This window comes from Pseudochrobactrum kiredjianiae, from assembly GCF_030362795.1.
GTDB classification, from domain to species: Bacteria; Pseudomonadota; Alphaproteobacteria; order Rhizobiales; family Rhizobiaceae; genus Pseudochrobactrum; species Pseudochrobactrum kiredjianiae.
In genome coordinates this window covers 1-56,786 of record NZ_JAUCBM010000005.1, presented here as the reverse complement: position 1 = coordinate 56,786, position 56,786 = coordinate 1, and the positions used below count along the sequence as shown (strand labels likewise).

Genomic DNA, 56,786 nt, shown 5'->3' with positions numbered 1-56,786 from the left:
GCCTCATATGTCAGGTCAGGAATGGTTCTGTGCAAAGATCGCTCATCGTATTTAGCTTTTGCTGTGGCAAAATAGTATAAGCCGGTGAGCTTCATATTCTCAGGGTCTTACTCAGAGGGGGAATATATCTTTCCCTTTTGAGCGAAAAACGCTAGACACGCCCTGATTAAACAACGATGCCTGCTGGTTCGGGCCTGATACAAGGATTATCAAATTGTCCTCAACATTTGACAAAGTAGCTGATATTATTGCTGAAACCAGCGAAATTGACCGCGCTTCCATTACGCCAGAAAGCCACACAATCGATGATCTGGGCATTGATAGCCTCGATTTCCTCGATATCGTTTTCGCGATTGATAAAGCTTTCGGCATCAAAATTCCTCTGGAACAGTGGACTCAGGAAGTTAACGAAGGCAAAGCCGATACTGAAGCTTACTTCGTTCTGAAGAATCTCTGCGCCAAAATCGACGAACTCGTCGCTGCCAAGCAGGCTTAATTTAAGTTAAATTGACGCGCAGTGTGGATAAAAAGCCATGCTGCGCGTCTTTTTACAGGCAGTGGCATGTAACCTCGTGTTTTCTTAAACACGACGGACTACTAAATGTGATAATCAATCACAAAACATTGATCGCCGCTTGATGCGGCTTTTGTCATTGTTAAATAGCTATTTGGGTTAAACAGTCATTTGGGGCGATTGCCCCTTTGGATATCAGTCCACTGTCAGATCCTGCCTTCGGGTAAGTAACGACCGGAAATCAAGCGAGCAGCTCATGCACAGCAAAAAAGTTCTCATCACCGGCATCGGCCTCATCACCTCTCTGGGTGAAGGTGTGGATGCCCATTGGTCTGCCCTCACCTCGAAGGATGTGCAACCGAAGCTCGATACAGAGAATTTCGCTCCTTACACAGTTCATCCCTTAAGCGAAGTTGACTGGTCACAGCAGATCCCAAAACGCTCAGACCAGCGCCAGATGGAAACATGGCAGCGTCTCGGCACCTATGCGGCAGGTCTTGCCCTGCAAGATGCCGGTATTGAAGAAAATGAAGCGCTTTGCTCGACGATGGATATGATTGTGAGCGCCGGTGGCGGCGAACGCGATATCAGCGTCGACACACAAATTCTCGATGCAGGCCGTGGCAATAATAGTCCAGGCATGATGCTCAACGAAAAGCTCTCCACAGAACTGCGCCCGACGCTGTTTCTGGCTCAGCTTTCCAACCTTCTTGCCGGTAATATTTCAATTGTTCATAAAGTTACCGGATCATCGCGCACATTCATGGGCGAAGAAGGCTCAGGCATTTCCGCTGTGGAAACCGCAGCAGCCCGCATCCGCACCGGCCAGAGCACGCATGCGCTCGTTGGCGGTTCTTATAATGCTGAACATTTCGACATGCTGCTCGGCCACGAGCTTGGCGGCTTCCTGAAGTCCGACGGCTGGGCTCCGGTCTGGGCGCGTGAAGGCTCCCAGGGCGGCGGCATGATCACCGGTTCCGGCGGCATCTTCCTCGTTCTCGAAGAAGCCGAACATGCCAAAGCCCGTGGCGCTCGCGCCTATGGTGAAATCGCATCTATCTCCAGTGGCCAAATTCGTCGCGCCAAGGAAGACCTTACCGCTGCTGTTTCCGCGCTGATTGAAGATAACAGCTTTGTTGTTACAGGCGCATCCGGCGCTCATCAACCGACAGCCGCAGAAAAAGCCGCTTTGAGCGCTAAAGGTGCCAGCTATCGTGGCGTATCCGGCCTGTTCGGGCATATGCGCGAAGCCCAGTTCCCGCTGGCTCTTGCTCTTGCCGCGCTCAGTGTCTGGAAAGGCGAAGCTTTTGCGCCGCTATCCGGTGATGAAGCAGCACGCAGCGGTGCGCTGGATCGCGCCACAGCACTCACTGTCGGAGCCACCCGCTCCGAGGGTGCAGCTATTATTGTTAAAGCCTGATCGGAGTTCATCATGTCCAAATTTACCGATCATCTCGGCCGCCCTCTCGTTGCCATTACCGGCGCCGGTGTTGTTTCCCCGCTGGGAACCGGCAAAGAAGATAACTGGAACGCCCTGACCGGCGGTCAGTCCGGTATTCACGAAATCAATCGTTTCCCAACTGAGAATCTCAAAACCCGCATCGCTGGTACTGTGGATTTCCTGCCGGAAAGCACAATCGGCGCATCTGCTCTGTCTGAAAAACTGGCACGTCTCGCCGGTGAAGAAGCCATTGCCCAATCCGGCCTGTCGGTCACTGACTTCGGTGGCCCGCTGTTTCTGGCAGCACCGCCGGTTGAACTGGACTGGAAAAGCCGCTTTGCACTGGATGCTCTGGTGAAAAATCAAGGTGAGCCAAGCTATCAGTTGCTGCTGGAAGCTTGCCGTGCCAATCCGCGTATGGACGAATTTAACACTACACAGTTCGGCTATATTGCCGAGCGTCTGGCCGATATTTTCGGCACACGCGGCCTGCCGGTGACTATGTCCACCGCTTGTGCTTCGGGTGCTACGGCTATTCAGTCCGGCGTTGAAGCCATTCGCCGTGGCGAAAGCGATCGCGTTCTGGCTATCGGCACTGACGGTTCCGTATCGGCTGAAGCCCTGATCCGCTTCTCGCTGCTCTCGGCTCTGTCCACCCAGAATGATCAGCCGCATAAGGCTTCCAAGCCATTCAGCAAGGATCGCGATGGTTTCACCATGGCTGAAGGTTCCGGCGCACTGGTGATGGAATCGCTGGAAAGCGCAATTGCTCGTGGTGCAAAAATCCTCGGCATTCTCAAAGGCTGCGGTGAAAAAGCGGATGATTTCCACCGCACCCGCTCCAGCCCTGATGCTTCACCGGCTATCGCAACTGTGCGTGCAGCACTGGATGATGCCGGTCTGACCATTGACGATATCAGCTATGTCAACGCGCATGGCACATCGACACCAGAAAATGACAAGATGGAGTATCACACTCTGTCCTCCGTCTTCGGTGAACGCATCAGCTCAATTCCGGTCTCTTCCAACAAATCGATGATCGGTCATACACTGACTGCTGCCGGTGCGATTGAAGCCGTGTTCTCGCTGCTGACCATTCAGACAGGCACCTTGCCGCCGACCGTCAATTACGACAATCCTGATCCGGCTATTCCGCTTGACGTGGTGCCTAATGTAAAACGGGATGCTAATGTTACCGCCATTCTGTCGAACTCGTTCGGCTTTGGCGGTCAGAATGCCAGCCTCGTGGTTGCAGCGCCGCTTTAAGCGCGCAACTCCGATCAGGCACTCAAAATAATAAGGATAAGATCACAATATGCGCGCTTTACAGCTCCTAGATGACCGCCGTTTGGAAATCACCGATATTCCGGCTCCTGAAAAGCCGGGCTTTGGTGAAGTTACCGTCAATATTAAAGCGGTTGCCCTCAACCATATCGACGTATGGGGCTGGCGCGGCATGGCTTTTGCCAAGCGTAAAATGCCTCTGGTCATCGGTGCGGAAGCATCCGGCGTTGTCACCGCCATCGGTGAAGGCGTATCCAATGTGCTTCCGGGGCAGCTGGTGTCGATCTACGGCGCACGCACCTGTGGCCTGTGTAAAGCCTGCCGCGAAGGCCGCGACAATCTTTGCGAACATGTTTCAGGTGTGCATGGTTTCCATCTTGATGGTTTTGCCTGTGAAGCCGTGAACCTGCCAGCCCGTTTGCTGGTCGCAGCACCTCCGGGTGTTGATGCTATTGGTGCGGCTGTTGCTCCTGTCACTTTCGGCACGGTTGAACATATGCTGTTCGACAATGCCAAGCTGCAGCCGGGTGAAAGCATCCTGATTCAGGCCGGTGGTTCAGGCATTGGTACTGCTGCTATTCAGCTTGCTAAGAAAATGGGTTGCACCGTTTACACCACTGTCGGCTCTGATGATAAAATCGAAAAAGCCAAAGCACTTGGTGCAGATCACGTTATCAACTACCGTGAAGACCGCTTTGAAGGCGTGATGCGTAAGCTCACCAAGAAAAAAGGCGTCGACGTGGTGTTCGAGCATGTTGGTGCCGATACATGGGCTGGTTCGATGCTGTCGCTCAAGCGCGGTGGCCGTCTGGTAACTTGCGGCTCCACCTCCGGTGTTTCCACCAGCATGAACCTGATGATGCTGTTCCAGCAGCAGCTCAAATTGTTTGGCTCGTTTGGTTGCCGCATGGAAAACATGGCCGATGCTATGCAGAAAATGGCGCAGGGCGTTGTCTCTCCAGTAATTGATACTGTGGTTGGCTTTGACCAGATCGACAGTGTTTTGAAGCGTATGGAAAGCCGTGACGTCTTCGGCAAAATCATTCTGACGATTGATTGATCCTGCGTTTTTAACGCGTATTTATGACAGCGTCCTGTGTTTTCGGAATAGGCTCGAAAACACAGGACGCTGTAAATTTATCCAGACTTAAGGCACTTTATGTTCAAGCTGAAACTCCTTGCGTTCAAATATTGGCAAAAATTGAAAATTGCCAATTACTGGCTATGGGCGCAGGCAGTCTTTCTTCTGCTGGCATTCTTACGTTTGCTGCCAGCCAAAGCCGCCATTCGTTTTTCTGCGTGGGTTGCACGCAAAATCGGCCCGTTGTCGTCACGTCATAAAGTGGCAACACGCAATCTCGCCAATGCCTATCCTGAGAAATCGCCTCAGGAGATTGAAGAAATCGCGCTGGAAATGTGGGACAGCATGGCGCGCTTGCTGGCTGAATATGTCTTTCTCGATGCAATCTTTGATTTTGATCCGGACGCGAAAGAAAAAGGCCTGATTGAAGTTGAGGGCGAAGAAATCTTCCGCCGTCTGCTCGATGAGAAGAAGCCGCATATTTTCTTCACCGCGCATACCGGTAATTTTGAACTACTGCCTATTTGCGCTGCAACTTTCGGCCTCAATGTTACCGCCCTCTTCCGTCCGCCGAACAATCCGTTTGTCGCCCGCAAAGTGCTGAAAGCACGCCGCACCAATATGGGACATCTGGTGCCGTCCAAAGCCGGTGCGGCATGGTCGCTGGCAGCGGTACTCGGTCAGAATGACAATGTTGGCATGCTGGTTGACCAGAAATTTGCCCGCGGCGTTCCAAGCACATTCTTTAATCAGCCTGTTAAAACCAATCCGCTTTTGGCAAAGCTGGCACGTCAGTATGATTGTGATGTTTATCCGGCACGCTGTATCCGTTTGCCCGGCGGTCGCTACCGGCTGGAATTGTCGGAACGCATGGAACTGCCGCGTGATGAAAGCGGTCAGGTTGATATTGCCGCCACAGCTCAGTTGCTCAATGATACGGTTGAGGGCTGGGTACGCGAATATCCCGGTCAATGGATGTGGTTCCACAAACGCTGGGGCTAACCGCAACTTTAGCTATATGCGACCTCACATAAACTTGTATGGACACGCATAGCATGCTAACCGCCTGCAAACGGAACAGAACCTCGCTCAAGGCTTAGAAACAAGGATCTCCTCATGTCCCGCCCGATTATCATTGCACCTTCTATTCTCGCTTCTGACTTTTCCAAGCTCGGTCAGGAAATCAAAGATGTTGTGACAGCTGGTGCAGACTGGATTCATATCGACGTGATGGATGGTCACTTTGTTCCAAATATCACCTTTGGTCCGGATGTGGTAAAGGCAATCCGCCCGCACACAGATGCAGTGTTCGACACGCATTTGATGATTGCCCCTTGTGATCCTTATCTGGAAGCCTTTGCCAAAGCCGGTTCGGACATCATCACAATTCATGCCGAGGCTGGCCCTCACCTGCACCGCTCGCTGCAAGCAATCCGCAACCTCGGCAAAAAAGCCGGTGTAGCGATCAATCCGGGCACCCCTGCCTCTGTGCTTGAAAATGTGATTGATGATGTTGATCTCATTCTGGCAATGACAGTTAATCCGGGCTTCGGCGGTCAGAAATTCATCACCTCCATGCTGCCGAAGATTACGCAGCTCAATGCGCTCATCGGCAACCGCCCGATTGATTTGCAGATTGACGGTGGTGTTACCGCAGAAAATGCCGGTGCTGCTGCAAAAGCCGGTGCCAATTCTCTGGTGGCCGGTTCCTCCATTTATAAAGCCGGTAATCTTGAAGGTTACCGCACGAATGTCGAGGCAATCCGCAAAGCTGCCGAACAAGGCCGCGCATAAGATTTTGATTAACAGGCGGGCGAGTATTATAGGAAAAGTGGGAACCGGTTTTCCGTAAAAATACGTAAATAAACCAAATATCCGCCTGAAATTTTTAAAACGACCGGTTCACCGGTTCTCCCATCTAGTTACTTTAGGAAACGCACATGATCCCGCGCTATTCCCGCCCTGAAATGGTTGCCATCTGGTCGCCGGAAACCAAATTCCGCATCTGGTTTGAGATTGAAGCTCATGCCTGCGATGCGCTGGCTGAAATCGGCGTTATCCCGAAAGAATCCGCAAAAACCATCTGGGAAAAAGGCGGCGCGGCCAAGTTTGATGTTGCCCGTATTGATGAGATCGAAGCTGTCACCAAACATGACGTGATCGCATTCCTCACCCATCTTGCTGAATTTGTTGGTCCTGACAGCCGTTTCATCCATCAGGGTATGACTTCGTCGGACGTTCTCGACACTTGCTTCAACGTGCAGCTGATGCGTGCAAGTGACCTGCTGCTCGCTGATCTCGACAAGCTGCTGGCAGCGCTGAAAACCCGTGCTTACGAGCATAAAGATACCATCACCATCGGCCGCAGCCATGGTATCCACGCTGAACCGATCACTTTCGGCGTTAAAATGGCACTGGCCTATGCAGAATTTGAACGCTGCCGCGCCCGTCTGGTTGCAGCACGTGAAGAAATCGCGACCTGCGCAATCTCCGGTGCGGTTGGCACATTCGCCAATATCGACCCGCGCGTTGAAGAACATGTTGCCAAGTCGCTCGGCATGAAAGCCGAGCCGGTTTCCACGCAGGTTATCCCGCGTGATCGTCATGCCATGTATTTCTCGGTTCTGGCGGTTATCGCATCCTCTGTTGAGCGCCTGTCGGTTGAAATTCGTCATTTGCAGCGCACAGAAGTGCTGGAAGCAGAAGAATATTTCTCACCGGGTCAGAAGGGTTCTTCTGCAATGCCGCATAAGCGCAATCCGGTGCTGACAGAAAACCTTACCGGTCTTGCCCGCATGGTTCGCTCGATGGCGCTGCCTGCAATGGAAAACGTGGCTCTGTGGCATGAGCGCGATATTTCGCACTCCTCCGTTGAGCGCATGATCGGCCCTGATGCGACGATCACGCTCGACTTCGCCCTCGCCCGTCTGACCGGCGTAATCGAGAAGCTGCTTGTTTATCCTGAAAACATGATGAACAACCTGAACAAGTTCCGTGGTCTGGTACATTCGCAGCGTGTACTGCTGGCGCTCACTCAGGCAGGCGTATCCCGTGAAGATTCATACCGTCTGGTACAGCGCAATGCGATGAAAGTCTGGGAACAAGGTAAAGACTTCCTTGAAGAACTGCTTGCTGATGCGGAAGTTCGCGCAGCACTCTCCGAAGAGCAGATCCGCGAGAAATTTGATCTCGCTTATCATACCAAGCACATTGATACGATTTTCAACCGCGTTTTTAAGTAATCCAGCTTATATTCAAGCAATAAAAAAGCCCCGCCTGAAAATTCAGGCGGGGCTTTTACATTCCAGAGCATTTGTATCTGTATCAAAAAGCGGCAGACGCCAGCGAAAATGGTGATTTGCGAGCATCGGAACGGAGCGTACTGATAGTACGTGAGTACCGAAGCACAGAAAATTGCCATTTGCAGCCAAGTCGGGCGACTTTTAGATCAGATACTCAGATTTTATTGATGCGGATCTCATTCCCCCACGGATCATCAACAACACGAGTTTTTACGTCCCGCGTATCATTGATCTGGACAAAAGACAGACCGCTGCGATCGAGATCACGTTTTCCGGCACCAGCGCTCTGCCAGATATTATTGGCAATGTGGTGATGATAGCCGCCGGATGATAGAAACACAGCTTTTGAGCCGTATTTTGCGACCGTATCGAAAGCCAGTTCATCATGCCACCAGTCATCCGCAGGCTGGATTTGCCCGACACGCAGATGCACGTGACCAACAACAGTGCCTTCCGGTGCTTTTGTCCATTCAGACGGCGCATTGTTCAGCTCTTGCAAAAGACCGTTCACATCCATTGCATCGGTGACCATATGCACCTGATCGCCGTTCCATAGCCATGTTTCCGGTGCGCGGTCGGTATAAATCTCAATACCGTTGCCATCAGGGTCGGTAAGATAAACGGCCTCGCTCACCGCATGGTCAGAAGCACCGGCAACCGGCAATTGCTTGTCAATCGCACGTCTGATCCAGCGCGCCAGATCAGCACGTTGCGGCAACAAAAATGCGGTATGAAACAGACCTGCACTACGCGGATCGTCCTGTTTCAATGCCGAAGATTGTTCAATTTCCAGCAATTCACGACCACCGGCCCCAAGAACAATCGAAGAGCCGCGGCGTGCCATTTCGCGCAAGCCGACAATTTCTTCATAATAGTGCGCAAGCGTTTCAGCATCGCGCGATTTCAGGCCAACGCGTTCAACATAGGCAGGACGTGTGACTGCAAACGGTAATTTGCTCATATTCTCATTCCTATTCCTGTAGCCGCATAGTCTTGCCAGCAATAACAGGGTAGCGGTTACTTTCACATAATCTATACATCGCTTGTAGGTTGATAAGTTGCAATCCTCGGAGCGGCAAACACGCTGTTCATATTTTAAGATACAATGGCCGGATTAAACACGAAACTGTCTACTCAGAAGAAACAGTCTCAATTTGCTCTTTAAATCTGACTTCAGAATAATAATATGAAAGACAACAGAAATTGCGCGCTCCGCATCGGCCAGTCGCGCAGAACCAATATTGAATAAACGCTTCAGGCAGAGTAAATCAGGCATATGAAAGTTAAAGACGCAGATATCCTCATCATTCCCGGCTACACCAATTCCGGTCCTGATCACTGGCAGACACGCTGGGAGAATAAGCTCTCCACAGCCCGTCGTGTGCAGCAAGCCGAATGGTCAAAGCCTGTCCGCGACGACTGGGTTGCCTCGCTCATCAAGCATGTTGAGGAAGCCACCAAGCCGGTCGTGCTGGTCGCGCACTCGTTAGGCGTGCCGACAGCTCTGCATGCACTTCCGCATATTAAAGACAAGGTTGTCGGCGGCTTCTTTGTTGCGCCGCCGGATGTACTGGATGAAACAATCCGCCCGAAACATCTGATGACCTTCGGCCCCTATCCGCGCGAGCGTCTGCCGTTTCCGGCAATTACAATTGCCAGCCGCAATGATCCGTTTTCGAAATATGAGGCGGCGGAAGATATTGCAGCGGCCTGGGGTTCGCTACTGATTGATGCCGGTGAAGCCGGTCATATCAATGCGGAATCAGGACATGGCCCTTGGCCGGAAGGCACTATGGTCTTCACACAGTTTCTATCCAAACTCTGAAACAAAAAAGCCGTTCATACTCTGAACGGCTTTTTATTATATTGTCACTCGTCCCACGCTTTCAGCATGGCTGCTGCACCCGCTGCCAGATAACCGCGATCTGAAGCCAGCGTTATAAAACGATAACCCAAGGCGTGATATCGTTTAGCAAAAGCGCTATCAGGGGCATAAATGCCAGCCAGCTTATTATGCGCTGCTGCCCTTTGAGAAATTTTTGTCAGCGGCTCCACAATATCTTCAGAGTATGGATTGGCTTCAAAACCATTACTCCAGGCAATTGAGAAATCTGCAGGTCCGACAAATACACCATCAATACCGTCAACAGCCAGAATCGCATCCAGCGCCTCATAGGCTGCACGGGTCTCAATCATCGCAAAGCTCAATGTCTGCTGATTGGCCGCCTGCAAATAGTCATGAGAACCAGGTTGCCCATAGCCGGCTCCACTGCGCAACGGGCCCCATGAACGCTCGCCAAGTGGCGGATATTTCATTGATGCAGCAAAGGCCTTAGCCTCATCCGTCGAGTTAATCATCGGCGCGATCACGGCATGAGCGCCAAAATCCAAAGCACGGCTGGCAGTATCGAAGCGGCCGACCGGAATGCGCACAACCACTGGCTTACCAGAAGCTTTTACAGCGCCAATCCCCTGACAAATCCCCTGCTCTGTGTGCGAGCCATGCTGCATATCCAGCGTGATGGCATCAAAGCCCAGAGCGCTGATGCTTTCCAGCAAGAGCGGATCAGAGATTGTACTCCATGCAGAGCGGATGGTTTCGCCGGAGCGTAAACGCTCAGCCAGAGAAAGTGATGTTGTCATGAATGCACCTGTATGTGTCTTATATTTCAGAATATTCCCGAAACCCGATCTTAAAGCGCAATAAAAACAACGTCCATGCCTTCCTGTTCAATGCCTAATAAAAAAGCCGCCCGGAATGTTCCGGACGGCTTCTCATAGATTCTATAAAGGCTGATTATTCAGCGCTGATTTGTTTGGCAGCTTCTTCCAGCAGATCCAGCAATTGTGCGCGCAATTCAGCATCACTGACATTCACGGATGCTGCGCTGAGATCACCGGCAACTTTACGGATAACATCTTCATCGCCGACTTCTTCAAAATCCGCACGCACAACTTCCATCGCATAGGCCTGTGCATCTTCGCCGGTTTTACCGAGTTTTTCTGCAGCCCAGAGACCGAGCAGCTTATTGCGTCGTGCAATGGCACGAAAACGCAAATCTTCGTCATGGGCAAATTTATTCTCGAAAGTATTACGACGTTCGTCCATTCCGCTCATAGGTCCCTCATATATCCGTTGTTTTGGCCGATGGTGACTGCTGTTTCAAATCTTCTCAGGCCACAAAATCACACCAAAGTGTATCGTTGCATTAGGCATATAGGGTTGACACAATGGCACAACCAGAGGCCACACACAGAAAAAGCATAAAACAATCGCTGAAAAACATCATCGCGGCATAAAGGATGATTGTTTAAACGTCTCATTTGCGCTAGGGAACGCAGACATTGCGGCTGCAGTGGCCGCTTCCTGAAACATCGGGATGAGACGGGACGTCTCAAAACGGTCTCAGCAAACCCCAGAGGTTCCTAAACCCCATGAATCGACGCCGCCGTATTTACGAAGGCAAGGCCAAGATCCTTTACGAAGGACCGGAGCCAGGCACTCTCATTCAGTTTTTCAAAGATGACGCCACCGCTTTCAATGCTAAGAAGCATGAAGTGATCGATGGCAAAGGAGTGCTGAACAACCGCATCTCCGAATACATCTTTACACAGTTGAACAAGATCGGCATTCCGACCCACTTCATCCGCCGCGTTAACATGCGCGAGCAGTTGATTAAAGAAGTCGAGATCATTCCGCTTGAAGTCGTCGTGCGCAATGTTGCAGCCGGCTCGCTTGCCAAGCGTCTGGGGATTGAAGAAGGCACCGTTCTGCCGCGTTCAATCATTGAATTCTACTACAAAGCCGATGCGCTTGATGACCCGATGGTCTCTGAAGAGCACATCACTGCCTTTGGCTGGGCCAGCCCTGCGGAACTCGATGATATTATGGCGCTTGCCATTCGTATCAACGACTTCCTCACCGGTCTGTTCCTCGGCGTCGGCATTCAGCTGGTCGATTTCAAAATCGAGTGCGGCCGTCTGTTCGAAGGTGACATGATGCGTGTGGTTCTGGCCGATGAAATTTCGCCGGACTCAGCCCGCCTCTGGGATGTCGCGACCAATGAGAAAATGGACAAAGACCGTTTCCGCCGCGATATGGGTGGTCTTGTTGAAGCCTATCAGGAAGTGGCACGCCGTCTCGGCATTATGAACGAGAACGAGCCGCCGCGCCCTTCCGGCCCGACACTGGTTAAATAAGTCAATTTCAGCCCGGGAAGTTTGCCGCTTTCCGGGCTGTGTGTTTCAGGCAGTATCTCAACCGGATACTGCGCATCTCCTCTTTTAAAATACAGGATAACAAAGTGATTAAGGCACGCGTCACCGTCACACTGAAAAACGGCGTTCTTGACCCTCAGGGTAAAGCTATTGTCGGCGCTCTCGGCAGCCTCGGCTTTGATGGCGTCAACTCTGTCCGTCAGGGCAAGGTTTTTGATGTTGTTCTTGAGACCGCAGATAAAGCACAGGCTGAAACCGAGCTGAAAGCCATGTGCGAAAAGCTTCTCGCCAATACGGTAATTGAAGATTACAGCTTCGATATCGCCTGATCTCTTTATTTTGGCGCAGTTCAGCGTCATATTTCAAAGAGTCATTGAAGCAGCTAAGGCATAAGCGAATAATCAGTTGCAAAACTGATTGCATTTTCGCTCTGACTCGTCTGAAACTGCATTGGATTTAAAGAGAGTAATCTGCATTATGAAATCAGCAGTTATCCTTCTTCCGGGTCTGAACCGCGACCGCGACATGATCGCCGCGCTGACCAAAATCGGCGGTAAAGCTCCGCAGACCGTGTGGCAGACCGATACCGAAATTCCTGATGTTGACCTGATCGTCATTCCCGGCGGTTTCTCCTATGGCGACTATCTGCGCTGCGGCGCGATTGCTGCCCGTATGCCGGTGATGCAGGCATTGCGTAAAAAGGCTGAAGCCGGTGTGCGCGTGATCGGTGTCTGTAACGGCTTCCAGATTCTGCTTGAAGCAGGCTTGCTACCGGGTGCGCTGATGCGCAACACATCGCTGAAATTTGTCTGCCGTGAAGTGAAGCTGGAAGTTGCCAACAACCAGACAGCGTTCACACGTGGCTATGAACAGGGTCAGATCATCCGCAGCCCTGTTGCCCATCATGACGGCAATTATTTTGCTGAAAGCGATGTGCTGAAATCGATTGAAGACAATGGTCAGGTTGTGTTCCGTTATGCGGAAGGCACCAATCCGAACGGTTCAGTCAATGACATTGCAGGTATTACCAATGCTCAGGGCAATATTCTTGGCATGATGCCGCATCCGGAAAACCTGATCGAACAGGCGCATGGCGGTACTGACGGGCGTGCATTGTTCGCATCTGCTCTGGAGCGCCTTGCTTCGTAAAAATGAAATTGCCCGCTTGAAGCTAGGATGCTGCGCGGGCATTTTCTGCATAACATGACAACAGCATAACGGGAGGAAGTACTATGAAGCTCTATAACAAGCCTTTATCACCTTACTGCGCCTTTATCCGCATTATTGCTGAGGTCAAAAATCTGCCCTTAAAACTGGTTGATGCACCTGCCGGACCACCGCTACCGGAAGAGTTTCGGGAAATCTCACCGATGCGCCGTATTCCGGTTCTGATTACCGGCTCGGGTGAGACCCTGTTCGAAGCCTCCGTTATTGCTGAATATCTGGAAGAACGCTTTCCTGAAAAGCCGATGCTGCCTGCCGATCCGAAAGACCGCGCACAGATTCGCATTATTATGCGCCTGCTCGATCTGGATGTTCTGCCGTCGATCATTCCGGTCTTGCTGGCTGGCCCTGCCAATCCGTTTCCGGGGGAAAAAACCACCAAAATCTTCAATCATGTGCGTCATGCGCTGAAAACCATTGAAGATCGTATTTCTTCCGGCCCTTACGCCCTTGGCGAAGATGTTACACTGGCGGATGCATGGCTGGCACCTACCCGTTATCTGCTGGAAAGCCTGCGTCGTTTCCCTGGTTTTGAAGCCATCTTGGAAGATTTCCCAAAGATTGAAGGCTATCAGACCAATGCACAGGGCATTCCTGAAATCGCATCTGTGCTGGGTGAAATGCACGATGCCAGAAAAGCGATAGCAAAAGCTGCAAGCTAATCAAACAAATCGGCAGAGCCTCATCATCATGTTCAGGCTCTGCCCACTTATAGTTCTCATATCATTCCTCTGCGGAGCTTAGTTTTTAATGAAATTGGCGCATGGTATTGTAATGGCTTTGTCCGCAGTTGCTCTCAGCGGATGTCTCGCGTCTAAAAAACCACCGCCTCCGGCAACAGGTAATGTTAGTCATACAGCCTTGGCAACCATGGAGCGCGTGGCGCTTGGTGCAAGGCAATGCTGGTTTAAATCCGGCGACCCTCAGTTTCGCCAATATACCCTTGCGCCGGAACTGGTTTCCTATACCGGCCGCCCGCGTATTCTCGTAGTCCCTGCAAAGAACCCGAATGACCGGCCTTTGCTGGTTGTACAGGCAGAAGGTAATCCGGGGCGCATGGAACGTTTCGGCCCGTTAATGCAAAGCCCGCTTGCGGAGCGCATCGAGCGCGATACAGCGCGCTGGGCGTCCGGCCAGCGAAGCTGCTAATAAAACAAAGCCAGCGAAGCTGCTAAAAGTTTAATAAGTATCACACCAATCACATATCCGAGCTCAGGCTCCCAGATCAAAGAAGACAGCGACACCGATATGGACAGCAAAAAGTCAATCCGTAATGATTACCCGATCACACCGGAACTGATTGCCGCGCACGGCCTCAAACCCGATGAATACCAGCGCATTCTTGACCTGATTGGTCGTGAGCCAAGCTTTACGGAGCTGGGTATTTTCTCAGCTATGTGGAACGAGCATTGCTCGTATAAATCCTCCAAGAAATGGCTGCGCACGTTGCCGACAACCGGCCCGCGCGTTATTCAGGGCCCGGGTGAAAATGCCGGTGTTGTTGATATTGACGACGGCGATTGCGTTGTTTTCAAAATGGAAAGCCACAACCACCCGTCTTACATCGAGCCTTATCAGGGCGCGGCGACCGGCGTTGGCGGCATCCTGCGTGACGTGTTCACCATGGGTGCCCGCCCTGTTGCAGCGATGAATGCGCTGCGCTTTGGTGCGCCTGAACACCCTAAGACCCGTCACCTCGTTTCCGGTGTTGTTTCCGGCGTTGGCGGTTACGGCAATGCATTCGGCGTACCAACTGTTGGTGGTGAAGTAGAATTCGACGCCCGTTACAACGGCAATATCCTCGTCAATGCTTTTGCAGCCGGTCTCGCAAAATCCGATGCGATTTTCTATTCCAAAGCGGAAGGCGTTGGTCTGCCGGTCGTTTATCTCGGTGCAAAAACCGGTCGTGACGGCGTTGGCGGCGCGACCATGGCATCGGCTGAGTTTGATGAATCGATAGATGAAAAGCGCCCGACCGTTCAGGTTGGTGATCCTTTTACCGAAAAGTGTTTGCTTGAAGCCTGCCTTGAGCTGATGGCTTCCGGTGCAGTTATCGCCATTCAGGATATGGGCGCTGCCGGTCTCACCTGCTCCGCCGTTGAAATGGGCGCCAAAGGCGATCTCGGCATTGAGCTGAATCTCGACACCGTACCGGTGCGCGAAGAGCAGATGTCTGCCTATGAAATGATGCTCTCGGAAAGCCAGGAACGCATGCTGATGGTGCTGCGTCCGGAACAGGAAGCAGAAGCACAGGCGATCTTCAAAAAGTGGGGTCTGGATTTTGCAATCGTTGGTAAAACCACCGATGATCTGCGTTTCCGCGTCTTCCATCAGGGCGAACAGGTTGCCGATCTGCCGATTAAAGAACTCGGTGATGAGGCTCCGGAATATGATCGTCCGTGGACACCGGCTGTTGCGCCAAAAGCGCTTGCTGCCGATGATGTACCTTCAGCCGATATTGCAGACAGCCTGATCAAGCTACTCAACTCTGCCAATGGTTCATCCCGCCGCTGGGTTTATGAACAATATGACACGCTGATTCAGGGCAATTCCCTGCAATTGCCAGGTGGCGATGCCGGTGTGATCCGCGTTGAAGGTCATGAAACCAAAGCTCTGGCTTTCTCCTCCGACGTAACACCGCGTTATGTGGAAGCAGATCCGTTTGAAGGCGGCAAGCAGGCTGTTGCCGAATGCTGGCGCAACCTAACAGCAACCGGCGCAACACCACTTGCTTCAACCGACAACCTCAATTTCGGTAATCCTGAGCGCCCTGAAATCATGAGCCAGCTGGTTCATGCAATCAAAGGTATCGGCGAAGCCTGCCGCGTGCTGGAATTCCCGATCGTTTCCGGTAACGTCTCGCTCTACAACGAAACCAATGGTCAGGGCATTCTGCCGACACCGACCATCGGCGGCGTTGGCCTGATCAAAGACTGGTCGAAAATGGCACGCATCCGTTTTGCGGGTGAAGGCGAAGCCATTCTGCTTGCTGGCGCACCGGAAGGCTGGGGCACACATATTGCCCAGTCCGCCTATATGCGTGACGTTCACAACCGCATCGACGGCCCTGCTCCGCATGTTGATCTCGCGCATGAAAAAGCGACCGGTGACTTCGTTCGCAGCCTGATTGAAGATGGTCTGGTGACAGCTGTTCACGATTGCTCATCGGGCGGTCTGGCACAGGCTGTTGCTGAAATGGCCATCAAAGGCGAAATCGGCGCAACCATCAATGAACCAGCGGCACATAATCCAGTTCTCACTTTCTTCGGTGAAGATCAGGGACGCTATGTGCTGACTGTGACCGAAGGCAATCTGTCGCAGGTACAGAGCCGTGCAGAAAAAGCCGGTATTTCAACACCTTTGATCGGCCGTACCGGCGGTAAATCTGTTATTCTTGGTTCGGCAAAGCCTGTATCTGTTGAACAGTTGCATCAGGCCTATGAATCATGGTTCCCTGACTATATGAACGGCGAAATCTGATACTAGATTTTAATAACGGTTAATAACGAAGCCTGCGTCTTGAAACACCGAGACGCAGGCTCCAATTTAAATACGTATCCCCAAACGGTAAAACCATTTTGGACAAGATACGCGCTCAAACAAAAACAGAGCGGGCGCGGTAGAAAACATTGACCGCGATACGCTCTGATCAGAAAAAATGCTCTCGGAGGATTTTAATATGGCTATGGCACCTGGTGATATTGAAGACATGATCAAGGCAGGCATTCCCGGCGCTGTTGTCAGCATCCGCGACCTTGCCGGAGACGGTGATCATTACGCTGCCGAAGTCGTAGCGGAAGCCTTTCGCGGTAAGACCCGCGTTCAGCAGCATCAGATGGTTTATGACGCGCTCGGCGGCAATATGGGCGGCGTTTTGCACGCACTCGCTCTGCAGACCCGCGCACCGGAATAAGAAAACTGCTTCGCGTTATGGAAAATCGCTTCCGTTTCGCTCATAAAGCAGTAAAATCTAAGACAAGTTTACTTCAAGTCTAAACCGGCGGAATTTGTCCCGCCGGTAATGAAAGGATCCTTCCATGAGCGGCATCAATGCGCTTATCGATAATGAAGTCAAAAATAACGATGTTGTACTTTTCCTGAAAGGCACACCGGATTTCCCGCAATGCGGTTTCTCCGGTCAGGTTGTTCAGGTTCTGGACTATATCGGCGTTGATTACAAAGGCATCAATGTTCTGGCTTCTGACGAAATGCGTCAGGGCATTAAAGAATATTCCAACTGGCCAACCATTCCTCAGCTTTACGTTAAGGGTGAGTTCATTGGCGGTTGTGACATTATTCGTGAAATGTTTCAGGCCGGTGAATTGCAGGCTCTGTTGACCGAAAAAGGCATTGCTACCAAAGCTGCCTGATTTAAACTTCGGACTACACAAAAACGTGATATCAAAAAACGGCAGAATTTCTGCCGTTTTTTTCATTTAAACTATTAAATAGAATTTATCATTCCGGCCAGATTGCGCTCTGCGTAAATCCCTATATGTTGGAATATACCGGTTTATATGACTGCTTCGCAGAAAATCCGGGTTTTACAACCCACGGATACAGCGAACAGTTTATCCGGATTAAACATTTTCAAACAGTATTTAACTGCAGCACCGCCTTTAAACGGGTGCGTCTTAATGCTGCGATTGAATGCTTCCCTGATGTTTCAGGCAACAAAATTGCGAACGCCCCTGCAACCATTTTTGAGGTTGCACGGCTTTCGCCACCTCCAGAGTTCAGCTGATAACGGGCTGTTTTTGCCTGTCGCTGTTCAGAATATTTCTGCTCCGTAATAAACCGGTTTCGGCTGTTTGCGGAGTATCGCTTCAGTCTCCGGCCAAGACAATATCAGTACAGATATTGCCATCATCAAGCTGCTGGTGCTGATCCGCAAATATATTTTTCCGGCATTATTTCTGGCCGGATAAGGCATGATAACAAATGAAAAGTGAATTCCCCGCAGGTGTAGCATCTGCATCCGGCAAACAAGCTACTGACGGATTTAAACTATCCAAGGTAGAATTTATTGCCCTCATCGCAGCGCTGATGGCGATCAATGCTCTGGCCATTGATGTCATGCTGCCTGCTCTGTCAGAAATCGGCTCATCTCTTGGTGTTCTCACACCAAACCATCACCAATATGTCGTTACAGTCTATCTGTTCGGTTTTGCTATCTCGCAGCTATTTTATGGCCCGATCAGTGATCGTTTTGGTCGTAAAAAACCGCTGCTGATCGGTATTGGTATCTATATCGTCACTTCGCTGGCCTGCGTCTGGGTGCCTGAATTCAATATGCTGCTGGCCTTGCGCTTCCTGCAAGGTATCGGTGCCGCGGCAACCCGCGTCATGACAGTCTCTATTGTCCGCGACCGCTATTCCGGCCGCGCTATGGCTGAAATTATGTCGCTGGCAATGATGGTCTTTATGATTGTGCCAGTAATTGCACCAGCAACCGGTGAAGTCATTCTGTTCTTCTCCGAATGGCATATGATCTTCGGCTTCATGGCCTTTTTTGCCTGTGCAATCGGCTTTTGGGCTTACGCCCGTATGCCGGAAACACTTGCACCGGAAAACCGTCGCCCGTTCACAGCCAAGTCTGTTATCAGCGGTTTTGGCATTGTGATCGGCAATCGTGTGGCATTCTGCTACACGCTGGCTGCATCTTTCATGCTCGGCTCGCTGTTCGGCTTCATCAACTCAGCCCAGCAGATTTATGTCGGCATTTATGATCTGGGCCGTGGCTTTCCGCTGGCATTTGCCGCTGTTGCAGCTTTCATGGCGCTGTCGGCCTTCCTCAACTCGCGCATGGTTGGCCGCTACGGGATGCGACGTATTTCGCAAACGCTGCTGATTACATTTATCAGCCTCAGCCTGTTGCTGTTTTTGTTATCGGCATTTCTTGATGGTCCGGTGCCGTTTCCGATTTATATCGTGATCTTCGCCTTGATCATGTTCTGCTTCGGCTCAATCGGCGGTAACTTCAATGCCTTGGCCATGGAACCGCTCGGTCAAGTTGCAGGAACCGCCTCGTCGGTGCTGGGCTTCGTACAATCACTAACCGGTGCTGCTATTGGCATGCTGATAGGCCAGTCCTTCAACGGCACAACAGTTCCGATGGCTCTCGGCTATTTCATCGTCGGTGCCATTGCGATGATTTTTGTACTGATCGCGGAAAAGGGACAATTGTTCCGTGCGGTTTCTCCGTCACCACAGCATGTGATTGAGAAATGATACGAATAAAAACGCCCGCTTAAAGCGCATCCCGAAAAGTGGAAACCGGTTTTCGGATAAGATGCGCGTAACAGCAAATTGATAGAGCATTTCCAATGGTTTAATTTAAACTGGAAATGCTCTAGCGGCCACTTTTTTTTATAAATGATAACAGTTACTTCTGCCACAGCGCCTGCTTGATCGCCTTCCAGCTATCTGCATCCGGCGCGACAATCAAACCACCATCCACATGACCCGGCTTATAGGCACTGCCGTCGAGCCGTGCGGTATAGCCACCGGCCTCCTGATGGATCAGATTGCCAGGCAGATGATCCCAAGGCATCAGCTTGTTATAAACCGCGAAATGCGCAAAACCGGTAGCAATCACACGATATTCATGCGCTGCACAGCGATAGCCGAGATGCGAGAGAAATTTCGCCTGATTACCGGCAACCAGCGTGCGATCCGGCTCCGGCAAATATTGCCATGACACGCAACCAGTCATCTGGTTCAATGGCGGAGCATCAGCAACACGCACTTTATGTTCACTGCCATCGGCACGGCGGACATAACTGCCGGCGCCTTTAACGCCGATCAGCCAGTCACGCCCCATCGGGTCATAGATGATACCGGCAACGGTCTCACCTTTGATATTCACGGAAAGCATGACACCAAACAGCGGCACACCCGATGCGAAATTAAACGTGCCATCCACCGGATCAATGGTAAATGCCAGATCAGCCGTGCTCAATCCATCCAGCAAAACCGGATTATCACTGCATGCTTCCTCACCCACAATCATCGCACCGGCAAAACGCTCGCGTAGAGCAGCCGCGATAACCTTTTCCGAATTGATATCAGCCTCAGTGACCAGATCAGCAGCCGAGGTTTTCTGGCGAATATCACTGCTGTCCAACCGGCGAAAACGCGGCAGAATTTCAGTATCAGCGGTCGAACTGAGCAAATCAGCCAGCCAGTTAATCTCGTGATGATCAAACATAGTCTGCTTCCGTTATTCTTCTGAGGGAGATATGTGTTCCGGTGCTACCAGTGACGCAAAGTCAAAAATCTTACGATCCAGCAAATGGCTCGGTCGCACATTGGCCAGCGCGCGGATCATCGTATCTTTACGACCTGGCATACGCTTTTCAATATCGGTCAGCATGGCCTTCATCATATTGCGCTGCAAGCCGTCCTGACTGCCGCAGAGATCGCAAGGGATGATCGGGAATTCCATCGCTGTGGCGAGTTTTGCCAGATCATCTTCCGCTGCATAGGCTAATGGGCGCAAGACCAGCAAATCGCCCTCATCATTGAGCAGTTTCGGCGGCATTGAAGCCAGACGACCACCATGAAAGAAATTCATGAAAAAGGTTTCGAGAATATCTTCGCGGTGATGACCAAGCACCAGCGCCGAGCACCCCTCTTCACGCGCAACGCGGTAGAGATTACCACGGCGCAAACGCGAACAAAGCGCACAATAGGTTTGAGTTTCCGGCACCTTATCCGTCACGATCGAATAGGTATCTTGATATTCAATACGGTGTGGTATCTGATTTTTGGTCAGATAATCCGGCAAAATATGTTTCGGAAAATTCGGCTGTCCCTGATCGAGATTGCAGGCAATCAGATCGGCCGGCAGCAAACCACGCCATTTCAGATCAAGCAGCAGAGCCAAGAGGCCATAGGAATCCTTGCCGCCAGAAAGCGCAACCAACCAACGATCGCCCGGACGCACCATGGCGAAATCATCCATCGCCTGACGGGTCTGGCGCAGCAAACGCTTACGCAGCTTGTTGAAGCCCACCGAGGACGGCACATTGCGGAACAGCGGATGACAACCATCGCCGCCCATATCCTCATCACTCATGGATGCATAATCATCCAGTTCCTGACTGATACCAGAAACCGGCGCGGATTGTTCTGCTTTATCCTGCACGGTTGAGGTTGTGCCGCCATTCAGCGTGGTGTCGTGAATATTCATAGATATCTCTGCTGCAAAAACTGCTGTTAAAGTACAATTCCTTAAACTAGGATCAGTTTAAGGAATTGTACTTTAATTTTTAAGTGCTCGAGCGACCTTTGTGTGCCAAGTCTGGCACACGGCGCTCGATAGCATCGAATAAAGCGAACCGTCCCTGATCGCAACAAAGAAGCGGCTTTTCAGCCGCCTCTTCAATTATAAATCGTTATTTCCTGAGCCTGTTATATTTTTTCATCACTTCAACAAGCCGGTCATGTGGAAGTGCGTAAGAGATATTATCATCCCGCCCTTTCATTGTTTCCGCAGCAATCATCGCATTGATAATCGCTTCTTCCGTAGCCAAGGCTGTGGCATGAATAAGCGGATCCATTTTATGATTGGAGACCATCTCCAACTGGCTGTTTGTTTCTCGGCTATAGGCATCAGGATTGGCCGTTGAGAAGGCAATGAAAATATCTCCGCTGCCATTGGCACCAAAACCACCGACACGGCCAAGACCGACGGAGACACGGCGAGTCAACCGCTTGAGTTGATGCGGCAACAGCGGCGCATCCGTTGCCACGACAACGATAATCGAGCCGCTCTCTTCACGTGTCCAGGATGTATCCTGCATCAGCTCGGTGATTTCCTCACCAACCGGCACACCGGCAATCATCAGATCCTGCCGTCTGCCGAAATTGCCCTGTACCAGCACACCAACAGTATAATCGCCTTCATCTTCACTCAGCTTGCGCGATGAAGTGCCGGTACCACCTTTAAAATGAAACAGATTCATGCCGGTGCCGCCGCCGACATTACCTTCAGCAATTTTGCCACCCGTTGCACTATCCAGCGCGGCATAGACATGCTCTTTCTTCACATGCATGCCGTTGATATCGTTGAGGATACCGTCCCATGTTTCAGCAACCACCGGCAGCAGCCAGTACAAGTCCTTGAAATGCGGCCCTGTCAGATTATTATCAATCAACCAAGACACCACGGAATCTCGCACCACACCCACACTATGCGTATTGGTGATCGCTATCGGCCCTTCGAGAAAACCGCTCTCCTCAATCCATGTCGTACCGGTCATCTCGCCATTACCGTTGAAAGATGTCCAGCCGGCAAAAACCGGATTAAATGTCTTTCCGCGCGGCAGAATAGCCGTGACACCGGTGCGCGCAGGCCCTTTGCCGGTTTCAAGCTTGCCCTCGCCCTCGATAATCGTCGAATAACCGACGGTCACGCCTTCAACATCGGTAATGGCGTTATTCGGGCCTGTTGTGCCTGTAAACGGAATACCGAGATCGCGTGCGCGCGGTTTATGCGATGTGCTTGTCATTAATAATTTCCATATTCTGCAATCCAACGATTTCAGCCAAGGCAGGAGCCACCTCAGCACGAAACTGTTACAGACAAAAACAGCGTCTTTGTCCTGATTTTTGAGAACCCTCCGTGGCGGTATGTCGTCATGCTCCCCGATACCGCCTAGAGCATAATTCCTTTTAAGGAAAAATTATGCTCTAATTTTAAAGTGTTAGAGCGACCTTTGTGTGCCAAGTATGGCACACGGCGCTCTAGAGCATATAAGCACCGCAAATTTATCCGCGCAATTGCTTTCATCCCGCCGCTGCCCGCAGGTTTATGTCATCATCGCTATGTTGGGGAGAGATAAGTAGAGCGGCAGTTCATGCGCGCGGAAACAATTAGAATAAAAAATACAAAAATGCCCTGCCGCTCACTTATTTTGGCGCGCAGGGCTTTTGATTGGGGTTCATCCCATTATGCCGGTAGTCATTCGCCGACAAGTTTTCAAACATCTGCCATGAAAGCAGTTTATTTGCAGTAGAGATAAATTGTTGCTCTTTCAGTAAAACCACACTTCAACTTTCATTTGTGACAGTCAGGTTCCGAACCGCAGATATGGCATTCAGCCATAATTTTCAGAACCGTACCACTTTCAGCAAATCCGAAACTGCGTCATCTGTTGCCGAAGCATTCAGACAGGTAAATTCCGTCATTGACCATTCTATTCAAACTATTTTTCAGATAGCTCTTTTAGAAATCCGGTAGTCTCAGAAAAAACATTAATTTTCGACGATAAAATATCGTCATGCATGGTCAGGTGGACTCATCCTTATATTCCTCCTGTTTGCGCGCAGAACAGAATAGTTTCCTGTCTGGGCTTCTGCCCGTCTTCAGCAATTCGGGACTGGTAGCCCCTTTCCTCCGCTGGAGCTGAAGACAGTTTCAGTGTGCTCCCCGTAAGCCTGACCGTCAACTCACAGCTTTTCACATTATATTACATCATTATTTGATGAGCTTAGATTAGAAATACCAGTTCCCTCACCTCAGTTTCAGAATCTGACTGGACTTAGGTTCATATTTTGTTCTATAAATCACATCAAAGCAAAGAATGGTCTGCATGAGTCCTCTTACAGGTCAGTGCAGGATCATTCTTATGTAAATCCGGCCAATATTGAGTTTAAGCAGAGCGCACCTATATAAATGTCTGAGTTTCGGCTGCAGACAGCGTAACCCCTGCTTGTCTGATTTAACCGGCCAATTGTTATGCATCCAACGCAGGCACAATGCTGATGAGCGATCAAAAATTTATCTCCATTCGCGGCGCCCGCGAACATAATCTGAAAAATATTGACATCGATCTGCCTCGTGACAAGCTGATCGTCATGACCGGTCTATCCGGCTCGGGTAAATCGTCGCTCGCTTTCGATACGATCTATGCGGAAGGTCAGCGTCGTTATGTCGAAAGTCTCTCAGCTTATGCGCGCCAGTTTTTGGAGATGATGCAAAAGCCGGATGTCGACCAGATTGATGGTCTGTCTCCTGCTATTTCCATTGAGCAGAAAACCACCAGCCGCAATCCGCGCTCAACGGTCGGTACTGTCACCGAGATTTACGATTATCTGCGCCTGCTCTATGCGCGTGTCGGTATTCCTTATTCCCCTGCAACCGGCCTGCCGATCGAGAGCCAGACAGTCAGCCAGATGGTTGACCGCGTTATGACCTTTGAAGAAGGCACCCGCCTCTTTATTATGGCGCCAATTGTGCGCGGCCGTAAGGGTGAATACCGTAAAGAACTGGCTGAGTTGCAGAAAAAAGGCTTCCAGCGCGTCAAGATTGACGGCGAATTCTATGAAATCGCCGATGCACCGGTACTGGACAAGAAATACAAGCACGATATTGATGTGGTGGTCGACCGCGTTGTGGTGCGCCCTGATCTCGCTTCACGTCTGGCAGACAGTCTGGAAACCTGTCTGCAACTGGCTGAAGGTCTGGCCATTGCTGAATTCGCAGACAAGCCGCTGCCACCGGAAGCAACCGCAGCAGACAGCGTCAATAAATCAAAGAATGAGACCCATGAGCGCGTGTTGTTCTCGGAGAAGTTCGCTTGTCCTGTCTCCGGCTTTACCATTGCCGAGATCGAGCCGCGCCTGTTCTCCTTCAACAACCCGTTTGGTGCCTGCCCGACCTGCGATGGTCTTGGCTCACAGCAGGCAATTGACCCAAATTTGATTGTGCCGGATGAAACTCTGCGCATGAAAGACGGGGCAATCGCGCCTTGGGCAAAATCCTCATCGCCTTATTATAATCAGACTTTGGAAGCGCTGGGCAAAGCCTTTGGTTTCAAACTGACAGATAAGTGGCAGGATTTGAGTGAAGATGCCAAAAAAGCTGTGCTTCATGGCACCAAGGGTAAAGAAATTACCTTTGTCTATAAGGACAGCTCACGTTCTTACGAAACCACTAAGACGTTTGAAGGTGTTATTCCTAATTTGCAACGCCGTTGGAAGGAGACGGACTCCAACTGGTCGCGTGAAGAGATTGAGCGCTATATGTCGGCCACGCCTTGTCCGGCTTGCGCAGGCTATCGTCTGAAACCGGAAGCATTGGCGGTTAAAGTCGGCAAGATGCATATCGGCCAGCTGACAGAAATGTCGATCCGCAATGCTGACCAGTGGTTCAGCACCATCGACCAGCAATTCAATGACAAGCAGAACGAAATTGCTGCTCGTATTCTGAAAGAAATCCGTGAACGCCTGCGCTTCCTCAACGATGTCGGACTGGATTATCTGTCACTGTCGCGTAATTCCGGCACCCTGTCTGGTGGTGAAAGCCAGCGTATTCGTCTGGCCTCGCAGATCGGCTCCGGTCTCACCGGCGTTCTCTATGTGCTTGATGAGCCATCCATTGGCTTGCATCAGCGCGACAATGCCCGTCTGCTCGACACACTGCGTCATCTACGTGATCTCGGCAATACCGTGATTGTGGTTGAGCATGATGAAGATGCTATTCTCACTGCCGACTATGTCGTTGATATTGGTCCGGCTGCAGGTGTTCATGGTGGTCAGATTATTGCTAAGGGCACGCCGTCCGAAGTGATAAACAATCCAAATTCGATCACCGGCAAATATCTGTCCGGCGCATTGCAGGTTATGGTTCCCGCAGAACGCCGCAAGATCACCAAATCCAAGCGTATTAAAGTTGTTGGTGCCCGTGCCAATAATCTTAAAAACGTAACAGGTGAAATTCCGCTCGGCACTTTCACAGCTGTAACCGGAGTATCCGGTGGCGGTAAGTCCACCTTCCTGATTGAAACCCTGTATAAAGCTGCCTCACGCAAAATCATGGGCTCCCGCGAACATCCGGCCGAACATGACCGGATTGAAGGTCTGGAACTGCTCGACAAGGTGATTGATATTGATCAGTCACCAATCGGCCGCACACCGCGTTCCAACCCAGCAACCTATACCGGTGCTTTCACCCCAATCCGCGACTGGTTTGCCGGTCTGCCGGAAGCCAAGACACGTGGCTATCAGCCTGGCCGTTTCTCATTCAACGTCAAAGGCGGACGCTGTGAAGCCTGTCAGGGTGACGGTGTTATCAAGATTGAAATGCACTTTCTGCCCGATGTTTACGTGACTTGCGATGTCTGTAACGGCAAACGCTATAATCGTGAAACACTGGAAGTTCTGTTTAAAGGCAAAAGCATCGCCGATGTTCTTGATATGACGGTTGAAGAAGGCGTAGAGTTCTTCTCTGCGGTGCCGAGTATCCGTGACAAGATGGAAACCCTGCACCGTGTCGGCCTCGGCTATATTAAGATCGGCCAGCAGGCGACCACCCTCTCCGGTGGTGAAGCCCAGCGTGTTAAGCTTGCTAAAGAACTGTCCCGTCGCGCAACCGGCAAGACATTGTATATTCTTGATGAGCCGACAACCGGCCTGCATTTCCATGACGTTGCCAAACTTCTGGAAGTGCTGCATGAACTGGTCGATCAGGGTAATACGGTTGCCGTGATTGAGCACAATCTCGAAGTCATCAAAACCGCTGACTGGGTGCTCGATCTGGGACCGGAAGGCGGTGATGGTGGCGGTGAAATCGTTGCGGTTGGTCGGCCGGAAGATATTGTGGCCGAACCGCGCTCTTATACCGGCCATTTCCTCAAAGAACTGCTGGAACGCCGTCCGGACGGAAAAACACTGGCTGCTGAATAAAAAGCAGCGCAAAATGATCATAAAAAACGCCGCGTAATACTTTACGCGGCGTTTTTATTATTCAGCTAAACGAGCCCATATTTGCGGTATCAATGCAGGCATATCCTCTGCAATCATGCCCTTTGGTGCGACTTCTGCATAATAATTGGCTGTTTCCGCATGGATCCACACAGCAGCGCAAGCCGCTTCAAAAGCTGACATCCCCTGCGCTGACAGGCTGGCAATAATACCCGTCAGCACATCACCGGAACCGGCCGTCGCCAGTAATGCATTGCCATTAGTGTTAATCGCAGCACGGCCATCCGGTGCGGCAATCACTGTATCTGCGCCCTTGTAAATCACCACAGCATTACTGAGAGAAGATGCCTGTCTCGCACGGGTAACTTTATCGGCCTGCATATTCACTACAGAACCAAACAACCGCTGAAACTCGCCCTCATGCGGCGTTACTATCAGTGCAGGTTTTGCCGCTTTTGCAGCATCAAATAATCCCTGCGGCTGATCTTTAAATGCAGTCAATCCGTCCGCATCCAGCACCAGCGCACCAAGATCGTCGCTTTGCAACATTGTCAATGTAAGCTCTGACGCGCGTTGTAAATCGCCGAATGCAGGGCCAAGAACGGCTGCCCGCACTTTACGCTGCGTAAAAAACTCCACTACAGCCGCATCGTCCTGCAAAGGTCTCAACATGACACTCGTCAGTTGCGCAGCATGCACAGGCAGCGCTTCATCAGGCGCAATAACAGTCACCAGCCCCGCACCGGTTCGCGCAGCCGCCGCGGCACTCAAACGCGCAGCACCTGTTGCTGTCAGCCCACCTGAAAATACTGCTACATGCCCGCGACTGAATTTATGGCTGTTTACATCAGCCCAAGGCAGCAGCTTTTCCCACAATTCAAGATTATTCTCAAACAATTGCGGCTGTATTTTTTCCAGCACCGAAGGCTCAATACCGATATTATAAAGGCTGATCCAACCGCAATGCTCCCGTCCCGGCTGCAACAAATGGCCGGGCTTTTTGCGAAAAAAACTGACTGTCAGTCCGGCTTTAACGGCCGTACCCATCACTTGCCCGCTGTCACCTGAAATACCGCTGGGCAAATCGACTGCACAAACCGGCGTACCAGATTGATTGAGCTGATTAATACAGTCCGCAATTTCACCCGTAATATTGCGCGACAGTCCGGCACCGTAAAAAGCATCAATCACCAGATCAAACTGTTTTGTATCGAATGCCGACAAAGGCAGTATTTCACCGCCCTCTGTTGTGTAGGCATTCTGTGCTTGCCACGCATCAGTAATATCGTGCGGAGGTAAATCACTGAAGCAATAAACATGCTTTCCGCCCTGCCGGTAGTGACGCGCAACAACATAGCCGTCACCGCCATTATTGCCATGCCCGCAGAGAACGGCAATCCGCAGAGCTTCCGGCCAAAAGCTGCTGGCTTGCTGGTAAACAGCCTCACCTGCTTTGCACATCAGCGCATAACTGTCTGTACCAGCTGCAATTGTCAGCTGATCAGCGCGTGCCATCTGATCCGGTGTTAACAGCTCCATGATTACCCCTCACAAGCCAATTTTTAAGCAACTGCCTAATATTTAGGCAGCTTGAACAAATATTAATCAGAAACAAAATCTTGCCCGCTTAATCTCACACCATATGCGGCTTCGCCAGATGAATGTTTAAAAAATAAGCATATCTAAAACACAAATATTTGAACATTTAGGATTGATCGCATTTTATTAAAACGAGCCATATTCAATTGTATCAATGGCTTAATAGCAGCAGCAATCAAACACACCGGATCAATGCGGCTAAAAATACAAAATTCTCACTTTATTTCTCACCAGATCGACACTTTGGCATGATTTATGCTTATAGTTCTTCAACACGTGTGTAATACCGGATTAAAAACTCAGGAGGCAGCATTCTGATGAAAAAAATCGAAGCTATCATTAAGCCGTTCAAACTTGATGAAGTCAAAGAAGCGCTTCAGGACGTTGGCCTGCAAGGTATCACTGTTCTTGAAGCCAAAGGCTTTGGCCGTCAGAAAGGCCATACCGAACTCTATCGCGGTGCGGAATATGTTGTTGATTTTTTGCCTAAGGTAAAAATCGAAGTCGTGCTTGCTGATGACGCTGTGGATGCCGCTGTTGAAGCCATCCGCAAAGCCGCGCAAACCGGCCGTATCGGCGATGGCAAAATCTTCATCTCCAATATTGAAGAAGTCATCCGTATCCGTACCGGTGAAACCGGTCCTGACGCCATTTAAAGCGTACGCGTAAAAGTCTGAAACGGTTTTCGGATAAGATACGCGTAGAAACAAATAGATAGAGCATTTTCTATATTTGAAAATAAGCTGAAAATGCTCTGATCTTATAAATTTCACCGGTTTTCCGGCCAGACACAAACTGCTTAACGTCGTTCAATAGGAAACACGCATATGACGACTGCTCACGATATTCTAAAACTGATCTCTGACAACGACGTTAAATTCGTTGACCTGCGCTTTACCGATCCTAAAGGCAAACTGCATCACGTCACTATGGATGTGGGTATGGTTGATGAAGAAATGTTTGCTGACGGCGTTATGTTCGACGCCTCCTCCATCGGCGGCTGGAAAGCCATCAATGAATCCGACATGGTTCTGATGCCGGATCCGGCTTCTGCTCACATGGATCCGTTCTTTGCAGCATCCACACTGGTTCTGCTCTGCGATATCCTTGATCCGGTTACCGGTGAAAACTACAACCGTGATCCGCGCGGCACTGCCAAGAAAGCAGAAGCCTATGTGAAATCACTCGGCATCGGCGACACTGTTTTCATCGGCCCTGAAGCTGAATTCTTCATCTTCGACGATGTGAAATATAAGAACGATCCTTACAACACAGGTTTCAAGCTGGATTCCAACGAGCTGCCATCAAATGATGACACCGATTATGAAACCGGCAATATGGGCCACCGTCCGCGCGTTAAAGGCGGCTATTTCCCTGTACCGCCAATCGATAGCTGTCAGGATATGCGCTCGGAAATGCTCACAGTTCTGTCCGAAATGGGCGTAACTGTTGAAAAGCATCACCATGAAGTTGCCGCAGCTCAGCATGAGCTCGGTGTGAAGTTCGACACGCTCGTCGCCAATGCCGACAAGATGCAGCTCTTCAAATATGTTGTTCACCAGACTGCAAACGCATATGGCAAAACCGCAACCTTCATGCCTAAGCCGATTTTCGGTGACAATGGTTCGGGTATGCATGTTCACGTATCGATCTGGAAAGACGGCAAGCCGACTTTCGCAGGTAATGAATATGCCGGTCTGTCAGAAAGCTGCCTGTTCTTCATCGGCGGCGTGATCAAACATGCCAAAGCACTGAATGCATTCACGAACCCATCAACCAACTCTTATAAGCGTCTGGTTCCGGGTTATGAAGCGCCTGTTCTGCTGGCCTATTCTGCCCGCAACCGTTCAGCTTCCTGCCGTATTCCGTTTGGCAACTCGCCAAAATCAAAACGTCTGGAAGTCCGCTTTCCAGATCCGACAGCAAACCCATATTATTGCTTTGCTGCCATTCTGATGGCCGGTCTGGACGGCATCAAGAACAAGATTCATCCGGGTGCAGCAATGGATAAAGATCTCTATGATCTGCCGCCAAAAGAACTGAAAAAAATCCCGACTGTTTGCGGCTCGCTTCGTGAAGCACTCCAGAGCCTCGACAAAGACCGCGCCTTTCTCAAAGCTGGCGATGTGTTCAGCGACGATCAGATCGACAGCTTCATTGAGCTGAAAATGCAGGAAGTTATGCGCTTTGAAATGGCTCCGCATCCGATCGAATTCGACATGTACTATTCCTGCTGATTTGTTTAGCAAAGAAAAACCCCGCCAGTGGCGGGGTTTTTTATTGCCAGATCACAAGTGAATCTAATTGCCAGGCAATTCACGTAAAGTGCTGATTGTTTTATATTTTACGCAACAAAAAAGCCGCATCAGCGATACTGAAGCGGCTTTTTCTCACTTGCTTTCAAGCGTGATTTACAGTGCTTTTACAATCACATCAGCAGCGCGGATTTCCTTTTCGCGCCAGACGCGGCGAGCCTGCGCTTCCTCATCATCGCCCCATTGTTCAATCGTCCAGTCTTCATCAACATGGGCAGCTTTCCAAGCCGTATCCACATCAATTGCGCCTTTGAACAGCGCCAATCCGGTAATAGCAGAGCCACAAAGTGTCGTCATCACATGCAGCGATGCCAGCGCAATCGGGTCTGTAACCATACGCAAATGCGCACCAAATGCAGCCAGCGCCTCGCGCGGCTGCGCTACATGCATCAGCCCTTCTGTCACTTCAAAATTAGCGCCAAGCGTTGCCGCCCAGTCCAAAATAGGATCCCAACTTTCACGCTGACGTTCTACCAGCTCCTTCGGGCTTTCCGCGCGATAGCACAGCAGGTCTGTGCCGGCAAAACGCAGAATTTCCTCCAGAACAGCTTGAGTTTCAGCAGCCACACCGTCAATCGCTGTATTCACCAGACGGGTTGCAGGCATATCTTTCGGATCAATATGCGTATCCTGTCGGGCAAACTCATCAGCAACGATCTGCGCTGCCGCTTCAGTTGGCAGCACCAGCTTGTTACGCAACGGTGTATTAACCAGCTTGCCATCAAGAAGCACTGCGAAGCCGCCCTCTGCATAAGCACCAACCGTTACATCTTTATAGAAACGCTTTGGCAGCGGTGTCAGCATCTGCTTCTGCGCTCTGATTACCGGATCAGGATCAGACAACATGGCTTCATGATCCAGCCGTGCCTGTTCGATATCTTCAAGAATATTGCGCATAAAATTTCCTAAACACTTCGGCTCAAAATCTCACCACGCGATCAGCGGGCAAGCTGAGCCAACAAATCTGACGGATGCTGCAATATGGCAGCCGCACCCGCTTCACTTAATCTTTCAGGCTTATGGTAGCCCCAATTTACACCGATTGCTGTGGCACCGGCACTGCCTGCCATCATCATATCGTAAGTTGTATCACCGATTACAAAGGTCTGCGACACATCGCAACCCGTCTCATGACAACATTCCAGCACCATTGCCGGATGCGGCTTGGACGGGCAATCATCTGCACAACGCGATACAAGAAAATGCGGCTCGAAACTATGTCGCTCCATCACGGAGATAACTCCACGGCGGGACTTGCCTGTGACCAGGCCGAGCAAAATATCATCCTGCTGTGCCAAACCATCAATCAACTCGGCAATACCGTCATAAAGCGGCTCATCAAAATCGGCTTCCAGCCGGATTTTACGAAATTGCAGCTTATATTGCTCCGTCAGATACTCAACCTCAGCCCCCATAGGAATGCCGGAGATTTGTGAAATAGCCAGATTAAGCGTTAGTCCGATAATTTCCTGTGTTTCATTGAGTTCCGGAAGACGCAAACCCGCATTGGCAAAAGTCTCGGCCATACAACGGTGTATAACGCCGCCGCTATTGACCAGCGTTCCGTCACAATCAAACAGCACCAGTTTCATGTTGTCGCTTTTTCCTGCAATGTTTTTGCCAGTTCGGCACTTTGCGCATCGAATTGCTGCGCAGCTTTACGCACTGCTATGCGTTGCGCATAATTGGCAATAAATAATCCGCCTGCGATCAGGCCAAGAGCCGCGAACAATTTCCAGCTCATCGGTTCGCCCAGCACCAAACCGCTCATAATAACGCCGAATGCCGGAATAAGCAGCGCGAAATTTGACAGTGCCGAAGCCGGATAACGGCGGATCATCCAGAACCACAAGGGATAGGTAAAGGCGACGATAAAGGCAGCCTGAAAGATAAAGGCGACATAAGTTAGCATCGTCGGATTGCGTATCGCATCGCCCATGAGCGGCCCGAAGGCAATCGGCACAATCGCAGCAATAACCAGCTGATAAAGCAGTGTCTTTTCCGGTGCTGTATCGCTGAGCGTGGTTTTCTTGATTACCAGTGTTGTCGCTGCCCAGAAGATACTCGCCACGAGGCAAAGAAGATCGCCATAAATCGCGTTTTCGCCCGGCATTGATAATTCATCAGAGAGAACCAGCACCACGCCGCCAAATGCAACAATCATCCCCACAATGGTCAGCGGGCGAATACGCTCTCCAAGCAGAAAATGTGCGCCGATAGCAACCCAGAACGGCATGGTATTAATCATCAGCGTTGATCGCCCTGCACTGGTGAAATCCAGTCCGGCGAAAATCAACACAAATTCAAGGCCGAACAAAATGCCGATTGCCAGCCCCGGTATCAGCGTCTTGTCGCGCTGAAATAAAGATATACCGCGATATTGGCACCAGAGAAAAACCAGCAAGCCACCAACAAAAGAACGTGCCGCCGCCATATACATCGGGTTGAAGCCCTGATTGCCGATTTTAATGGCAACCTGATTCATCCCCCAACTGACACAGATGAATAACATCAGCGCCACGCCCATAGTATCAATGGTTGTGCGGCGCTCATAACCTGTTGTCACCTGCCCCGTTACCGGCGCTGCGTTCCCTGCTACCTTACCCATTTTATCCCCGTATCAAGCGCAAACCGGCCGGTTCACCGGCTCTTTTTAAATGCGTCGTCTTATTAGAGCGCCGCGTGCCATACCTGGCACACAAAACTCGCTCTAACACTTTAAAATTAGAGCATAATTTCACCTTAAACTGATCCAAGTTTAAGGAATTATGCTCTAGTCTTGTTCTGCATCCGCGTCGAAACCAAGCAGGTTCCACGACTGCACCATATGTGGTGGCAATGGTGCCGAAACATCAATGATACCGCCGCCACCCGGATTAGGGATACGAATACGACGTGCATGAAGATGCAGACGGTTCTGAACACCACCCGGGAAATCCCAATTGATATCGGCATCAAAATATTTCGGATCACCGATAATCGGATGTCCGATATGCAATGTATGAACACGCAACTGATGCGTACGGCCGGTATAAGGTTCCAGTTCCAGCCAAGACAGGTTCTGACCGGCTGTTTCCAGCACGCGGTAGAAAGACACTGCATGATCGGAATCCGGCTCACCATGCTGGCAAACGCGCATACGATCGCCATCCGGCGTGCTTTCTTTTACAACCCATGTGGAGATTTTATTCTCACGCTTGCGCGGCACGCCTTTAACCAGAGCCCAATAGGTTTTCTTGGTATCGCGCTCGCGGAAAGCTTTGGTCAGCGCCTGTGCGGCACCACGGGTTTTAGCCACCACCAGAACGCCGGAAGTATCACGGTCAAGACGATGCACCAGACGCGGCTTCTCACCACGTTTATTGCGCCATGCTTCCAGCATCGAATCGACGCTACGCACCACACCCGAACCGCCCTGCACAGCCAGACCGGACGGCTTATTGAACACATAGACTCTCTCATTCTCAAAAATTAGCATTTTCTTGAGAACATCGCCGTCATCCTGATTACGGATTGTTTTACCGGTCAGCGGTGTATTGTCATCTTTTTCGTCAAGACCGAGCGGCGGAATACGCACAGACTGGCCGACCTGTAAGCGGCTATCCGCTTTAACACGTCCGCCATCCACGCGGATCTGGCCGGAGCGCAGCAGTTTCTGCAAATGCCCGAAGCCCAGCCCCGGAAAATGCACTTTAAACCAGCGATCAAGGCGCATGCCTGTTTCGTCTGCATCTACAGTTTTAAGTTCTACGCCAGCCATATTTATTTAATTCCGCTAAAATTCGGGGCACATCACAGCGGCAAAATCCAATGCCAGCCATGCAGCCTGTATAATCTGAAATAAGCTCCTAGAGCATTTCGTCGCTAAATGGAAACATTAGATGACAATACAACCGTGCAGAACATCTTTTCTGTAAAGGCGTGACATACCTGCAAGTAATAATTCCGGCGCACCGATTTTGATTCAATGCAGGAGTTTATTGCCACAAACGCTTAAAAACACAGGATTTTCACCGATTATTAAACGCCATTAAATTTCCTGACCACAAGTAAATATTCAGCTTTATCAGCTAGTTACTGTAAACTATCACAGTAGGTTACAACTGGTTGTAATTTATGGTCAGTTTCGCACTTAAATTGCCACTTATGGACACCAATTTTCATTGCAGTTTCAGGCAATCAGGATCATGTTCCCGCTGCCGCTAAACATTTGTTTTTCTGACCGCAATCTGACTGGCGGATATAATTCGGTCAGACATTATACCGGAGTGGCCCGTGTCTATAGTGCGCATTTACTGGAGATCCCTGCAATATCTCTCAGCCGAGAGAACATCGACAGTGCTTATTGTGCTGGCGAATATTGCGCTTGGCGTGATCACCATTTTTGAACCTGTCCTTTTTGGTCGGGTCATTGATGCGATTTCACAAAAAACGGTGATCATTCCGACCCTCGCTCTCTGGGCGGGTCTTGGCGTATTCAACATTATTGCTGTGGTGCTGGTCGCCCGTGGCGCTGACCGGCTGGCGCATAAGCGCCGCCTTGGCGTTCTGACCAAATCTTATGAGGGCATCATTACGATGCCGCTGGCATGGCATCAACAGCGTGGTACATCCAACGCGCTGCACACGCTGATCCGTGCAACCGACACGCTATTTACGCTGTGGCTGGAATTCATGCGCAACCATCTGACCACCATTGTGGCATTGGCTGTACTGATCCCGACTGCATTGAGCATGGATGCACGCCTGACACTGGTACTGATGGTACTTGGCGCAATCTATATGATGATCGGTCAGTTGGTTATTCAGAAAACCAAAGACGGTCAGGCCGCTGTTGAGCGCCACCATCACAAAGTTTTTGAGCATATCAGCGATACAATCAGCAATATTTCCGTTTTACAGAGCTATAACCGTATTAATGCAGAAGCATCTGCCTTGCGTGAATACGCAGCAACTTTGGAAAAAACCCAGCGTCCGGTACTGAACTGGTGGGCGCTGGCCAGCGGTCTGAACCGTATGGCTTCCACCATTTCCATGGTGATCGTGCTGCTCATCGGTGCCTATCTGGTATCGAAAGGCCAGCTCCGTGTTGGTGAAGTCATTACCTTTATCGGCTTTGCCCAGCTGATGATCGGTCGTCTTGACCAGATCAGCAACTTCATTAACCAGACCGCCTCTTCCCGTGCGAAACTCGAAGAATTCTTTGCAATGGAAGATGCTGTGGCACTTCATGAAGAGCCGCAAGCTGCAAATGATCTGAAAAATGTGCAGGGTGAAGTTGTCTTCGACAAAGTGACCTATGAATTCCGCAATTCCGGTCAGGGCGTTTATGATATTTCCTTCACCGCTAAAGCCGGTCAGACCGTGGCTATTGTCGGCCCGACCGGTGCCGGTAAAACCACGCTGATCAATCTGTTGCAGCGCGTTTATGATCCTGTTGCCGGTCAAATTTCCATCGATGGCACCGACACCCGCAATGTCAGCCGCTCATCTTTGCGCAAAGCTATGGCAACAGTGTTTCAGGATGCCGGTATGTTCAACCGCTCGATTGAGGATAATATCCGTATCGGTGCGGATGATGCGACCAATGAAGAAGTGCATGCTGCTGCAAAAGCTGCCGCTGCCCATGAATTCATTCTGGCGAAAAGCGATGGCTACGACACGGTTGCCGGTGAGCGTGGCTCACAGCTTTCCGGTGGTGAGCGTCAGCGTCTGGCGATTGCCCGTGCGATCCTTAAAGATGCTCCTATTCTGGTGCTGGATGAGGCAACATCTGCGCTCGACGTAGAAACCGAAGGCATGGTCAAACAGGCTATCGACGATCTGAGTTCCGACCGCACAACCTTTATTATTGCTCACCGTCTTTCCACTGTGCGCAATGCTGATCTGGTGCTGTTCCTTGATAAAGGACACATCATTGAAAGCGGCAGCTTCAATGAGCTGGCTGCCAAAGGCGGTCGCTTTGCTTCCCTGCTGCGTGCAGGCGGCCTGATGGCTGAACAGGCAGAGCTGACCGATGACATTGAAGAAAACAGCAATGTCACGCGCTTCCCGTCCAAGGTGACAGCATAAACCAGCCTGAATCTAAAAATGATAAAACCCGGCTAGAGCGCCGTGTGCCAGACTTGGCACACAAAGGTCGCTCTAACACTTTAAAATGAGAGCATTTTACAGCTAAATATTTATTTAGCGTCGTACAAATGCGGATCAAAAAAGGGTTAGAGCGGAGTGCATGATTCAACTCATACACAAACCGCTCTAACCACCGGGTTTTATTGTAATATAAGCAATTATTTTTGATTGCGTTCAATCCGTAATTTCGCCCAATAATCAAGGCGCTTACGAATATCCCGTTCAAAACCACGCTCCGGCGGATTATAATATTGCTGCCGCCCCATTTTCTCAGGGAAATAGTTCTGCCCTGAAAATGCGTCCGGCTCATCATGATCATACCGGTAGCCATCATTATAGCCCTCATCCCGCATCAGCTTGGTTGGAGCATTGAGAATATGTTTTGGCGGCAGTAGAGAACCGTTTTCTCTGGCAGCGTGTCTCGCCGCTTTATAAGCCAGATAAACGCCGTTGGATTTTGGTGCAGTCGCCAGATAGATGCAAGCCTGCGCCAGAGCAAGTTCGCCCTCAGGTGAGCCAAGATAGTCATAGGCATCTTTAGCAGCATTACAGACGACGAGCGCTTGCGGATCAGCAAGACCGATATCCTCAACCGCCATGCGCACTAAGCGGCGTCCGAGATAAAGCGGATCTTCTCCCGCATCAAACATCCGGCTGAGATAATACAGCGCTGCATCAGGATCAGAGCCGCGCACAGACTTATGCAGTGCAGAAATCAGATTATAGTGCCCGTCCTGCCCCTTGTCATAGACCGGCGCACGACGCTGAACGATGTCCTGCAATTGCTCAGCGGTAAACACCTCTTCCGGCCTTGCCGCTCGCCAGACTTCTTCAGCCAATGTGAGCGCCGCACGGCCATCACCGTCTGCCATGCGCACCAGACTGGCACGGGCATCTGCATCAAGCGGCAATGGTTTCTGCTCCACCTCTTCGGCTCTGGCAAGAAGTGTGGTGATGCTTGTCTCATCATGCGGTTTGAATGTCAAAACCCGCGCACGTGACAACAGAGCGGCATTGAGTTCAAAAGACGGGTTCTCAGTCGTCGCACCGATCAAAACGACTGTGCCGTCTTCCATCACCGGCAAAAAACTATCCTGCTGCGCACGGTTAAAGCGATGTATCTCATCAACAAACAGCAATGTCTGGCGACCGGACATTCGCCGCGCCCTTGCAGTTTCAAAAACCCTTTTAAGATCGGCAACACCGGAGAAAATCGCCGAGATTTGCTCAAAAGCCAGTTCTGTATGACCAGCCAGCAAACGCGCTATAGTGGTCTTTCCGGTTCCGGGCGGGCCCCAGAAGATCATAGAACCGAGGCTGCCCGCTGCGATCATACGCGAGAGAATCCCCTGCTCACCAGTCAGATGCTCCTGCCCTGTCACTTCATGCAAGTCGCGCGGGCGCAAACGATCCGCCAGCGGGCGGTTACGGTCAGCCAATGGATCGGACGCAGAAGAAAATAAATCACTCATAGCAACAGGCCGGATTGCTTTCGCAAACCGGCCTCCCCGTTTCAGTTATACACCAACGGCTACAGAGGAACCGTGTGATAAAAATCAGCGAACAAACTGACGGTAAATTACACCATCCCGTTCAATATCCAAACGCCATAATGCATTGCGTCCGGCAGAAAGAACAGTCAGTAAATCATCTACATTACCAATCGCTGTGCCATTGACACCGCGCACGATATCACCGGCTTTCAAATTCATCGCCTGCGCCGGTGTATTGTCTTTCACACCGCTAATCATAACGCCACGGGTTGTCGGAGCCACGCGGGCTTTGCGGGCGAGCTCCGGCGTAATGTCCTGCACAAGTGCGCCAGCCAATGGATTACGGCCGGTAATCTCGCGTGCTGGCACTTCTTTTGGCGGCTGGGCGAGCTTAACCGCAACATCACGGGATTTGCCGTCATTCAACACAGTCATCTGCACTGTCTTGCCAATCCCTGCGGTCGAAACGCGATAGGCCAATGCATCAGGATTATCGACTTTCACGCCATCGATTGCCGTAATCACCTCACCAACCGTGATACCGGCTTCTGCCAGCGGGCCTTTTTCAACAAGCTCAGTAATCAACGCACCGGAAGGCTGCTTTAAACCAAGTCCGGCAGCAATATCCGGTGTAATGGCCTGAAATGTAGCCCCGACATAAGGGCGCTCAAATTTGTCACTGCCGCTTTCCGCAGATTTGACCACTGCGGAAACCATATTCGACGGGATAGCAAAGCCAATACCGACAGAGCCGCCGCTACGCGAATAGATCGCGGTATTAATCCCGATCAGATTGCCCTGCATATCAATCAGTGCGCCGCCGGAGTTACCCGGATTAATCGCCGCATCGGTCTGGATGAAGAAGTCAAAGTCCGAAACGCCGACCTGCGTGCGTGATTGAGCCGAGACGATACCACTGGTAACAGTCTGTCCGACGCCGAACGGATTACCGATTGCCAGCACCAGATCACCGACTTCAACCTTGTCGGAATCGGCCAGCTTTACAGTCGGGAGCTGTTCTTTGACATCAATCTTCAAAATCGCCAGATCGGTGGTCACATCATTGAGCAATAACTTGGACGAAAATTCACGCCCATCTGCCAGTGCGACCTTAATATCGTCCGCACCGTCAATCACGTGATTATTGGTGACGATCAGGCCGGAACCATCCACGATCACGCCGGAACCGAGCGATTGCTCAAAGCGCGGTTTGTTCGGGCGCATCTGCCCGCCGAAAAACTGTTCAAAGAACGGATCACCGGCAAAAGGTGAGCGCTGCTGCACTTTGCGTCCCGCATAGACATTCACCACCGCGCCAGAGGTCGACTTTACCAAAGGCGCATAGGATAGCTGAATATCACTGTGAGACTGCGGCACTTGCTTTTCCGCGACCGCCGGTGTGCTGACAGCAGGTGCAAAAACAGAAATCGTACCCGCCGCAATAACACCGGCCAGCAGAACAGCCAGACCGGCCTTGTAAATTTTGCCAAGACGCCCCGACGCATTGGCCGGATCATTCTGCAGATGTGAACTCATATTTTCATCCCACTTTTCGAAAACCGACTGATTAAGAGGAATATAGGCTGCAAAACAGGACGGAAAAGAGGCTGATCCACAAACATAAAATTAAATTATTGTAACAAAACAACCTCTTAAACAGTTCACTATTTATCCAGCGGTATAATTTTATAAAATCACATTTGTGACAACGATAACAACGCATCACCAGAAAGGCGATAAAAGACCTTTTCCTGTTGAGCCAAGGCTCCCAATCCTGCGTAAAAACTCAACAACGCCGGATTATCGCGATCAGCAGTCCAGTCCACCCTTTTATGCCCCTGCTCGACCGCAATTTTCGCAACAGCGGAAACTAATGCTTTGCCAACACCCGTACCTCTCGCCTCAGCAGTGACAAACAACTCTTTCATAAACAAACCGGATGTCAGGCTCGGCCCCGGATATATTGAGGAAAATGCAGCAAACCCAATGATTTTCTCTGCTTCAGCAACAATAATTTCAACACCAACAGGAAGCGAAGCAAGCTTGCTTTCAATAACATGCGGTGTCGGACAAGGTACCTTATAATAGCTCTGCATTTCTTCAAACAAACGCACCAGAGCGGAAGTATCTGAAGGCAAGAAAAAACGAATATTCGTCACGAAGAGAACTCCACTTGTTAAGTTCTTTAATCTTGAGGAACATTTTTAAAATGATCAATCTTTAAGGTCTTAAATTTTATTATAAAATGAAGAGTACTCAAAAATTCTGAAAATATATCAACATACACGACCATGACAACGTAGGATTTTAACTAATAAAAAAGGGGCCGTGAGGCCCCTTAATTTATACAATCTGTTTTAAACAGATTATGCAGCTTCTGCTTCAGCAGCTTCTGCTTCAACGCGGGCGCGGTCGCCTGCACCCTTAGCAGTGATGTCGCGTTCTACGAACTCGACAACTGCCAGAGGAGCATTATCACCGAAGCGATAGCCTGCCTTCATAATACGGATGTAGCCGCCGTGACGATCAGCATAACGAGTTGCCAGAACGTCAAACAGTTTTGCTACCAGCTGCACATCGCGAATAGCCGAAATGGCCTGACGACGGGCATGCAGATCACCGCGTTTGCCGAGAGTAATAAGCTTCTCAACAATCGGACGGATTTCTTTTGCCTTAGGCAATGTAGTAACGATCTGCTCGTGTTCGATCAGCGATGCTGCCATATTAGCAAACATAGCCTTACGGTGGCTTGCAGTCCGGTTCAGCTTACGGAGTGTCTTTCCGTGACGCATGAGCCTTCTCCTTTAAAATCTATCTTCCGGTCGCAACCGGTCTCAATATTGATCTTCGTAGCGCTTAGCGAGATCTTCGATATTTTCCGGCGGCCAGGTCGGGATTTCCATACCAAGATGGAGTCCCATCGACGCCAGAACTTCTTTGATTTCGTTCAGCGACTTGCGGCCGAAATTCGGAGTCCGCAGCATTTCGGCTTCTGTCTTTTGGATCAGATCGCCGATATAAACGATGTTATCGTTCTTCAGGCAGTTTGCCGAACGAACAGACAGTTCCAGTTCATCCACTTTCTTCAAAAGGGCTGGATTGAATGCGAGTTCTGCAACCTGTTCCTGCGGAGCTTCCTTCTGCGGCTCGTCAAAGTTGACGAAGATCGCAAGCTGGTCCTGAAGAATACGGGCTGCATAAGCAACTGCATCTTCACCAGTGACAGAGCCGTTGGTCTCAACATTGAGGATCAGCTTGTCATAATCGAGAACCTGTCCCTCACGGGTGTTTTCGATTTTGTAGGAAACTTTACGTACCGGTGAATAGAGGCTGTCAACCGGAATAAGTCCGATCGGAGCATCTTCAGCGCGGTTACGGTCAGCAGGCACATAGCCCTTGCCCGTATTGACAGTGAATTCCATACGGATTTCAGCGCCCTCATCGAGGGTGCAGATGACGTGGTCCGGATTAAGGACTTCAACATCACCAACCGTCTGGATATCGCCAGCCGTTACGACGCCTGGTCCTTCCTTGCGGACAACCATGCGCTTAGGTCCATCGCCTTCCATGCGGATAGCGATTTCTTTAACATTCAGTACGATATCGGTAACGTCTTCACGCACGCCGTTGATCGACGAGAATTCATGCAGAACGCCGTCAATCTGAACAGCAGTCACCGCAGCACCGCGCAGCGAAGAAAGAAGAACGCGACGCAGCGCGTTACCCAATGTCAGACCATAACCGCGTTCAAGCGGTTCAGCCACAACAGTGATCTTGTTCTTCGAGCCCTGGGAAACGAAATCAACCTTATTAGGCTTGATCAGCTCCTGCCAGTTTTTCTGAATCATGTGCTTTCCTTTAATCTAGCTTTGCCACTATCCAATCGTGGCAACAGAGAGTGGAAACCACGAAAGACCTGAACAATATGTTCGGGCCCTTGCGGCGATGAACTGATTAGACGCGACGCTTCTTGCGTGGACGGCAACCATTGTGCGGGATCGGTGTCACATCACGGATCGAAGTGATCGTGAAACCTGCAGCCTGCAGAGCGCGAAGCGCTGATTCACGGCCGGAACCCGGACCGCAAACTTCAACTTCCAGCGAACGCATGCCGTGTTCCTGAGCCTTCTTAGCGCAATCTTCAGCAGCGATCTGAGCAGCAAAAGGAGTCGATTTACGCGAACCCTTGAAGCCCTGTGCGCCAGCTGACGACCAAGCAATAGCATTGCCCTGCGCATCAGTGATGGTGATCATTGTGTTGTTGAATGTCGAATTGACGTGAGCAACACCCGAAGAGATATTTTTACGTTCGCGACGACGAACGCGACCGGCTTCTTTAGCCATAACTAGTCCTTCCAATTGATCTCTACACCGCCGTAGTACCAGCGGCTACACCGACATGTTTCAGGTTTTAAGGCCTGCCCATGTCTGGATCTGTTTATTGGCGCTTTTCAGAGCCAAACTTTAAGATGCCCCGCAACGGGAGCATAATCCAACTTATTTCTCACCCGGCGAATAAGGCCGGAGCAGAGACAAGCAAATACCGGAGCTATTTTATGAAACAGCTCCGGTATTTTCAGATTACTTCTTCTTACCGGCGATCGCCTTTGCAGGACCCTTACGGGTACGAGCATTGGTGTGGGTACGCTGACCGCGAACCGGCAGGGAACGACGATGACGCAGACCGCGGTAGCAGCCCAGATCCATCAGACGTTTGATGTTCATCGAAACTTCACGACGCAGATCACCTTCAACCTGGTAATCACGGTCAATGGTTTCACGGATCTGCAGGACTTCAGCATCTGTCAGCTGGTTTACACGGCGATCAAGCGCAATGCCGACCTTTTCCATGATTTCAGCAGCAAATTTAGGGCCAATACCGTGAATATACTGAAGTGCAATGATTGCACGCTTATTCGTTGGAATGTTTACGCCAGCAATACGTGCCATGCGCTTTCTCCTGTATGAACCGCAGAATAACAGCCATTTCGGCTATTTTTTAGATCATGCGGTAGTTTTAAATATTACAGCGCCGAACACCGGCTTATCGCTGTAATGAGCTCTACCGTACGCTATCTGCCATTATCTGCCGCAAAATGCGGGATTACAGCGAATAACACGAACGAAATCCAAGAGATCCACCAGCCTTTTTAATAAAAACCGGATCTGTTCTCTATGCCTGTGCCGAACCACCGGATACAGACAGCATAAAAACGAACGAGACCGGAATCCGGCATCGTCCATCGAATTAAGCGAATTGTCGCTGTCTTTGACGGAATCGAAAGGAAAAGTCAACCTCTATCACCAAGAGACCGTAAATCCTTACCGTTTCATTAATATCGTAATACAGGTGACTGTCAAAAATAAAAGCCAGCCTGAAACATCAGGCCGGCTTTTTTGTATTTATCCAAACCAGAAAACCTGATCAGGCAGGAAGCAGAAGCTTTTCAATTTCTGCTGTCACATCGGCCATAGCCGCCATGCCATCAACCAGCTTCAACTCACCGGTGCCTGCATAATAGTCAGACAAAGGCGCGGTTTTTTCACGATACTCGATCAGACGCTTGCGGAACGCTTCAGGATTATCATCTGAACGAACAGTACCGCCCGCAGCAATGGTTTCCGCAACGCGGTTTTCCATACGCTTAATCAGAGCAGTCTCATCCACCTTCAGCTCAATAACCGCATCCAGCTCAGCATGCTTGTCTTTCAGCATACCTGTCAGCGCCTGTGCCTGAGGTACGGTACGCGGATAACCATCAAGGATAAATCCGTTCGCGCAATCCGGCTGGTCAATGCGATCAGAAACAATCGCATTAACAATCTCATCGGAAACTAACTGACCCGCATCCATAACTGCTTTGGCGCGCTTGCCAACTTCAGTCTGTGCAGCAACTGCTGCACGGAGCATGTCACCGGTCGAAAGCTGTGGGATAGCATATTTCTCAGTGAGAATTTTTGCCTGTGTGCCCTTACCTGCGCCCGGAGGTCCTAAAAGTATAAGTCTCATCTCGCCCGTCTTCCCCCACGAAGTTTGGATTTTTTGATCAGCCCTTCATATTGATGGGCAATGAGATGACCCTGTATCTGTGCAACCGTATCAAGTGTTACGTTAACAACGATAAGCAGGGACGTACCACCGAGATAGAAAGGTACACCGGCCGCTGAAATCAGGAACTCAGGTACAAGACAGACAATCACGATATAGATAGCGCCAACCACGGTAATACGGGTCAGAACATAATCGATGTATTCCGCGGTGCGTTCACCCGGACGGATGCCCGGAATAAAGCCGGAATGTTTCTTCAGCTGGTCTGCGGTGTCCTTAGGATTAAAGACAATCGCGGTATAGAAGAAGCAGAAGAATGCCATCAGCGCTGCATAAAGGAACATATAGATCGGCTGGCCGTGACCGAGAGCCGAAAGAAGCATGCTTCCCCATGCAGGCATATTTTCCGAATTTGCAAAACCGGCAACAGTTGCAGGCAGCAACAGCAGTGACGATGCAAAGATCGGAGGAATAACACCGGCAGTATTCAGTTTAAGCGGCAGATGCGATGTTTCGCCCTGCGCCATACGGTTACCGACCTGACGCTTCGGATACTGGATCAGAAGACGACGCTGAGCGCGTTCAACGAACACGATCACAGCAATCAGGAAGATTGCCAGAGCGATCACAGCAAGAATAAGCACTGTTGACAACGCACCAGTACGGCCAAGTTCAAGAGTACCGGAAATCGCGTGCGGAAGGTTCGCAACAATACCGGCAAAAATGATCAGGGAAATACCGTTACCGATACCACGCGCAGTGATCTGCTCACCAAGCCACATCAGGAACATTGTACCGCCGACAAGCGTAATGACCGAAGTCACGCGGAAGAATAGTCCCGGATCCGTCACAATACCACTGCCGGACTCAAGCCCCACAGAGATTGCATAGGCCTGCACAAGCGCCAGAAGCACTGTACCGTAACGCGTATACTGGTTGATAACTTTACGTCCGGCTTCGCCCTCTTTCTTGAGTGCTTCAAGTGAAGGCACCACAGAGGTCATAAGCTGTACAATAATCGATGCCGAAATATACGGCATAATCCCTAGCGCAAAGATCGCCATACGTGCAACAGCACCACCGGCGAACATATTGAACAGCCCCAGCACGCCCTGACTGTGCTGCTGGAACGACTGGGCCAGCGCGTCAGGATTAATGCCCGGCAAAGGAATATATGTACCAAAACGATACACAAGCAGAGCCCCGAGCGTAAACCAGATACGCTTCTTGAGCTCAGTGGCCTTCGAAAAGGCTGAAAAATTCAAATTGGATGCAAGCTGTTCAGCAGCCGATGCCATGAGATTACTCCGGTCTGTCGTACGTCAGAATCTGACGCCCCTCCCCAGATATGCCCATAGACATCAAGACGCAAGTAGGCACATGAAATCAATAGGCATAAAGTTGAAAACGGCGGCTCTAAGGCCGCCGTCTTGAAGGTATTTCTGAGGTCTTATTCGGCAGAAGCAGCTTCAGGTAATTTTACCGAACCGCCTGCTTTTTCGATCTTTTCGATCGCAACCTTAGAAGCACCGGCGGCTTCAATCACCAGCTTCGCAGTGATTTCACCGTCAGAAACGACGCGGAAACCATCCAGAGCGCGACGGATAATACCGGCAGCGATAAGTGTTTCAGCAGTAACAGATGCTTTTGCATCCAATTTACCGGCATCAACAGCTTCCTGAATGCGACCAACCGACACAACATTGAACTTCTTAGCGAAGATGTTGGTAAAACCGCGCTTTGGCAAGCGACGGTAGATTGGCATCTGACCGCCTTCAAAACCGTTGATAGCCACGCCTGAACGGGACTTCTGCCCCTTCACACCGCGACCACCGGTTTTGCCGGAGCCGGAACCGATACCACGGCCAACGCGTTTGCGGGCTTTGGTTGCACCTGGGTTTTCACGCAGATCATTAAGTTTCATGATAATTCTCCTGCGCTTTAATTAAGCTTCGTCCACAACGCGAACGAGGTGCGCAACCTTAGCAATCATACCACGAACGGAAGGTGTATCTTCCAGTGTGCTGCGGCGGCGCATTTTGTTAAGACCGAGACCAACGAGCGTAGCGCGCTGTTCTTTCGGACGACGAATTGGGCTACCAATCTGTTCAACGGTAACCGTTTTGCCTTTAGTAGAAGACATAACTTTGTTCCTTAAGTCCTGGCGAGCCTTGCGGCCCTCCCCAATGGTTACTCTTCACCACCGACAACGTCCTGACGACGTGCCTGCAGGGTCGAATACTTGATACCGCGCTGTGCAGCGATATCTTTCGGGTGCATCTGATGCTTCAGAGCATCAAAGGTTGCACGCACCATGTTGTATGGATTTGATGAGCCAAGGGACTTGGCTACAACGTCCTGAACGCCGAGCGTTTCGAAAACCGCACGCATTGGACCACCAGCAATGATACCCTTACCGGCAGGAGCCGAACGCAAGAGAACTTTACCGGCGCCATGACGGCCCTGAACGTCGTGATGCAGTGTACGACCTGAACGCAGCGGAACAAAAATCATGTCACGCTTAGCAGCTTCAGTTGCCTTACGAATTGCTTCAGGCACTTCGCGGGCTTTACCATGACCAAAGCCTACGCGGCCTTTCTGATCACCAACAACAACCAGAGCAGCAAAGCCGAAGCGACGACCGCCCTTAACAACTTTAGCAACGCGGTTAATATGAACCAGTTTATCTACGAATTCGCTATCGCGCTCTTCGCGACCGCGGTCATCGCGATTACGTTCTTTCTGTGCCATTTCCTAATTCCTTTTTCTTTTCCGGAAGCACAATTGAAACATTAACAAGACATTAAGTCTGAAAATGCACAAATAGGCACCCATAGCTCGGTTTCATGACAAGTCAGAACCGATACCAGAGCGCCTTGCCATCAATGCGATCAACGTTAAAACGTATCAGGCAACTATGATGTGTAGTTTAGCTTACAGCGTCTATTGTGATTCACTTGTGAAACACGAGGCTGTAATACATAAAAAATGTCGTCAAATGCAAGCACCTGACGACATTTTTTGTATTTTTTTAGAAGCTGAGACCAGCTTCACGCGCTGCGTCAGCAAGAGCTTTCACACGACCGTGGAAAATATATGCGCCACGATCGAAGACAACTTCTGCTACGCCAGCCTGAGCGGCACGCTCTGCAACCAGCTTGCCAACTGCAGCAGCTGCTGCAGTATCGGCACCGGTTTTCAGAGAACCCTTGAGCTCACCTTCCAGAGTGGAGGCGGCAGCAACGGTATGACCACGAACATCATCGATGATCTGTGCGTAGATATTCTTGGACGTACGGTGTACGCTCAGACGCAGGCGACCATTCGAAACAGCTTTGAGCTGACGACGAACGCGTGCAGCACGGCGCTGAATAGTTTGTTTCGGCGATGCCATAACACGTGTTCCTTATTTCTTCTTACCGGCCTTGCGGACGATAACTTCACCGGCATAACGAACGCCCTTGCCTTTATAAGGCTCAGGTGAACGGTATTCACGGATCTCGGCAGCAACTTGACCTACAACCTGCTTGTCAATACCAGAGATAACGATTTCCGTTGGCTTTGGTGTTGCAACAGTGATGCCGGCTGGAACATCGTAGATGACTTCATGGCTGAAACCCAGCGAAAGCTGAAGATTCTTACCCTGCATAGCAGCACGATAACCAACACCGGTAATTTCAAGCTTCTTTTCGAAGCCGTCTTTAACACCGGTGAAGATGTTGCTGATCATGGTACGGGCCATGCCCCATTTAGCGCGGGCGTCTTTCGACTGGGACAGAGGAGTAACGCTAACTGCGCCCTCTTCCATCTTAACGCTTACTTCTTGACTTACAACGAACTGAAGTTCGCCTTTAGTGCCTTTGGCAATAACAGTCTGACCATCAACGCTGGCGGTCACGCCTGCCGGAACCGGCACGGGTTTTTTACCGATACGAGACATTGTTAACCCTGTCCGTTTCTATGTTCACCACTCAGCCACATCAGAAGATGCGGCAGAGCAGCTCACCACCAACGTTTTGCTCACGAGCCTGATGATCTGCCATCACACCCTTAGGGGTGGAAAGAATGGAGATACCAAGGCCGTTAGCGACTTGTGGAATCGACTTTACCGAAACGTAAACGCGACGGCCCGGCTTTGAAACGCGGGTCAATTCACGGATGACAGGCGCACCCTCGTAATATTTCAGTTCGATTTCGATTTCGGATTTACCGTTGTCGAAGTCGGTCTGTGTGTATCCGCGGATGTAGCCTTCAGCCTGCAGCACATCAAGTACGCGAGCGCGCAGCTTGGAAGCAGGTGTGGAGAGCTTGGTCTTTTTACGTCCAAGCGCATTGCGGATGCGGGTCAGCATATCGCCGATAGGATCTGACATAGTCATGTAATAACTCCCTTACCAGCTCGACTTTACGATGCCTGGAACCTGGCCGAGCGAACCCAGCTGGCGCAAAGCAATACGCGACATACGAAGCTTGCGGTAGAAACCGCGTGGACGTCCGGAAACTTCGCAACGGTTGCGAATGCGAACTTTGGAGGAGTTACGTGGCATCTCAGCCAACTGGATTGTAGCGCGGAAGCGCTCATCCAGAGGCAGGGACTGATCCATAACAATTGCCTTCAAACGTGCACGCTTAACAGCATGACGCTTAACCAACTTTTCGCGGCGCTTGTTGTTTTCGACTGCGCTAGTCTTGGCCATTTTTGATTACCTCGCTACGCTTGTCGTTACTGGCGAAACGGGAAGTTGAAGGCGCGCAGAAGAGCGCGAGCTTCATCATCCGTTGGTGCAGTCGTGCAAACGATGATGTCCATGCCCCAGATCTGATCAACTTTATCGTAGTTGATTTCTGGAAACACGATGTGTTCCTTGATACCCATGGCGAAGTTGCCACGACCGTCAAAGCTTTTAGGATTCAGACCGCGAAAGTCGCGAACGCGCGGAAGCGCAATCGTGATCAGACGATCCAAAAATTCATACATACGCTCGCCACGCAGGGTGACTTTCGTACCAATCGGCATATCTTCACGGAGTTTGAAGGTTGCGATTGAATTACGTGCGCGGGTAATGACAGCCTTCTGACCGGCGATTTGTGCCAGATCTTCAGCAGCGCGTGCAGGCTTTTTAGAGTCTGCAGTGGCTTCGCCAACACCCATATTGATTACAACTTTAGAAACGCGTGGAATCTGCATTTCGTTGCTGTATTTGAACTCTTCAAGAAGAGCTTTACGGATTGTATCCTTATAAAGCGTCTTGAAGCGTGGTTCACTCTTTGCTTCAGCCATCGATCGACTCTCCGGAACGTTTTGCTACGCGTACCTTCTTGCCATCCTTTTCGATGAAACCAACGCGAGTTGGCTTACCATCTTTAGGATCAGCAATTGCCAGGTTCGACAAATGGATTGCGGCTTCTTTCGAAATAATGCCGGCTTCCTGTGTCTGTGTCTGACGCTGATGGCGCTTAACAATATTGATACCGCTTACGAAAGCCTGATCTTCTTTTGGCAAGACCTTGATCACTTCACCGGTACGGCCCTTGTCCTTACCGACAAGCACTACAACGCGGTCGCCTTTGCGAATCTTTTGCATCGTCGAACTTCCCTTACAGAACTTCAGGAGCCAGCGAGATGATCTTCATATGGCTCTTAGCGCGAAGTTCGCGTGGAACCGGTCCGAAGATACGTGTGCCGATAGGCTCTTTCTTGTTATCAATCAAAACAGCGGCATTGTTATCAAAACGGATAACGCTGCCATCTGCGCGACGAATGTCCTTGGCTGTGCGAACCACAACCGCCTTCATTACGTCACCCTTTTTTACGCGGCCACGAGGAATCGCTTCCTTGATGGACACCACAATGATGTCACCAACGGAAGCGTATTTCCGTTTCGAGCCGCCCAGCACCTTGATGCACATGACACGACGTGCGCCGGAATTATCCGCCACGTCGAGGTTTGTTTGCATCTGAATCATGACTGGCCGCCTTCTTATCTCTCAGCTGGTTAAGGGCTCATGCCCTACCTAAGCTGCGTGTTTATGTTAGCCCGTTAATTAGTTCGCGAGAACTACCCAACGTTTGTCTTTCGAAATCGGAGCAGATTCCTGAATGGAAACCTGATCCCCAACCTTGAACTGGTTGTTGGCGTCGTGAGCTTTGTACTTCTTGGACTGACGAATAATCTTCTGAAGCAGTGGATGCGCGTAACGGCGCTCCACTTTAACAACGACAGTTTTGTCGTTCTTGTCGCTAACGACAACGCCCTGCAGAATGCGTTTAGGCATTATTATATTCCTTATGCCTTGCTTTCGGCCGCCTTCTGGCGGGCAATAGTCTTGATACGTGCGATGTCGCGGCGAACCTGCTTCACACGAGCGGTTTTTTCCAACTGACCGGTGGCTTTCTGAAAGCGCAGATTAAACTGCTCTTTCTTCAATCCACCCAACTGATCAGTCATCTGGTCGAGGCTTTTGGCCCGGATGTCTGCGGCTTTCATAGCTGTCTCTCTTATTCAGCGATGCGTTGAATAAAACGCGTCTTGATCGGCAGCTTCGCAGCTCCGAGTCTGAGAGCTTCACGTGCCACATCTTCGGCTACGCCGTCAAGCTCAAACATAACACGACCTGGTGCTACGCGGCATGCCCAGTAGTCCACTGAACCCTTACCTTTACCCATACGGACTTCGGTAGGTTTAGAAGTTACTGGCAGATCCGGGAAGATCCGGATCCATACACGACCGGCACGTTTCATGTGACGGGTAATGGCACGGCGAGCGGCTTCGATCTGACGTGCTGTAACACGCTCAGGCTCGACTGCCTTCAGACCGAAAGCACCGAAGTTAAGATCCGTACCGCCCTTGGATTCACCGTGAATACGGCCCTTGAACTGCTTACGGAACTTTGTGCGCTTAGGCTGCAACATTGTTCTCTACTCCAATATTCTAACCGAAAACGCTTAAAATTAAGCGTTTTCGCGGCGGCGGTTTGACTGCGGACCCTGAGCGTCGCTCTCAATCGCACGACGTTCAGAAGCCATTGGATCGTGCTCAAGGATTTCGCCCTTGAATACCCAAACCTTCACGCCGCAGATACCGTAAGCGGTCTGTGCTTCAGCTGTACCGTAGTCAATATCAGCGCGCAGAGTGTGAAGAGGAACGCGACCTTCACGGTACCATTCCATACGTGCAATTTCTGCACCGCCAAGACGACCCGAACAATTAATACGGATGCCTTCTGCGCCGAGACGCATTGCGGACTGAACAGCACGCTTCATAGCGCGACGGAATGCCACACGGCGTTCCAGCTGCTGAGTGATCGACTGAGCAATCAGAGTAGCATCAACTTCTGGCTTACGAACTTCAACAATGTTGAGAACTGCGTCAGAGTTGGTCATATCGGACAGCTTCTTGCGAAGCTTTTCGATATCTGCACCCTTTTTACCGATGATAATGCCCGGACGAGCCGAGTGAATGGTCACACGGCACTTCTTGTGCGGACGTTCAATCACGATTTTGGAGATCGCAGCCTGTTTGAGTTCTTCAGTCAGGTATTTGCGAATCTTCAGGTCTTCATGAAGCAGCTTACCGTATTCGCCGGTATTCGCGTACCAACGCGAATCCCAGGTACGGTTGATGCCCAGACGAAAACCGATCGGATTAATCTTCTGGCCCATTATGCAGCCTCCCCTTTTGCGGCGACTTCGCGGACAACGATGGTCAGATGCGAAAACGGACGTTCAATCCGGCTTGCCTTACCACGGCCACGTACATGAAAGCGCTTCATGACGATCGACTTGCCAACAGAAGCTTCCGCAACGACCAAAGCATCAACATCAAGGTCATGATTGTTTTCTGCGTTGGCGATTGCCGATTCGAGCGTCTTCTTAACTGTTTCTGCGATACGCTTGCGCGAGAACGACAGATCAGCAAGAGCCGCGTTAACTTTCTTGCCGCGGATCAACGCCGCGACAAGATTAAGTTTCTGCGGGCTAACGCGAATCGTGCGGGCGACGGCTTTCGCCTCGTTATCCTTAAGCTGGCGCGGAGCCTTAGCCTTGCCCATACTTACTTCCTCTTCGCTTTCTTGTCCGCACCGTGACCGTAATAGGTACGGGTTGGAGCGAATTCACCGAACTTGTGTCCGACCATTTCTTCGGAGATGGACACAGGAATGTGTTTATTACCGTTGTATACACCAAAGGTCAGGCCAACAAACTGCGGCAAGATTGTGGAGCGACGGCTCCAAATCTTGATGACCTCATTACGACCGCCGGAGCGTACCTTCTCAGCCTTCTTGAGAAGATAGCCGTCAATAAACGGTCCTTTCCAAACTGAACGAGCCACTTTAGACTACCTCTCTTATTTCTTACGCTGATGACGCGAGCGAGCGATGAATTTATCTGTCGCTTTGTTCGAGCGTGTCTTCTTGCCCTTCGTAGGTTTACCCCACGGAGTAACAGGATGACGACCACCCGAAGTACGACCTTCACCACCACCGTGCGGGTGATCAACCGGGTTCATAGCAACGCCGCGTACGTGTGGACGCTTACCGCGCCATACGGAACGACCGGCTTTACCGTCGTTGGTGTTGCCGTGATCCGGATTGGATACGGCGCCAACAGTAGCCATACAGGCCGAATGGACCAGACGCTGTTCACCTGAGTTCAGGCGAAGAATCGCCATTCCCTGATCGCGACCAACGAGCTGAGCATAGGTACCAGCGGAACGAGCGATCTGACCGCCCTTGCCCGGCTTCATTTCCACGTTGTGGATAATGGTACCAACCGGCATCGCACCGAGTGGCATCGCATTACCTGGCTTAACGTCAACCTGTGCACCTGAAACTACCTTGTCGCCAACAGCAAGACGCTGTGGTGCCAGGATGTAGTTCAGAACACCGTCTTCGTAGCGGATCAACGCGATGAATGCGGTACGGTTTGGATCGTATTCAAGACGCTCAACAGTAGCAGTCAAATCGTGCTTTGTACGCTTAAAATCGATAAAGCGGTAAGTACGCTTGTGACCACCGCCCTGAAAGCGAACAGTGATACGACCGGTGTTGTTACGACCGCCCTTTTTAGACAAACCTTCGGTCAATGCCTTGACCGGCTTACCTTTGAAGAGCTCCGAACGATCAACAATAACCAGCTGACGCAGGCTAGGAGTGATCGGATTAAAGTGCTTGAGTGCCATTGTCTTTACTCCACGGCCTCTCAGAGACCAGTCGAAACGTCGATGCTCTGGCCTTCAGCCAAAGTTACGATCGCTTTTTTGACATCGCTCTGGCGCCCAACAATACCGCGGAACCGCTTCACTTTGCCTTTACGCACAGTGGTGTTCACAGCTGTAACTTTCACGCCGAAAAGCGCTTCTACTGCAGCTTTGATCTCTGGTTTCGTGGCCTTGCGGGCTACGTTAAAGACGATCTGGTTAAATTCGGAAACCATGGTCGACTTTTCGGTAATGACCGGGCTAACGATCACATCATAATGACGAAGATCTGTCATTTGAAACGCTCCTCGAGGGCTTCGACAGCTGCCTTGGAAAGGACGAGCTTGCCACGGCGAAGAATGTCGTAAACGTTGATGCCCTGTACCGGCAATACATCAATATTCGGAATATTGGATGCAGCCAGCTTGAAGTTGGCGTCGATTTCAGCGCCACCGATCAACAGTGCATTTTCCAGACCGAGATTAGCAAACTGGCTTACCAGCAGCTTGGTCTTGGCTTCTGCAGCTGCCAGATCATCGATGATGATCAGATCAGAGGCTTTAACCTTAGCCGAAAGGGCGTGACGCAGTGCCAAAGCGCGAACCTTCTTAGGAAGATCGTGCTCGTAGCTGCGGGAAACAGGGCCATGAGCCTTACCACCGCCACGGAACTGTGGTGCACGTGCGGAATGGTGACGAGCGCGGCCCGTACCCTTCTGCTTGTACATTTTTGCACCGGTACGTGCAACTTCACCACGGGTCAGTGTCTGGTGAGTACCCTGCTGACGGCGAGCGAGCTGCCAAAGGACAACGCGCTGAAGGATGTCATCGCGCGGCTCAAGACCGAAGATTTCTTCGGAAAGCTGCACTTTACCGGCATCCTTGCCTTCAAGTGTTGTAATCGTGAGATCCATTATTCGGCTCCCTCAGTCGCTGCAGTTTCAGAAACCACAGCAGCTTCACCTTTAGCTTGGCGCAGGCCAGCTGGCTTAGGAGCACTGTCTGGAAGCGATACTTTTACAGCATCACGTACATAGATCCATGCACCCTTGGAACCTGGAACAGCACCGCGAACAAGGATAAGGCCGCGATCGAGGTCGGTAGATACAACTTCGATATTCTGCGTGGTTACACGGGTCTGACCCATGTGACCGGCCATTTTCTTGCCTTTGAATACTTTACCTGGATCCTGACGCTGACCGGTCGAACCATGGGCACGGTGCGAAACCGAGTTACCATGAGTTGCGCGGCCGCCGCCGAAGTTGTGACGCTTCATAACACCGGCAAAACCTTTACCGATTGTTGTTCCTGTAACGTCAACTTTTTGACCAGCTACGAAATGCTCGGCAGTGATTTCTGCGCCTACATCCAGAAGATTGTCTTCTGAAACGCGGAATTCAGCTACTTTCGCTTTCGGTTCAACTTCAGCCTTCGCGAAGTGACCGCGCAGAGCCTTGGTCGTATTTTTCACCTTGGCCAATCCTACGCCAAGCTGCACGGCTGTATAGCCGTTTTTCTCTACTGTGCGCTGAGCTACAACGTGGCAGTTCTCCATGCGGAGTACTGTCACCGGTACATGCTCGCCAGCGTCTGTATAAACGCGGGTCATGCCCAGCTTTTGTGCAATAACACCTGAACGCATCGGTTCGTTCCTTCCGTCCTCAAGCCTTACAGCTTGATCTCGACATCAACACCAGCCGACAGATCCAGCTTCATAAGCGCATCAACTGTCTGTGGGGTTGGGTCAACGATATCGAGAAGACGCTTATGAGTGCGCATCTCGAACTGCTCGCGGCTTTTCTTATCGATATGCGGCGACCGGTTTACTGTGAACTTTTCGATCCGTGTTGGCAGAGGGATCGGTCCGCGCACATTGGCACCGGTACGCTTGGCAGTCGACACGATTTCGCGGGTCGAAGCGTCAAGGATCCGATGGTCAAACGCCTTAAGGCGAATGCGGATGTTTTGACCGTTCATTTGATTTGTTCCTTATTACGCGGGACGTTTGGCTGTTACGATGATCTTTTAAAACCACCAAACCAAACGCCCTGCACAAATCTATTACTCGATGATCGAAGCGACGATACCTGCACCAACGGTGCGGCCACCTTCACGGATCGCGAAACGGAGTTTTTCTTCCATGGCGATCGGTACGATCAGCGCAACATCAACAGTTACGTTGTCGCCCGGCATAACCATTTCCACGCCTTCTGGCAAGGTCACAATACCGGTTACGTCAGTTGTACGGAAATAAAACTGCGGACGGTAGTTTGTGAAGAATGGTGTATGACGACCACCTTCGTCCTTGGTCAGAATATAAGCTTCTGCCTTGAACTTGGTGTGTGGCTTAACCGAACCTGGCTTGCAGAGAACCTGACCGCGTTCTACGTCTTCACGACCTACACCGCGAACCAGTGCGCCGATGTTATCGCCAGCCTGGCCCTGATCGAGCAGCTTGCGGAACATTTCAACGCCGGTAACTGTTGTTTTACCGGTGGCTTTCATGCCAACGATTTCAACTTCTTCACCAACTTTAACGATACCGCGCTCTACACGACCGGTAACAACTGTACCACGGCCGGAGATCGAGAATACGTCTTCGATTGGCATCAGGAATGGCAGATCAACTGGACGCTCTGGTGTTGGGATGTAAGCATCCACAGCAGCCATCAGTTCACGAACTGCGTCTTCACCGATTTTCTTGTTTGAATCTTCCAGAGCAGCAAGAGCCGAACCCTTAACAACTGGAATATCATCACCTGGGAAGTCGTATTTCGAAAGAAGTTCACGAACTTCCATTTCTACGAGTTCCAGAAGTTCTTCGTCATCAACCTGATCAACTTTGTTCAGGAACACAACGATCGCAGGAACACCAACCTGACGAGCGAGCAGGATGTGCTCACGGGTCTGTGGCATTGGACCATCAGCAGCGTTAACTACGAGGATCGCGCCGTCCATCTGAGCCGCACCGGTGATCATGTTCTTAACATAGTCAGCGTGACCTGGGCAGTCTACGTGTGCGTAGTGGCGGTTTTCGGTTTCGTATTCAACGTGCGAAGTCGAAATGGTGATACCGCGTGCTTTTTCTTCCGGGGCATTATCGATTTGGTCGTAAGCCTTGAAGTCACCAAAGAATTTGGTGATAGCAGCTGTCAACGAGGTTTTACCATGGTCAACGTGACCAATGGTGCCGATGTTGACGTGCGGTTTGTTACGTTCAAATTT

At 50.7% G+C, this 56,786-nt stretch carries 62 protein-coding genes and 2 pseudogenes; 22 read left to right on the top strand and 42 right to left on the bottom strand.

The window, feature by feature from the left end:
- The first annotated feature begins 214 nt into the window (after positions 1-214).
- From QUF18_RS11545 to purB, 7 genes are all read left to right on the top strand, one after another.
- Complete coding sequence (locus QUF18_RS11545; RefSeq protein ID WP_113944948.1) at positions 215-496, top strand: acyl carrier protein; 282 nt, start codon at positions 215-217, stop codon at positions 494-496.
- A gap of 274 nt (positions 497-770) precedes the next feature.
- Positions 771-1,934 (top strand): beta-ketoacyl-ACP synthase, encoded by a 1,164-nt coding sequence (locus tag QUF18_RS11540; protein ID WP_289387255.1) that lies wholly within the window; start codon positions 771-773, stop codon positions 1,932-1,934.
- A gap of 12 nt (positions 1,935-1,946) precedes the next feature.
- Positions 1,947-3,221 (top strand): beta-ketoacyl-ACP synthase, encoded by a 1,275-nt coding sequence (locus tag QUF18_RS11535; RefSeq protein WP_289387254.1) that lies wholly within the window; start codon positions 1,947-1,949, stop codon positions 3,219-3,221.
- Between the two features lie 49 nt (positions 3,222-3,270).
- On the top strand, positions 3,271-4,299 hold the full coding sequence (locus QUF18_RS11530) for a zinc-binding dehydrogenase (protein WP_289387253.1): 1,029 nt from the start codon (positions 3,271-3,273) through the stop codon (positions 4,297-4,299).
- A gap of 99 nt (positions 4,300-4,398) precedes the next feature.
- Entirely contained in the window at positions 4,399-5,322 is a 924-nt protein-coding gene (locus QUF18_RS11525; RefSeq protein ID WP_289387252.1) for a lipid A biosynthesis lauroyl acyltransferase, read from the top strand.
- Positions 5,323-5,436: 114 nt separating this feature from the next.
- Positions 5,437-6,114 carry a ribulose-phosphate 3-epimerase gene (gene rpe, locus QUF18_RS11520; protein WP_289387251.1) on the top strand — a complete coding sequence of 226 codons (678 nt, stop codon included), beginning with the start codon at positions 5,437-5,439 and terminating at the stop codon, positions 6,112-6,114.
- Between the two features lie 146 nt (positions 6,115-6,260).
- Entirely contained in the window at positions 6,261-7,562 is a 1,302-nt protein-coding gene (purB, locus tag QUF18_RS11515; RefSeq protein WP_289387249.1) for an adenylosuccinate lyase, read from the top strand.
- A gap of 214 nt (positions 7,563-7,776) precedes the next feature.
- Here purB and QUF18_RS11510 read toward each other — a convergent pair.
- Positions 7,777-8,574, bottom strand: a pseudogene (locus QUF18_RS11510) (VOC family protein); the annotation flags it as partial.
- Positions 8,575-8,898: 324 nt separating this feature from the next.
- Here QUF18_RS11510 and QUF18_RS11505 point away from each other — a divergent pair.
- Positions 8,899-9,447, top strand: a complete 549-nt coding sequence (locus tag QUF18_RS11505) for an RBBP9/YdeN family alpha/beta hydrolase (RefSeq protein WP_289387248.1) — start codon at positions 8,899-8,901, stop codon at positions 9,445-9,447.
- A 44-nt stretch (positions 9,448-9,491) separates the two neighbouring features.
- Here the strand turns inward: QUF18_RS11505 and QUF18_RS11500 are convergent, their stop codons facing one another.
- Positions 9,492-10,265: an HpcH/HpaI aldolase family protein gene (locus tag QUF18_RS11500; protein WP_289387247.1), complete on the bottom strand. Its 774-nt coding sequence runs from the start codon at positions 10,263-10,265 to the stop codon at positions 9,492-9,494.
- A 154-nt stretch (positions 10,266-10,419) separates the two neighbouring features.
- On the bottom strand, positions 10,420-10,740 hold the full coding sequence (locus tag QUF18_RS11495) for a DUF1476 domain-containing protein (RefSeq protein ID WP_289387246.1): 321 nt from the start codon (positions 10,738-10,740) through the stop codon (positions 10,420-10,422).
- A gap of 317 nt (positions 10,741-11,057) precedes the next feature.
- Between QUF18_RS11495 and purC the strand changes: the two genes are divergently transcribed.
- The 10 genes from purC to QUF18_RS11445 all read left to right on the top strand — a co-directional run bounded on the left by purC (position 11,058) and on the right by QUF18_RS11445 (position 19,295).
- Positions 11,058-11,822, top strand: a complete 765-nt coding sequence (purC, locus tag QUF18_RS11490; protein ID WP_113944938.1) for a phosphoribosylaminoimidazolesuccinocarboxamide synthase — start codon at positions 11,058-11,060, stop codon at positions 11,820-11,822.
- A 104-nt stretch (positions 11,823-11,926) separates the two neighbouring features.
- Positions 11,927-12,169 carry a phosphoribosylformylglycinamidine synthase subunit PurS gene (gene purS, locus QUF18_RS11485; protein WP_289387245.1) on the top strand — a complete coding sequence of 81 codons (243 nt, stop codon included), beginning with the start codon at positions 11,927-11,929 and terminating at the stop codon, positions 12,167-12,169.
- A gap of 148 nt (positions 12,170-12,317) precedes the next feature.
- Positions 12,318-12,989 (top strand): phosphoribosylformylglycinamidine synthase subunit PurQ, encoded by a 672-nt coding sequence (purQ, locus tag QUF18_RS11480; RefSeq protein WP_289387244.1) that lies wholly within the window; start codon positions 12,318-12,320, stop codon positions 12,987-12,989.
- Positions 12,990-13,072: 83 nt separating this feature from the next.
- Positions 13,073-13,726, top strand: a complete 654-nt coding sequence (locus tag QUF18_RS11475) for a glutathione S-transferase family protein (RefSeq protein ID WP_289387243.1) — start codon at positions 13,073-13,075, stop codon at positions 13,724-13,726.
- Positions 13,727-13,814: 88 nt separating this feature from the next.
- Positions 13,815-14,213 (top strand): hypothetical protein, encoded by a 399-nt coding sequence (locus tag QUF18_RS11470; protein ID WP_289387242.1) that lies wholly within the window; start codon positions 13,815-13,817, stop codon positions 14,211-14,213.
- A 99-nt stretch (positions 14,214-14,312) separates the two neighbouring features.
- On the top strand, positions 14,313-16,544 hold the full coding sequence (gene purL, locus QUF18_RS11465) for a phosphoribosylformylglycinamidine synthase subunit PurL (protein ID WP_289387241.1): 2,232 nt from the start codon (positions 14,313-14,315) through the stop codon (positions 16,542-16,544).
- Positions 16,545-16,743: 199 nt separating this feature from the next.
- Positions 16,744-16,977, top strand: a complete 234-nt coding sequence (locus QUF18_RS11460; protein ID WP_022711527.1) for a BolA/IbaG family iron-sulfur metabolism protein — start codon at positions 16,744-16,746, stop codon at positions 16,975-16,977.
- Positions 16,978-17,101: 124 nt separating this feature from the next.
- Positions 17,102-17,434: a Grx4 family monothiol glutaredoxin gene (grxD, locus tag QUF18_RS11455; protein ID WP_289387240.1), complete on the top strand. Its 333-nt coding sequence runs from the start codon at positions 17,102-17,104 to the stop codon at positions 17,432-17,434.
- 125 nt (positions 17,435-17,559) lie between these two features.
- Complete coding sequence (locus QUF18_RS11450) at positions 17,560-17,808, top strand: hypothetical protein (protein WP_289387239.1); 249 nt, start codon at positions 17,560-17,562, stop codon at positions 17,806-17,808.
- A gap of 197 nt (positions 17,809-18,005) precedes the next feature.
- Positions 18,006-19,295 carry a multidrug effflux MFS transporter gene (locus tag QUF18_RS11445; protein WP_289387238.1) on the top strand — a complete coding sequence of 430 codons (1,290 nt, stop codon included), beginning with the start codon at positions 18,006-18,008 and terminating at the stop codon, positions 19,293-19,295.
- Between the two features lie 154 nt (positions 19,296-19,449).
- Here the strand turns inward: QUF18_RS11445 and QUF18_RS11440 are convergent, their stop codons facing one another.
- The 3 genes from QUF18_RS11440 to QUF18_RS11430 form a co-directional block, all read right to left on the bottom strand.
- Positions 19,450-20,274: an inositol monophosphatase family protein gene (locus QUF18_RS11440; protein WP_289387237.1), complete on the bottom strand. Its 825-nt coding sequence runs from the start codon at positions 20,272-20,274 to the stop codon at positions 19,450-19,452.
- A gap of 12 nt (positions 20,275-20,286) precedes the next feature.
- Positions 20,287-21,144 (bottom strand): tRNA 2-thiocytidine(32) synthetase TtcA, encoded by an 858-nt coding sequence (ttcA, locus tag QUF18_RS11435; protein ID WP_289387528.1) that lies wholly within the window; start codon positions 21,142-21,144, stop codon positions 20,287-20,289.
- A gap of 319 nt (positions 21,145-21,463) precedes the next feature.
- Positions 21,464-22,579: a DmpA family aminopeptidase gene (locus QUF18_RS11430; protein WP_289387236.1), complete on the bottom strand. Its 1,116-nt coding sequence runs from the start codon at positions 22,577-22,579 to the stop codon at positions 21,464-21,466.
- Positions 22,580-23,834: 1,255 nt separating this feature from the next.
- Here QUF18_RS11430 and uvrA point away from each other — a divergent pair.
- The gene (gene uvrA, locus QUF18_RS11425) at positions 23,835-26,756 is read left to right on the top strand and encodes an excinuclease ABC subunit UvrA (protein ID WP_289387235.1); all 2,922 of its coding nucleotides are present in this window, start codon (positions 23,835-23,837) and stop codon (positions 26,754-26,756) included.
- A 57-nt stretch (positions 26,757-26,813) separates the two neighbouring features.
- Here the strand turns inward: uvrA and QUF18_RS11420 are convergent, their stop codons facing one another.
- Positions 26,814-28,316 carry an NAD(P)H-hydrate dehydratase gene (locus QUF18_RS11420; RefSeq protein WP_289387526.1) on the bottom strand — a complete coding sequence of 501 codons (1,503 nt, stop codon included), beginning with the start codon at positions 28,314-28,316 and terminating at the stop codon, positions 26,814-26,816.
- A 374-nt stretch (positions 28,317-28,690) separates the two neighbouring features.
- Here QUF18_RS11420 and QUF18_RS11415 point away from each other — a divergent pair, with 374 nt between their 5' ends.
- Positions 28,691-29,029 (top strand): P-II family nitrogen regulator, encoded by a 339-nt coding sequence (locus tag QUF18_RS11415; RefSeq protein WP_113944928.1) that lies wholly within the window; start codon positions 28,691-28,693, stop codon positions 29,027-29,029.
- Between the two features lie 171 nt (positions 29,030-29,200).
- Complete coding sequence (gene glnA, locus QUF18_RS11410) at positions 29,201-30,610, top strand: type I glutamate--ammonia ligase (protein ID WP_289387234.1); 1,410 nt, start codon at positions 29,201-29,203, stop codon at positions 30,608-30,610.
- A gap of 174 nt (positions 30,611-30,784) precedes the next feature.
- On the opposite strand, the gene QUF18_RS11405 is transcribed toward glnA, so the two are convergent.
- The 4 genes and pseudogenes from QUF18_RS11405 to QUF18_RS11390 all read right to left on the bottom strand — a co-directional run bounded on the left by QUF18_RS11405 (position 30,785) and on the right by QUF18_RS11390 (position 34,448).
- Positions 30,785-31,585: an ATP12 family chaperone protein gene (locus tag QUF18_RS11405; protein ID WP_289387233.1), complete on the bottom strand. Its 801-nt coding sequence runs from the start codon at positions 31,583-31,585 to the stop codon at positions 30,785-30,787.
- 41 nt (positions 31,586-31,626) lie between these two features.
- Positions 31,627-32,280: an HAD-IA family hydrolase gene (locus tag QUF18_RS11400; protein WP_289387232.1), complete on the bottom strand. Its 654-nt coding sequence runs from the start codon at positions 32,278-32,280 to the stop codon at positions 31,627-31,629.
- Between the two features lie 74 nt (positions 32,281-32,354).
- A pseudogene (locus QUF18_RS11395) lies at positions 32,355-33,296 on the bottom strand (DMT family transporter); the annotation flags it as partial.
- A gap of 165 nt (positions 33,297-33,461) precedes the next feature.
- Entirely contained in the window at positions 33,462-34,448 is a 987-nt protein-coding gene (locus QUF18_RS11390) for an RluA family pseudouridine synthase (protein ID WP_289387231.1), read from the bottom strand.
- A 515-nt stretch (positions 34,449-34,963) separates the two neighbouring features.
- Here QUF18_RS11390 and QUF18_RS11385 point away from each other — a divergent pair.
- Entirely contained in the window at positions 34,964-36,760 is a 1,797-nt protein-coding gene (locus tag QUF18_RS11385; protein ID WP_289387230.1) for a glucan ABC transporter ATP-binding protein/ permease, read from the top strand.
- Between the two features lie 218 nt (positions 36,761-36,978).
- Here QUF18_RS11385 and QUF18_RS11380 read toward each other — a convergent pair whose 3' ends face one another.
- From QUF18_RS11380 to tuf, 31 genes are all read right to left on the bottom strand, one after another.
- Positions 36,979-38,292: a replication-associated recombination protein A gene (locus QUF18_RS11380; protein WP_289387229.1), complete on the bottom strand. Its 1,314-nt coding sequence runs from the start codon at positions 38,290-38,292 to the stop codon at positions 36,979-36,981.
- A gap of 84 nt (positions 38,293-38,376) precedes the next feature.
- Positions 38,377-39,768: a DegQ family serine endoprotease gene (locus QUF18_RS11375; protein ID WP_374806734.1), complete on the bottom strand. Its 1,392-nt coding sequence runs from the start codon at positions 39,766-39,768 to the stop codon at positions 38,377-38,379.
- Between the two features lie 239 nt (positions 39,769-40,007).
- Entirely contained in the window at positions 40,008-40,472 is a 465-nt protein-coding gene (locus QUF18_RS11370; protein WP_289387227.1) for a GNAT family N-acetyltransferase, read from the bottom strand.
- A 207-nt stretch (positions 40,473-40,679) separates the two neighbouring features.
- The gene (gene rplQ, locus QUF18_RS11365) at positions 40,680-41,105 is read right to left on the bottom strand and encodes a 50S ribosomal protein L17 (protein ID WP_289387226.1); all 426 of its coding nucleotides are present in this window, start codon (positions 41,103-41,105) and stop codon (positions 40,680-40,682) included.
- A 42-nt stretch (positions 41,106-41,147) separates the two neighbouring features.
- Positions 41,148-42,161 (bottom strand): DNA-directed RNA polymerase subunit alpha, encoded by a 1,014-nt coding sequence (locus QUF18_RS11360; protein WP_289387225.1) that lies wholly within the window; start codon positions 42,159-42,161, stop codon positions 41,148-41,150.
- Positions 42,162-42,267: 106 nt separating this feature from the next.
- Positions 42,268-42,657 carry a 30S ribosomal protein S11 gene (gene rpsK, locus QUF18_RS11355; RefSeq protein ID WP_289387224.1) on the bottom strand — a complete coding sequence of 130 codons (390 nt, stop codon included), beginning with the start codon at positions 42,655-42,657 and terminating at the stop codon, positions 42,268-42,270.
- Positions 42,658-42,894: 237 nt separating this feature from the next.
- Entirely contained in the window at positions 42,895-43,263 is a 369-nt protein-coding gene (rpsM, locus tag QUF18_RS11350) for a 30S ribosomal protein S13 (RefSeq protein WP_075654838.1), read from the bottom strand.
- A 475-nt stretch (positions 43,264-43,738) separates the two neighbouring features.
- Positions 43,739-44,323 carry an adenylate kinase gene (locus QUF18_RS11345; protein ID WP_289387223.1) on the bottom strand — a complete coding sequence of 195 codons (585 nt, stop codon included), beginning with the start codon at positions 44,321-44,323 and terminating at the stop codon, positions 43,739-43,741.
- Entirely contained in the window at positions 44,320-45,660 is a 1,341-nt protein-coding gene (gene secY, locus QUF18_RS11340; protein WP_289387222.1) for a preprotein translocase subunit SecY, read from the bottom strand. Before secY ends, QUF18_RS11345 begins: the two co-directional genes overlap by 4 nt.
- A gap of 152 nt (positions 45,661-45,812) precedes the next feature.
- The gene (gene rplO / locus QUF18_RS11335; protein WP_289387221.1) at positions 45,813-46,286 is read right to left on the bottom strand and encodes a 50S ribosomal protein L15; all 474 of its coding nucleotides are present in this window, start codon (positions 46,284-46,286) and stop codon (positions 45,813-45,815) included.
- A gap of 21 nt (positions 46,287-46,307) precedes the next feature.
- A complete protein-coding gene (gene rpmD, locus QUF18_RS11330) occupies positions 46,308-46,505 on the bottom strand; it encodes a 50S ribosomal protein L30 (protein WP_022710956.1) in 198 nt (65 codons plus the stop codon).
- A 47-nt stretch (positions 46,506-46,552) separates the two neighbouring features.
- Positions 46,553-47,113 carry a 30S ribosomal protein S5 gene (rpsE, locus tag QUF18_RS11325; RefSeq protein ID WP_289387220.1) on the bottom strand — a complete coding sequence of 187 codons (561 nt, stop codon included), beginning with the start codon at positions 47,111-47,113 and terminating at the stop codon, positions 46,553-46,555.
- A 280-nt stretch (positions 47,114-47,393) separates the two neighbouring features.
- Complete coding sequence (gene rplR, locus QUF18_RS11320) at positions 47,394-47,756, bottom strand: 50S ribosomal protein L18 (RefSeq protein WP_289387219.1); 363 nt, start codon at positions 47,754-47,756, stop codon at positions 47,394-47,396.
- 12 nt (positions 47,757-47,768) lie between these two features.
- Positions 47,769-48,302 carry a 50S ribosomal protein L6 gene (rplF, locus tag QUF18_RS11315; RefSeq protein ID WP_289387218.1) on the bottom strand — a complete coding sequence of 178 codons (534 nt, stop codon included), beginning with the start codon at positions 48,300-48,302 and terminating at the stop codon, positions 47,769-47,771.
- Positions 48,303-48,342: 40 nt separating this feature from the next.
- Entirely contained in the window at positions 48,343-48,741 is a 399-nt protein-coding gene (rpsH, locus tag QUF18_RS11310; RefSeq protein WP_289387217.1) for a 30S ribosomal protein S8, read from the bottom strand.
- A 12-nt stretch (positions 48,742-48,753) separates the two neighbouring features.
- Positions 48,754-49,059 carry a 30S ribosomal protein S14 gene (gene rpsN / locus QUF18_RS11305; RefSeq protein ID WP_289387216.1) on the bottom strand — a complete coding sequence of 102 codons (306 nt, stop codon included), beginning with the start codon at positions 49,057-49,059 and terminating at the stop codon, positions 48,754-48,756.
- Positions 49,060-49,085: 26 nt separating this feature from the next.
- A complete protein-coding gene (rplE, locus tag QUF18_RS11300) occupies positions 49,086-49,643 on the bottom strand; it encodes a 50S ribosomal protein L5 (protein WP_289387215.1) in 558 nt (185 codons plus the stop codon).
- Positions 49,636-49,947 (bottom strand): 50S ribosomal protein L24, encoded by a 312-nt coding sequence (gene rplX / locus QUF18_RS11295; RefSeq protein ID WP_289387214.1) that lies wholly within the window; start codon positions 49,945-49,947, stop codon positions 49,636-49,638. Before rplX ends, rplE begins: the two co-directional genes overlap by 8 nt.
- A 13-nt stretch (positions 49,948-49,960) precedes the next feature.
- Complete coding sequence (rplN, locus tag QUF18_RS11290; protein WP_113944906.1) at positions 49,961-50,329, bottom strand: 50S ribosomal protein L14; 369 nt, start codon at positions 50,327-50,329, stop codon at positions 49,961-49,963.
- A gap of 78 nt (positions 50,330-50,407) precedes the next feature.
- Positions 50,408-50,638, bottom strand: a complete 231-nt coding sequence (rpsQ, locus tag QUF18_RS11285) for a 30S ribosomal protein S17 (protein WP_113944905.1) — start codon at positions 50,636-50,638, stop codon at positions 50,408-50,410.
- A gap of 11 nt (positions 50,639-50,649) precedes the next feature.
- Positions 50,650-50,850 carry a 50S ribosomal protein L29 gene (rpmC, locus tag QUF18_RS11280; RefSeq protein WP_289387213.1) on the bottom strand — a complete coding sequence of 67 codons (201 nt, stop codon included), beginning with the start codon at positions 50,848-50,850 and terminating at the stop codon, positions 50,650-50,652.
- 11 nt (positions 50,851-50,861) lie between these two features.
- A complete protein-coding gene (rplP, locus tag QUF18_RS11275; protein WP_289387212.1) occupies positions 50,862-51,275 on the bottom strand; it encodes a 50S ribosomal protein L16 in 414 nt (137 codons plus the stop codon).
- A 39-nt stretch (positions 51,276-51,314) separates the two neighbouring features.
- Positions 51,315-52,025 (bottom strand): 30S ribosomal protein S3, encoded by a 711-nt coding sequence (rpsC, locus tag QUF18_RS11270; protein WP_289387211.1) that lies wholly within the window; start codon positions 52,023-52,025, stop codon positions 51,315-51,317.
- A complete protein-coding gene (rplV, locus tag QUF18_RS11265; protein ID WP_289387210.1) occupies positions 52,025-52,414 on the bottom strand; it encodes a 50S ribosomal protein L22 in 390 nt (129 codons plus the stop codon). The genes rpsC and rplV overlap by 1 nt, the downstream gene beginning before the upstream one ends.
- A 2-nt stretch (positions 52,415-52,416) precedes the next feature.
- On the bottom strand, positions 52,417-52,695 hold the full coding sequence (gene rpsS / locus QUF18_RS11260; RefSeq protein WP_022710942.1) for a 30S ribosomal protein S19: 279 nt from the start codon (positions 52,693-52,695) through the stop codon (positions 52,417-52,419).
- Positions 52,696-52,710: 15 nt separating this feature from the next.
- Positions 52,711-53,544, bottom strand: coding sequence for a 50S ribosomal protein L2 (gene rplB, locus QUF18_RS11255; RefSeq protein WP_289387209.1), 834 nt, complete (start codon positions 53,542-53,544; stop codon positions 52,711-52,713).
- A 20-nt stretch (positions 53,545-53,564) separates the two neighbouring features.
- On the bottom strand, positions 53,565-53,858 hold the full coding sequence (locus QUF18_RS11250; protein ID WP_022710940.1) for a 50S ribosomal protein L23: 294 nt from the start codon (positions 53,856-53,858) through the stop codon (positions 53,565-53,567).
- Positions 53,855-54,475: a 50S ribosomal protein L4 gene (rplD, locus tag QUF18_RS11245; RefSeq protein WP_289387208.1), complete on the bottom strand. Its 621-nt coding sequence runs from the start codon at positions 54,473-54,475 to the stop codon at positions 53,855-53,857. The genes QUF18_RS11250 and rplD overlap by 4 nt, the downstream gene beginning before the upstream one ends.
- Positions 54,475-55,203, bottom strand: a complete 729-nt coding sequence (gene rplC, locus QUF18_RS11240) for a 50S ribosomal protein L3 (protein WP_289387207.1) — start codon at positions 55,201-55,203, stop codon at positions 54,475-54,477. The genes rplD and rplC overlap by 1 nt, the downstream gene beginning before the upstream one ends.
- Before the next feature lie 26 nt (positions 55,204-55,229).
- Positions 55,230-55,538, bottom strand: a complete 309-nt coding sequence (rpsJ, locus tag QUF18_RS11235; protein ID WP_002964363.1) for a 30S ribosomal protein S10 — start codon at positions 55,536-55,538, stop codon at positions 55,230-55,232.
- Between the two features lie 84 nt (positions 55,539-55,622).
- Positions 55,623-56,786, bottom strand: a 1,164-nt coding sequence (gene tuf, locus QUF18_RS11230) for an elongation factor Tu (RefSeq protein ID WP_289387206.1), incomplete at its 5' end; no start/stop codon positions are given.

Bases quoted from the DNA above. Each gene is read 5' to 3' on its own strand.
- rplD (WP_289387208.1), bottom strand. From the start codon at position 54,475: ATGGATCTCACGATTACAACACTTGAAGGCAAGGATGCCGGTAAAGTG.
- QUF18_RS11405 (WP_289387233.1), bottom strand. From the start codon at position 31,585: ATGCGCAATATTCTTGAAGATATCGAACAGGCACGGCTGGATCATGAA.
- rpsE (WP_289387220.1), bottom strand. From the start codon at position 47,113: ATGGCACAGAAAGAACGTAATCGCGATGACCGCGGTCGCGAAGAGCGC.
- rplC (WP_289387207.1), bottom strand. From the start codon at position 55,203: ATGCGTTCAGGTGTTATTGCACAAAAGCTGGGCATGACCCGCGTTTAT.
- rpsJ (WP_002964363.1), bottom strand. From the start codon at position 55,538: ATGAACGGTCAAAACATCCGCATTCGCCTTAAGGCGTTTGACCATCGG.
- QUF18_RS11500 (WP_289387247.1), bottom strand. From the start codon at position 10,265: ATGACAACATCACTTTCTCTGGCTGAGCGTTTACGCTCCGGCGAAACC.
- rplP (WP_289387212.1), bottom strand. From the start codon at position 51,275: ATGTTGCAGCCTAAGCGCACAAAGTTCCGTAAGCAGTTCAAGGGCCGT.
- grxD (WP_289387240.1), top strand. From the start codon at position 17,102: ATGAGCGGCATCAATGCGCTTATCGATAATGAAGTCAAAAATAACGAT.
- purQ (WP_289387244.1), top strand. From the start codon at position 12,318: ATGAAATCAGCAGTTATCCTTCTTCCGGGTCTGAACCGCGACCGCGAC.
- purC (WP_113944938.1), top strand. From the start codon at position 11,058: ATGAATCGACGCCGCCGTATTTACGAAGGCAAGGCCAAGATCCTTTAC.
- QUF18_RS11430 (WP_289387236.1), bottom strand. From the start codon at position 22,579: ATGACAAGCACATCGCATAAACCGCGCGCACGCGATCTCGGTATTCCG.
- rplX (WP_289387214.1), bottom strand. From the start codon at position 49,947: ATGCAAAAGATTCGCAAAGGCGACCGCGTTGTAGTGCTTGTCGGTAAG.
- QUF18_RS11345 (WP_289387223.1), bottom strand. From the start codon at position 44,323: ATGAGACTTATACTTTTAGGACCTCCGGGCGCAGGTAAGGGCACACAG.
- QUF18_RS11505 (WP_289387248.1), top strand. From the start codon at position 8,899: ATGAAAGTTAAAGACGCAGATATCCTCATCATTCCCGGCTACACCAAT.
- rpmD (WP_022710956.1), bottom strand. From the start codon at position 46,505: ATGTCTTCTACTAAAGGCAAAACGGTTACCGTTGAACAGATTGGTAGC.
- QUF18_RS11415 (WP_113944928.1), top strand. From the start codon at position 28,691: ATGAAAAAAATCGAAGCTATCATTAAGCCGTTCAAACTTGATGAAGTC.
- rpsM (WP_075654838.1), bottom strand. From the start codon at position 43,263: ATGGCACGTATTGCTGGCGTAAACATTCCAACGAATAAGCGTGCAATC.
- purB (WP_289387249.1), top strand. From the start codon at position 6,261: ATGATCCCGCGCTATTCCCGCCCTGAAATGGTTGCCATCTGGTCGCCG.
- rpsK (WP_289387224.1), bottom strand. From the start codon at position 42,657: ATGGCTAAAGAAGCCGGTCGCGTTCGTCGTCGCGAACGTAAAAATATC.
- QUF18_RS11380 (WP_289387229.1), bottom strand. From the start codon at position 38,292: ATGAGTGATTTATTTTCTTCTGCGTCCGATCCATTGGCTGACCGTAAC.
- rplR (WP_289387219.1), bottom strand. From the start codon at position 47,756: ATGGCATCGCCGAAACAAACTATTCAGCGCCGTGCTGCACGCGTTCGT.
- uvrA (WP_289387235.1), top strand. From the start codon at position 23,835: ATGAGCGATCAAAAATTTATCTCCATTCGCGGCGCCCGCGAACATAAT.
- QUF18_RS11540 (WP_289387255.1), top strand. From the start codon at position 771: ATGCACAGCAAAAAAGTTCTCATCACCGGCATCGGCCTCATCACCTCT.
- QUF18_RS11250 (WP_022710940.1), bottom strand. From the start codon at position 53,858: ATGACAGATCTTCGTCATTATGATGTGATCGTTAGCCCGGTCATTACC.
- rplV (WP_289387210.1), bottom strand. From the start codon at position 52,414: ATGGGCAAGGCTAAGGCTCCGCGCCAGCTTAAGGATAACGAGGCGAAA.
- QUF18_RS11440 (WP_289387237.1), bottom strand. From the start codon at position 20,274: ATGTTTGATCATCACGAGATTAACTGGCTGGCTGATTTGCTCAGTTCG.
- rplQ (WP_289387226.1), bottom strand. From the start codon at position 41,105: ATGCGTCACGGAAAGACACTCCGTAAGCTGAACCGGACTGCAAGCCAC.
- secY (WP_289387222.1), bottom strand. From the start codon at position 45,660: ATGGCATCGGCTGCTGAACAGCTTGCATCCAATTTGAATTTTTCAGCC.
- QUF18_RS11530 (WP_289387253.1), top strand. From the start codon at position 3,271: ATGCGCGCTTTACAGCTCCTAGATGACCGCCGTTTGGAAATCACCGAT.
- rpsQ (WP_113944905.1), bottom strand. From the start codon at position 50,638: ATGCCTAAACGCATTCTGCAGGGCGTTGTCGTTAGCGACAAGAACGAC.
- QUF18_RS11360 (WP_289387225.1), bottom strand. From the start codon at position 42,161: ATGATTCAGAAAAACTGGCAGGAGCTGATCAAGCCTAATAAGGTTGAT.
- QUF18_RS11535 (WP_289387254.1), top strand. From the start codon at position 1,947: ATGTCCAAATTTACCGATCATCTCGGCCGCCCTCTCGTTGCCATTACC.
- rplE (WP_289387215.1), bottom strand. From the start codon at position 49,643: ATGGCTGAAGCAAAGAGTGAACCACGCTTCAAGACGCTTTATAAGGAT.
- rpe (WP_289387251.1), top strand. From the start codon at position 5,437: ATGTCCCGCCCGATTATCATTGCACCTTCTATTCTCGCTTCTGACTTT.
- QUF18_RS11525 (WP_289387252.1), top strand. From the start codon at position 4,399: ATGTTCAAGCTGAAACTCCTTGCGTTCAAATATTGGCAAAAATTGAAA.
- QUF18_RS11450 (WP_289387239.1), top strand. From the start codon at position 17,560: ATGTTGGAATATACCGGTTTATATGACTGCTTCGCAGAAAATCCGGGT.
- rpsH (WP_289387217.1), bottom strand. From the start codon at position 48,741: ATGACTATGTCAGATCCTATCGGCGATATGCTGACCCGCATCCGCAAT.
- rplB (WP_289387209.1), bottom strand. From the start codon at position 53,544: ATGGCACTCAAGCACTTTAATCCGATCACTCCTAGCCTGCGTCAGCTG.
- rplF (WP_289387218.1), bottom strand. From the start codon at position 48,302: ATGTCTCGTATCGGTAAAAAACCCGTGCCGGTTCCGGCAGGCGTGACC.
- QUF18_RS11475 (WP_289387243.1), top strand. From the start codon at position 13,073: ATGAAGCTCTATAACAAGCCTTTATCACCTTACTGCGCCTTTATCCGC.
- rpsN (WP_289387216.1), bottom strand. From the start codon at position 49,059: ATGGCCAAGACTAGCGCAGTCGAAAACAACAAGCGCCGCGAAAAGTTG.
- QUF18_RS11445 (WP_289387238.1), top strand. From the start codon at position 18,006: ATGAAAAGTGAATTCCCCGCAGGTGTAGCATCTGCATCCGGCAAACAA.
- QUF18_RS11390 (WP_289387231.1), bottom strand. From the start codon at position 34,448: ATGGCTGGCGTAGAACTTAAAACTGTAGATGCAGACGAAACAGGCATG.
- rpmC (WP_289387213.1), bottom strand. From the start codon at position 50,850: ATGAAAGCCGCAGACATCCGGGCCAAAAGCCTCGACCAGATGACTGAT.
- QUF18_RS11470 (WP_289387242.1), top strand. From the start codon at position 13,815: ATGAAATTGGCGCATGGTATTGTAATGGCTTTGTCCGCAGTTGCTCTC.
- ttcA (WP_289387528.1), bottom strand. From the start codon at position 21,144: ATGAGTGATGAGGATATGGGCGGCGATGGTTGTCATCCGCTGTTCCGC.
- purL (WP_289387241.1), top strand. From the start codon at position 14,313: ATGGACAGCAAAAAGTCAATCCGTAATGATTACCCGATCACACCGGAA.
- glnA (WP_289387234.1), top strand. From the start codon at position 29,201: ATGACGACTGCTCACGATATTCTAAAACTGATCTCTGACAACGACGTT.
- QUF18_RS11495 (WP_289387246.1), bottom strand. From the start codon at position 10,740: ATGAGCGGAATGGACGAACGTCGTAATACTTTCGAGAATAAATTTGCC.
- QUF18_RS11400 (WP_289387232.1), bottom strand. From the start codon at position 32,280: ATGAAACTGGTGCTGTTTGATTGTGACGGAACGCTGGTCAATAGCGGC.
- rplO (WP_289387221.1), bottom strand. From the start codon at position 46,286: ATGAAACTTAATGATCTGCGTGAAAACCCAGGTGCAACCAAAGCCCGC.
- QUF18_RS11460 (WP_022711527.1), top strand. From the start codon at position 16,744: ATGGCTATGGCACCTGGTGATATTGAAGACATGATCAAGGCAGGCATT.
- rpsC (WP_289387211.1), bottom strand. From the start codon at position 52,025: ATGGGCCAGAAGATTAATCCGATCGGTTTTCGTCTGGGCATCAACCGT.
- rplN (WP_113944906.1), bottom strand. From the start codon at position 50,329: ATGATTCAGATGCAAACAAACCTCGACGTGGCGGATAATTCCGGCGCA.